At 63.6% G+C, this 57,671-nt stretch carries 51 protein-coding genes (2 of these 51 cut by a window edge); 34 read left to right on the forward strand and 17 right to left on the reverse strand.

The features are described from left to right. From M2390_RS00245 to M2390_RS00265, 5 genes are all read left to right on the forward strand, one after another. A protein-coding gene (locus M2390_RS00245; protein WP_259176208.1) for a hypothetical protein crosses the window boundary here: on the forward strand, positions 1-2,838 show its 3' portion. The gene continues 609 nt to the left of window position 1, outside the view; 2,838 of the gene's 3,447 nt are visible here — the last part of the coding sequence; its start codon lies off the left edge, out of view; its stop codon occupies positions 2,836-2,838. A 299-nt stretch (positions 2,839-3,137) separates the two neighbouring features. Next, positions 3,138-5,366: a transcription termination factor Rho gene (rho, locus tag M2390_RS00250; protein ID WP_259176209.1), complete on the forward strand. Its 2,229-nt coding sequence runs from the start codon at positions 3,138-3,140 to the stop codon at positions 5,364-5,366. A gap of 96 nt (positions 5,367-5,462) precedes the next feature. After that, positions 5,463-6,542 (forward strand): peptide chain release factor 1, encoded by a 1,080-nt coding sequence (gene prfA / locus M2390_RS00255; RefSeq protein ID WP_121688407.1) that lies wholly within the window; start codon positions 5,463-5,465, stop codon positions 6,540-6,542. 260 nt (positions 6,543-6,802) lie between these two features. Further along, on the forward strand, positions 6,803-8,017 hold the full coding sequence (locus tag M2390_RS00260) for an MFS transporter (protein ID WP_259176213.1): 1,215 nt from the start codon (positions 6,803-6,805) through the stop codon (positions 8,015-8,017). 75 nt (positions 8,018-8,092) lie between these two features. Then, positions 8,093-8,308 (forward strand): hypothetical protein, encoded by a 216-nt coding sequence (locus M2390_RS00265; RefSeq protein ID WP_259176216.1) that lies wholly within the window; start codon positions 8,093-8,095, stop codon positions 8,306-8,308. 7 nt (positions 8,309-8,315) lie between these two features. On the opposite strand, the gene epsC is transcribed toward M2390_RS00265, so the two are convergent. Beyond that, positions 8,316-8,879 (reverse strand): serine O-acetyltransferase EpsC, encoded by a 564-nt coding sequence (gene epsC, locus M2390_RS00270; RefSeq protein ID WP_030142880.1) that lies wholly within the window; start codon positions 8,877-8,879, stop codon positions 8,316-8,318. Between the two features lie 9 nt (positions 8,880-8,888). Beyond that, positions 8,889-9,827, reverse strand: a complete 939-nt coding sequence (gene cysK, locus M2390_RS00275) for a cysteine synthase A (RefSeq protein ID WP_259176218.1) — start codon at positions 9,825-9,827, stop codon at positions 8,889-8,891. 206 nt (positions 9,828-10,033) lie between these two features. Here cysK and prmC point away from each other — a divergent pair, with 206 nt between their 5' ends. Then, entirely contained in the window at positions 10,034-10,930 is an 897-nt protein-coding gene (gene prmC / locus M2390_RS00280) for a peptide chain release factor N(5)-glutamine methyltransferase (protein ID WP_396822276.1), read from the forward strand. A 53-nt stretch (positions 10,931-10,983) separates the two neighbouring features. On the opposite strand, the gene M2390_RS00285 is transcribed toward prmC, so the two are convergent. Together M2390_RS00285 and M2390_RS00290 are read right to left on the reverse strand one after the other, a co-directional pair. Continuing rightward, positions 10,984-12,966, reverse strand: a complete 1,983-nt coding sequence (locus M2390_RS00285) for a YhgE/Pip domain-containing protein (protein WP_259176220.1) — start codon at positions 12,964-12,966, stop codon at positions 10,984-10,986. After that, positions 12,966-13,625, reverse strand: coding sequence for a hypothetical protein (locus tag M2390_RS00290; RefSeq protein WP_043321247.1), 660 nt, complete (start codon positions 13,623-13,625; stop codon positions 12,966-12,968). The genes M2390_RS00285 and M2390_RS00290 overlap by 1 nt, the downstream gene beginning before the upstream one ends. A 125-nt stretch (positions 13,626-13,750) precedes the next feature. On the opposite strand from M2390_RS00290, the gene M2390_RS00295 reads away from it, so the two are divergent. From M2390_RS00295 to M2390_RS00365, 15 genes are all read left to right on the forward strand, one after another. Then, positions 13,751-14,578: an L-threonylcarbamoyladenylate synthase gene (locus M2390_RS00295; protein ID WP_259176224.1), complete on the forward strand. Its 828-nt coding sequence runs from the start codon at positions 13,751-13,753 to the stop codon at positions 14,576-14,578. Continuing rightward, positions 14,575-15,855 carry an MraY family glycosyltransferase gene (locus tag M2390_RS00300; protein WP_259176226.1) on the forward strand — a complete coding sequence of 427 codons (1,281 nt, stop codon included), beginning with the start codon at positions 14,575-14,577 and terminating at the stop codon, positions 15,853-15,855. Before M2390_RS00295 ends, M2390_RS00300 begins: the two co-directional genes overlap by 4 nt. Beyond that, a complete protein-coding gene (locus M2390_RS00305) occupies positions 15,852-16,310 on the forward strand; it encodes a hypothetical protein (RefSeq protein ID WP_259176227.1) in 459 nt (152 codons plus the stop codon). Before M2390_RS00300 ends, M2390_RS00305 begins: the two co-directional genes overlap by 4 nt. 429 nt (positions 16,311-16,739) lie before the next feature. Then, positions 16,740-17,480, forward strand: coding sequence for a F0F1 ATP synthase subunit A (gene atpB / locus M2390_RS00310; protein WP_121688513.1), 741 nt, complete (start codon positions 16,740-16,742; stop codon positions 17,478-17,480). A 45-nt stretch (positions 17,481-17,525) separates the two neighbouring features. Then, positions 17,526-17,762: an ATP synthase F0 subunit C gene (gene atpE, locus M2390_RS00315; RefSeq protein ID WP_030142889.1), complete on the forward strand. Its 237-nt coding sequence runs from the start codon at positions 17,526-17,528 to the stop codon at positions 17,760-17,762. A gap of 30 nt (positions 17,763-17,792) precedes the next feature. Beyond that, positions 17,793-18,350: a F0F1 ATP synthase subunit B gene (locus tag M2390_RS00320; RefSeq protein WP_121688397.1), complete on the forward strand. Its 558-nt coding sequence runs from the start codon at positions 17,793-17,795 to the stop codon at positions 18,348-18,350. Positions 18,351-18,354: 4 nt separating this feature from the next. After that, entirely contained in the window at positions 18,355-19,149 is a 795-nt protein-coding gene (locus M2390_RS00325; RefSeq protein ID WP_259176230.1) for a F0F1 ATP synthase subunit delta, read from the forward strand. 56 nt (positions 19,150-19,205) lie between these two features. Then, positions 19,206-20,816: a F0F1 ATP synthase subunit alpha gene (gene atpA, locus M2390_RS00330; protein ID WP_259176231.1), complete on the forward strand. Its 1,611-nt coding sequence runs from the start codon at positions 19,206-19,208 to the stop codon at positions 20,814-20,816. A 3-nt stretch (positions 20,817-20,819) separates the two neighbouring features. After that, the gene (locus M2390_RS00335) at positions 20,820-21,716 is read left to right on the forward strand and encodes a F0F1 ATP synthase subunit gamma (RefSeq protein ID WP_121688394.1); all 897 of its coding nucleotides are present in this window, start codon (positions 20,820-20,822) and stop codon (positions 21,714-21,716) included. Between the two features lie 31 nt (positions 21,717-21,747). After that, on the forward strand, positions 21,748-23,196 hold the full coding sequence (atpD, locus tag M2390_RS00340; protein ID WP_259176232.1) for a F0F1 ATP synthase subunit beta: 1,449 nt from the start codon (positions 21,748-21,750) through the stop codon (positions 23,194-23,196). Between the two features lie 2 nt (positions 23,197-23,198). Beyond that, entirely contained in the window at positions 23,199-23,462 is a 264-nt protein-coding gene (locus M2390_RS00345) for a F0F1 ATP synthase subunit epsilon (RefSeq protein ID WP_030142895.1), read from the forward strand. Between the two features lie 31 nt (positions 23,463-23,493). Further along, on the forward strand, positions 23,494-24,261 hold the full coding sequence (gene yaaA / locus M2390_RS00350) for a peroxide stress protein YaaA (RefSeq protein ID WP_259176233.1): 768 nt from the start codon (positions 23,494-23,496) through the stop codon (positions 24,259-24,261). A 120-nt stretch (positions 24,262-24,381) separates the two neighbouring features. Continuing rightward, a complete protein-coding gene (add, locus tag M2390_RS00355) occupies positions 24,382-25,404 on the forward strand; it encodes an adenosine deaminase (protein ID WP_121688391.1) in 1,023 nt (340 codons plus the stop codon). Between the two features lie 140 nt (positions 25,405-25,544). Beyond that, positions 25,545-26,222, forward strand: coding sequence for a hypothetical protein (locus M2390_RS00360; protein ID WP_259176235.1), 678 nt, complete (start codon positions 25,545-25,547; stop codon positions 26,220-26,222). A gap of 180 nt (positions 26,223-26,402) precedes the next feature. After that, positions 26,403-27,317 carry a PP2C family serine/threonine-protein phosphatase gene (locus tag M2390_RS00365; RefSeq protein ID WP_259176236.1) on the forward strand — a complete coding sequence of 305 codons (915 nt, stop codon included), beginning with the start codon at positions 26,403-26,405 and terminating at the stop codon, positions 27,315-27,317. Positions 27,318-27,566: 249 nt separating this feature from the next. Here the strand turns inward: M2390_RS00365 and M2390_RS00370 are convergent, their stop codons facing one another. After that, positions 27,567-28,601: an asparaginase gene (locus tag M2390_RS00370; protein WP_121688388.1), complete on the reverse strand. Its 1,035-nt coding sequence runs from the start codon at positions 28,599-28,601 to the stop codon at positions 27,567-27,569. A gap of 45 nt (positions 28,602-28,646) precedes the next feature. On the opposite strand from M2390_RS00370, the gene M2390_RS00375 reads away from it, so the two are divergent. Further along, a complete protein-coding gene (locus tag M2390_RS00375) occupies positions 28,647-29,153 on the forward strand; it encodes an OsmC family protein (protein ID WP_259176237.1) in 507 nt (168 codons plus the stop codon). Between the two features lie 56 nt (positions 29,154-29,209). Here M2390_RS00375 and M2390_RS00380 read toward each other — a convergent pair whose 3' ends face one another. Further along, positions 29,210-29,962, reverse strand: coding sequence for a 1-acyl-sn-glycerol-3-phosphate acyltransferase (locus M2390_RS00380; protein ID WP_259176239.1), 753 nt, complete (start codon positions 29,960-29,962; stop codon positions 29,210-29,212). Positions 29,963-30,125: 163 nt separating this feature from the next. On the opposite strand from M2390_RS00380, the gene M2390_RS00385 reads away from it, so the two are divergent. Together M2390_RS00385 and dxr are read left to right on the forward strand one after the other, a co-directional pair. After that, on the forward strand, positions 30,126-31,070 hold the full coding sequence (locus tag M2390_RS00385; RefSeq protein WP_259176240.1) for an FKBP-type peptidyl-prolyl cis-trans isomerase: 945 nt from the start codon (positions 30,126-30,128) through the stop codon (positions 31,068-31,070). Between the two features lie 3 nt (positions 31,071-31,073). Then, positions 31,074-32,153 (forward strand): 1-deoxy-D-xylulose-5-phosphate reductoisomerase, encoded by a 1,080-nt coding sequence (gene dxr / locus M2390_RS00390; protein ID WP_121688384.1) that lies wholly within the window; start codon positions 31,074-31,076, stop codon positions 32,151-32,153. Positions 32,154-32,219: 66 nt separating this feature from the next. On the opposite strand, the gene M2390_RS00395 is transcribed toward dxr, so the two are convergent. After that, positions 32,220-33,782: a Mur ligase family protein gene (locus M2390_RS00395; RefSeq protein ID WP_259176241.1), complete on the reverse strand. Its 1,563-nt coding sequence runs from the start codon at positions 33,780-33,782 to the stop codon at positions 32,220-32,222. Positions 33,783-33,933: 151 nt separating this feature from the next. Here M2390_RS00395 and M2390_RS00400 point away from each other — a divergent pair, with 151 nt between their 5' ends. Together M2390_RS00400 and ispG are read left to right on the forward strand one after the other, a co-directional pair. Beyond that, the gene (locus M2390_RS00400) at positions 33,934-35,406 is read left to right on the forward strand and encodes an RIP metalloprotease (RefSeq protein ID WP_259176242.1); all 1,473 of its coding nucleotides are present in this window, start codon (positions 33,934-33,936) and stop codon (positions 35,404-35,406) included. Positions 35,407-35,508: 102 nt separating this feature from the next. Further along, positions 35,509-36,675 (forward strand): flavodoxin-dependent (E)-4-hydroxy-3-methylbut-2-enyl-diphosphate synthase, encoded by a 1,167-nt coding sequence (gene ispG, locus M2390_RS00405; RefSeq protein ID WP_030142907.1) that lies wholly within the window; start codon positions 35,509-35,511, stop codon positions 36,673-36,675. A 72-nt stretch (positions 36,676-36,747) separates the two neighbouring features. Here ispG and M2390_RS00410 read toward each other — a convergent pair whose 3' ends face one another. Then, positions 36,748-37,242 carry a hypothetical protein gene (locus tag M2390_RS00410; RefSeq protein WP_259176243.1) on the reverse strand — a complete coding sequence of 165 codons (495 nt, stop codon included), beginning with the start codon at positions 37,240-37,242 and terminating at the stop codon, positions 36,748-36,750. A 28-nt stretch (positions 37,243-37,270) separates the two neighbouring features. Further along, complete coding sequence (locus M2390_RS00415) at positions 37,271-37,906, reverse strand: hypothetical protein (protein ID WP_259176244.1); 636 nt, start codon at positions 37,904-37,906, stop codon at positions 37,271-37,273. A 202-nt stretch (positions 37,907-38,108) separates the two neighbouring features. On the opposite strand from M2390_RS00415, the gene M2390_RS00420 reads away from it, so the two are divergent. Then, complete coding sequence (locus tag M2390_RS00420) at positions 38,109-39,884, forward strand: proline--tRNA ligase (protein WP_259176245.1); 1,776 nt, start codon at positions 38,109-38,111, stop codon at positions 39,882-39,884. A gap of 225 nt (positions 39,885-40,109) precedes the next feature. Here M2390_RS00420 and M2390_RS00425 read toward each other — a convergent pair whose 3' ends face one another. After that, complete coding sequence (locus M2390_RS00425; protein WP_259176246.1) at positions 40,110-40,760, reverse strand: TetR/AcrR family transcriptional regulator; 651 nt, start codon at positions 40,758-40,760, stop codon at positions 40,110-40,112. Between the two features lie 240 nt (positions 40,761-41,000). Here M2390_RS00425 and M2390_RS00430 point away from each other — a divergent pair, with 240 nt between their 5' ends. Beyond that, on the forward strand, positions 41,001-43,346 hold the full coding sequence (locus tag M2390_RS00430) for a DEAD/DEAH box helicase (protein ID WP_259176248.1): 2,346 nt from the start codon (positions 41,001-41,003) through the stop codon (positions 43,344-43,346). Here the strand turns inward: M2390_RS00430 and M2390_RS00435 are convergent. The 6 genes from M2390_RS00435 to M2390_RS00455 all read right to left on the reverse strand — a co-directional run bounded on the left by M2390_RS00435 (position 43,306) and on the right by M2390_RS00455 (position 48,839). Continuing rightward, a complete protein-coding gene (locus M2390_RS00435; protein WP_259176249.1) occupies positions 43,306-44,184 on the reverse strand; it encodes a class I SAM-dependent methyltransferase in 879 nt (292 codons plus the stop codon). The two genes, M2390_RS00430 and M2390_RS00435, sit on opposite strands and share 41 nt — an antisense overlap. Beyond that, positions 44,177-44,629, reverse strand: a complete 453-nt coding sequence (locus M2390_RS16160) for a lasso peptide biosynthesis B2 protein (protein WP_396822286.1) — start codon at positions 44,627-44,629, stop codon at positions 44,177-44,179. Before M2390_RS16160 ends, M2390_RS00435 begins: the two co-directional genes overlap by 8 nt. Further along, positions 44,611-44,820 carry a PqqD family peptide modification chaperone gene (locus M2390_RS00440; protein WP_259176250.1) on the reverse strand — a complete coding sequence of 70 codons (210 nt, stop codon included), beginning with the start codon at positions 44,818-44,820 and terminating at the stop codon, positions 44,611-44,613. Before M2390_RS00440 ends, M2390_RS16160 begins: the two co-directional genes overlap by 19 nt. Positions 44,821-44,892: 72 nt before the next feature. Then, a complete protein-coding gene (locus tag M2390_RS00445) occupies positions 44,893-46,686 on the reverse strand; it encodes an asparagine synthase-related protein (RefSeq protein ID WP_259176251.1) in 1,794 nt (597 codons plus the stop codon). A gap of 2 nt (positions 46,687-46,688) precedes the next feature. Beyond that, complete coding sequence (locus tag M2390_RS00450; protein ID WP_259176252.1) at positions 46,689-46,796, reverse strand: lasso RiPP family leader peptide-containing protein; 108 nt, start codon at positions 46,794-46,796, stop codon at positions 46,689-46,691. Positions 46,797-47,639: 843 nt separating this feature from the next. Beyond that, the gene (locus tag M2390_RS00455; protein WP_259176253.1) at positions 47,640-48,839 is read right to left on the reverse strand and encodes an MFS transporter; all 1,200 of its coding nucleotides are present in this window, start codon (positions 48,837-48,839) and stop codon (positions 47,640-47,642) included. An 89-nt stretch (positions 48,840-48,928) separates the two neighbouring features. On the opposite strand from M2390_RS00455, the gene M2390_RS00460 reads away from it, so the two are divergent. Together M2390_RS00460 and M2390_RS00465 are read left to right on the forward strand one after the other, a co-directional pair. Then, a complete protein-coding gene (locus M2390_RS00460) occupies positions 48,929-49,414 on the forward strand; it encodes a helix-turn-helix domain-containing protein (RefSeq protein WP_259176254.1) in 486 nt (161 codons plus the stop codon). Between the two features lie 126 nt (positions 49,415-49,540). After that, complete coding sequence (locus M2390_RS00465; RefSeq protein ID WP_259176255.1) at positions 49,541-53,035, forward strand: DUF5107 domain-containing protein; 3,495 nt, start codon at positions 49,541-49,543, stop codon at positions 53,033-53,035. A gap of 34 nt (positions 53,036-53,069) precedes the next feature. On the opposite strand, the gene M2390_RS00470 is transcribed toward M2390_RS00465, so the two are convergent. Continuing rightward, entirely contained in the window at positions 53,070-53,972 is a 903-nt protein-coding gene (locus M2390_RS00470) for an AraC family transcriptional regulator (protein WP_259176257.1), read from the reverse strand. A gap of 124 nt (positions 53,973-54,096) precedes the next feature. Between M2390_RS00470 and M2390_RS00475 the strand changes: the two genes are divergently transcribed. The 4 genes in view from M2390_RS00475 to M2390_RS00490 are tightly spaced (at most 13 nt apart) and all read left to right on the forward strand, a layout consistent with a single transcriptional unit that may run on beyond the window. Continuing rightward, positions 54,097-55,386, forward strand: a complete 1,290-nt coding sequence (locus M2390_RS00475) for an ABC transporter substrate-binding protein (protein WP_259176258.1) — start codon at positions 54,097-54,099, stop codon at positions 55,384-55,386. Beyond that, positions 55,383-56,288 carry a carbohydrate ABC transporter permease gene (locus M2390_RS00480; protein WP_259176259.1) on the forward strand — a complete coding sequence of 302 codons (906 nt, stop codon included), beginning with the start codon at positions 55,383-55,385 and terminating at the stop codon, positions 56,286-56,288. Before M2390_RS00475 ends, M2390_RS00480 begins: the two co-directional genes overlap by 4 nt. After that, entirely contained in the window at positions 56,285-57,184 is a 900-nt protein-coding gene (locus M2390_RS00485) for a carbohydrate ABC transporter permease (protein WP_051701431.1), read from the forward strand. The genes M2390_RS00480 and M2390_RS00485 overlap by 4 nt, the downstream gene beginning before the upstream one ends. 13 nt (positions 57,185-57,197) lie before the next feature. Continuing rightward, on the forward strand, positions 57,198-57,671 hold the start of the coding sequence (locus tag M2390_RS00490; protein WP_259176261.1) for an alpha-galactosidase. It continues 1,707 nt past the right edge of the window; only the first 474 of its 2,181 coding nucleotides appear in the window; its start codon is at positions 57,198-57,200; the stop codon falls past the right edge of the window.

Genomic DNA, 57,671 nt, shown 5'->3' on the forward strand with positions numbered 1-57,671 from the left:
CGCGGAATCACCTCGGCGTTTCAGGCCTCCGCCTTTGGCAACGTGAACGGCACCACGTGTACGTCGGTGTATCACTCGCTGGCCTCCGGGGCAAACAATCCCAAGCCCGAGTACGGTCCGGTCAGCTGGAAGCCGCAGTGTGGTGCGGCACCGGACAAGGTGTTCTTCGGGAAGCCGGATCTGGCGGGACTCCCACGCACGGTCACCCTGCCCGGCGGCGAAACCACGTGGTTGAACGTGCCGCTGGAAAAGCCCGAACTCACGGTGGAGAGTTTTGTCCCGGACGCTCCGGGGTCGCGTGCCGGGGTGTTCACCTTCGACGCCAGCGGGTTCGAGGGCAACGTGGAGGTCCTGATCGACACCGATGCCGACGGGGTCTTCGACGGACCCAACGATATCGTTACCCAAGCCGCGGTGTACGCGGGACGGGGAACCTTCAGGTTTGACGGCCGCGATGCCTCCGGAGCCGACATCCCCACCAGCACGCCGATCGCCTTCAGGGTGGGGATCGAAAAGCTGGGCGAATCGCACTTCCTGCTGGGGGATGTGGAGATCCTCTCCGGGGGGATGAGTGTGACCCGGCTGAACGGGTTGCAGAGTAGCGGATCCTCGATCATCCATTGGAACGACGAACCGGTGAGCCTGCGCGAATGGGACCGTCAGGCCCTGATCAAGTGCGGCACCCAGCCCTCGCCGCTGCGCTCGCCCGCCGAGGGGATGGATTCCAGCGGCGGCATACGCGGCTGGTCGGCCACCGGCTGTAAGGACATGAACGGGAGCGCATCCAGCACCACCAACGGCGGATCCTGGGGCAATAACCGCTCGATCGACACCTGGGCGTTTGAACACTTTGACCTGACACAGCCCGGTGCTCCCGTGGTGACCATGGACATTCCCGGGGTCGCCCTCGCCAAAGCCTCCGAGCCCGCCTCGGGTGCGGTGGTGGCACCGGGCGAGACCATCACCTATACGGTGACCGCGAGTGCGGTCGCCTACCCGCATCCCGAGGAGATCAGTCAGCCGGCCACGTTCTGGAACGGTCGGCTCAGCGACACGGTAACGGGCGTCACGGATGACGCCGACGTCAACCTGGGTGCCCTGGCCTGGACGGCCTCGGCCGAACTGCCCGGCGACGCCAGCAACACCACCAGTACCCGGGCGGACCAGCAGCAGTGGAGCTGGACCGGGCTGCGGATCCCGATGAACACGTCGATCGCGCTGACGTATCCGGCCACGGTGAAGCCGCTGGACCAGGGCGGTGACGGCACGCTGCTCAACGTGGCCTTCACCCATCCCGAGGAGACCCCGCCGCTCTTCCCCGAGGAGTGTCCGGTGGTGGCTAACGGCAGCCTTCCCGGCTGTGGCTGGACCGAGCACCTGGTGGATGGGCTGGCGATCGAGAAGTCCAGTTCCCCGGTGCGGGAAACCGCGGTGGTCCCCGGGGACCGCATCGACTACACGCTGAGCTTTACCAATAACGGGCAAAACACCGAGGCGATCAACCACGTCGACGATATGACCGGCGTGGCCGATGATGCGGACCTCACCGGATTCTGGGTCAACGACCTCACCATCACCCCGGCTGATGCCGACCTGACCCCGGTGTGGGATGCGGCCACTCGCCGGCTGAGCCTCCAGGGTTCGGTGGCACCGGGAGCGCGGGTCACGGTGTCGTATCCGGTGACCATCGGGACCGGCACGGGGGACGGGGTTGTGGCCAACTTCCTGCTGCGGGCGGGGGAGGATCGCCCGGCCGTCTGTGTCGAGGGAAACCTGGGCTGCACCGTGCACTTTGTGCCGGGACTGGCGCTCACCAAAACCTTCGGCGGCGAGTACGAAGACCTGGATGGTAGCGGCACGATCAGCCTGGGTGACCTGCTGCCCTTCTCCTTCACCGTGACCAATACCGGGGCGACCGCCATCGAACAGATTCGGATCATCGACCCGCTGGTGCAGGAGCAGGGGGTCGGCGTGACCTGCGAGACAGTGCGGCTGCGCCCGGGGAACTCCACCACCTGCGTAACCGATTCCGGGTACGAGGTTCAGGCGGCCGATGTGGCCGCGGGGACGGTGATCAACCGGGCCACCGCACGAGGAGTTCCCGTCCACGGGGCACCGCTGAGCTCGGCCGTGGCGACCGCCACGGTTCCGATTGTGGTGGCCGAACCCGGGATGAGCCTCACCAAGACGCTGAACACCGATCATCCGGCGGAGGGGCAGATTCCCGCGGGAATCGAGGATGTGAACGGCAACGGCGTCGTGGATGCCGGGGACCATGTCTGGTACGCGTTTACCCTGACCAACAGCGGCGAAACCCGGCTTGAGGATGCGCGGATCCTCGATCCCACCCTGACGGATGCCGGCATCACGATCGATTGCCCCGGCAACACCCTGGAACGTGGCACCTCGATGAACTGTGTGAGCGTCGAACCATATGTGATTTCCGTCGCGGATGTGGCCGCCGGTGCGGTCATCAACGAGGCCTCGGCCGAGGCCGAGAACGCCACCACCGGGATCATCGTCGCGGCCCCGGTGGAACACCGGGTGCCGTTGGAACCGGCCGTCGAGCCCACCCCCGAGCCCACCCCCGAGCCTTCCACCGGACCCAGCACCGGGCCCACTACCGGCCCAACCACCGGGCCTACGGATCCGGGGACACCCGAGCCGAGTGGTCCCTCCACCGGCGGGGCCACCACGGGCCCCGGGCCCGGTGAGACCCTGGGGGAGACCGGCGCGAACCCACCCATTTCGGGTGGCATCCTCACGCTGATTCTGCTGCTCCTGGGGGCCGGGGCGTTCGCTGCCCGGCGTAAATCCGCGGCCCATTCCGGCGACTAGCCGAGCCGGGTCAACCCCGCATGCCACCTCGGCATGCGGGGTTTCTCTCGCATTCGGGGCCCGCAAGGTGCTAGTCTGAGCGTAATCCCACACGGCAACACCGTCTCGAACGCTGTATGAATCGCGGCGGTAACTCTGGCCGGGCGGGTCAATTTTGCACATCAACGCCATCGCTTCTGTGCCCCCGTACCGAGCATTACGTCTCCGGATCGGGTCGGGTCTCGTATCCCGCGTTTCCCATGCCGCGATGAGCATTTCAGCCCGTGGCTTGTGCCCGGGTATAGGGGAAGGAACCCTCCGTGAGTAACACCGAAAACACCTACGAAATCGCCAATGACGCTCTGTCCACCCTCAAGGTGGCCCAGCTGCAGGCGCTCGCCGCGGAACACGGCGTCGTAGGATCCTCCAAGCTGCGCAAGAGCGCCCTGGTTGAGGCCATCGTGGCGGCACGCGCCGCCGACGGTGCCGCGGGCGGCGCACCCGTTGCCGACACCGCCGCGGCCGAAACTTCTGCCGCCGACTCGTCCAGCACCGATTCGTCCAGCACCGACTCGTCCGGCACCGAGGCGACGTCGCCTGCGGCCGAGACCGTCGTCGAGACCGAGTCTGCTGCCGTTATCGAGGCACCGGTCATCGAGGCCCCGGCCGCCGAGGCTGCTCCCGCCGCACGCAAGCGCGGCTCGCGTCGGGTCAGCACCAGCACCGTGACCGCCGAGCCGGTGGCCCCCACCGAGGCTCCGGCCGAGGACGCCGCCCCGGTTTCCGCTCGTGGTCACGTCAACCACGATGGTGCCCCGCTGATCCCGAACACCCCGGATGAGAACGCGACCGAGGCGGGCACCGCCGAGAACGCCGATTCCGAAACCACCGAGGCACCCCGCGGAAACCGTCGGGGCCGTGGCCGTGGCCGCGGTCGCGGACAGGGCAACACCGCCGAGAACACGGACGCCGCCGAGAGTGCCGAGCCGGCCGAAACCGCGCCCGCCGAGGATGCGGCCGAGACCACCGAGCAGCCGCGCAACACCCGTGGTCGTGGCCGGGGTCGTGGACGCAACAACGTCGAGCGCGCCGAGCAGACCGAGGCCAAGTCCGAGGACGCCGCCGAGCCCCGTCAGAATGGCCGCGGCCAGAACGAGCGCACCCAGAACGAGCGCACTCAGAATGACCGCGCAAACAACGGTCAGGGCGAAGGTAACCGCAACGAGCGCGGTCAGAACGACAACAACCGTGGCGAGCGTGGCAACACCAACGGCCCCGCCGAGCGCACCCAGAACGCCGAGGACGAGGGCGGCCGCGGTCGCGGTCGCTACCGTGACCGCAAGCGTCGCGGCGTGAACGAGGACGGCGAGATCGAGCTGGCTGAGGACGATGTCCTGCTGCCCATCGCCGGTATCCTCGACGTCCTGGACAACTACGCCTTCGTGCGCACCTCCGGTTACCTCCCCGGCACCAACGACGTTTACGTCTCGCTGGGCCAGGTGAAGAAGTACAACCTGCGCAAGGGTGACGCGGTGGTAGGATCCATCCGTCAGCCGCGCGAGGGCGAGCAGAACGCCCGCCAGAAGTACAATGCCATCGTCAAGGTGGACTCGATCAACGGCCTGTCCGTCGAGGACGCCGCAACCCGCGTGGACTTCGGCGAGCTGACCCCGCTCTACCCGCAGGAGCGCCTGCGTATGGAAACCGAGCAGGGCAAGCTGACCCAGCGCATCATCGACCTGGTTGCCCCGATCGGTAAGGGCCAGCGCGGCCTGATCGTTGCACCGCCCAAGGCCGGTAAGACCATCGTGCTGCAGCAGATCGCCAACGCCATCGCGACCAACAACCCCGAGACTCACCTCATGGTGGTCCTCGTGGATGAGCGTCCCGAAGAGGTCACCGACATGCAGCGCACGGTCAGTGGCGAGGTCATCGCCTCGACCTTCGACCGCCCGGCCGAGGACCACATCACCGTCGCCGAGCTCGCCATCGAGCGTGCCAAGCGCCTGGTGGAGCTGGGCACCGACGTCGTGGTGCTGCTGGATTCGATCACCCGCCTGGGTCGCGCCTACAACCTGGCCGCCCCCACCTCGGGCCGCGTGCTCTCCGGTGGTGTGGACGCCGCCGCCCTGTACCCGCCCAAGCGCTTCTTCGGTGCCGCCCGGAACATCGAAAACGGTGGATCGCTCACCATCCTGGCCACCGCGCTGGTCGAGACCGGTTCGAAGGCCGACGAGGTCATCTTCGAGGAGTTCAAGGGCACCGGTAACTCCGAGCTGCGCCTGAGCCGCCAGCTCGCCGATAAGCGCATCTTCCCGGCCGTGGACGTCAACGCCTCCTCGACCCGTCGTGAGGAAATGCTGCTGGGCAGCGATGAGGTCAAGGTCACCTGGAAGCTGCGTCGCGCCCTGGCCGGCCTGGACCCGCAGCAGGCCCTTGAGGTTGTACTCGGTAAGCTGAAGGAGACCTCCAGCAACGTCGAGTTCCTCGTACAGATGCAGAAGTCGATGCCGGCACCCACCTCGGGTAACGGTCACGACCACCGCTAGCTGTTTTCCTCGAACCCGTTTCTCGCCGGCAGGTCACTGCCGCGGGCAGCGGGTTCGGGCTTTTTCCCCGAAAACAGTTTTGAGATAAGGAATCACATGTTTGAATCAGTGCAGACACTGATCGCCGAGCACGCCGATCTGCAGGAGCAGCTCGCGGATCCGGCCGTCCACCAGGACCCGGCACGGTCCAAGAAGATCAACCGGCGCTACGCCGAGCTGAGCAAGATCATCGCCGCGCACACCCGTTGGCTGCAGTCCCAGGAAGACCTGGAAGCAGCCCGCGAGATGGCTAAGGAAGACGACGACTTCGCCGCCGAGATCCCCTCGATCGAGGAGGGCCTCGCCGAGAACCAGGAGAAGCTGCGCCGTCTGCTGATCCCGCGTGACCCCGACGATGCGCGCGATGTCATCATGGAGATCAAGGGTGGCGAGGGTGGGGCCGAGTCGGCCCTGTTCGCTGCCGACCTGCTGCGCATGTACATGCACTATGCGGAGTCCAAGGGCTGGAAGACCGAGATGCTCGAGGCCGACCACAGCGACCTGGGTGGGTACAAGAACGTTCAGGTGGCCATCAAGTCCAACGCGACCGACCCCTCGCAGGGTGTCTGGGCTCACCTCAAGTACGAGGGTGGTGTGCACCGCGTGCAGCGTGTGCCGGCCACCGAGTCGCAGGGACGCATCCACACCTCGACCACCGGCGTGCTGGTGTTCCCCGAGGTGGATGAGCCCGAAGAGGTCGAGATCAACCAGAACGACCTGAAGATCGACGTGTACCGCTCCTCGGGCCCCGGTGGTCAGTCGGTGAACACCACCGACTCCGCCGTGCGCATCACCCACCTGCCCACCGGTATCACCGTGGCCATGCAGAACGAAAAGTCGCAGCTGCAGAACCGTGAAGCCGGTATGCGCGTGCTGCGTGCACGCCTGCTGGCCCACCAGCAGGAGCAGATCGACGCGGCCGCCTCGGATGCACGCAAGAGCCAGATCCGTACCATGGACCGCTCGGAGCGCATCCGCACGTACAACTTCCCGGAGAACCGGGTGGCCGATCACCGTACCGGCTACAAGTCGTACAACCTGGACGCCGTGATGAACGGTGCGATGGAACCCATCATTCAGTCGGCGATCTCCGCCGATGAGGAGGCACGTCTCGCCGAGATCGGCGACAACTCCTAGTCTCGCTAGCGCAGGAAACCCCGGACTCCGTATGGATTCCGGGGTTTCCTATTTCCTGCACCGTGCTAACCTGTGTGCATGATCGGTTCGATCGGCTTTATCGTCGCATTTATCTAACGGTCCTGCGCCCGCCCCTCGCAGACCTGGTACCGCCCGGGCGGGTTTTCGTGTGCCATCTTGCGCGCGACTGACCCCCGTTAGACCGCTTTCTCCGCGCCAATCAGGGTGCGTGTTGAGACGCGATGAACCGGAAGACTCCGATGTCCTCTCCCTCCCAAACCTATACAACCGTTTTGCGCACGCCCCACGTGGTGCGCTCCTTTCTTCCCAGTATCCTGGGTCGACTCTCGCTGGCCACCTCGGGGCTGGCCCTCATCCTGCTCCTGGAACACTCCTCGGGATCCTTTGCGATCGCGGGTGCGATTACCGCGGTTCTGGGCATCGCCAATGTGGTGGCCACGCCAATCCGTGCCCGACTGATCGATCGCCACGGGCAAACCCGGGTCCTGGCGGCGCTGGGGTTGACCCACGCGGCCTCCCTGGTGGCGCTGGGGGTGCTTGTGGATGCGGGCCTGCCAACCCTGGTGATCATGGCGCTCATCGCGGGCGCGTCCTCACCACCATTCGGCGCCTCCATGCGGGTGCTGTGGTCTACGGCGCTGCCCGCCGGTCCCGGACGATCGCGCGGCTTTAGCCTGGACGCCGTGGCCGAGGAGGTGACCTTCGCACTCGGGCCGCTATTGGTGGCACTGCTTGCGATCCTGGTGGACCCCTTCACCTCGCTCATGTTCTCGGCGGGATGCGTGGCTCTCGGCACGCTGCTGTTTGTGACGAGCACGCTTTCGCGCCGGCAACGGGGTTCGCGGGAGCACGGAGCCGAAGCTGGTACCTCGCGAGCACGCTCACCCCTGCGCTCTCCGGGCTTCCCGGTTGTGGTGGTGGCGATGATCGCCCCGGGCATCATCCTGGGCTGCATCGAAATTGCCGCGCCGGCGATTGCCCGAACCGAGTCACATACGATGCTTGCGGGAATCCTGCTGGCACTATTTGCCGGGGCGAGCGCTGTGGGCGGGCTGCTCTATGGACGGCTGAGCCTGCGCCCACGACTGGAGCGTCAGCTCCTCGCGCTCGTGATTTTGCTGGTATTTGCGTCGGCCGTATCGGGCCTGATCGGAGGTACCCTGGCCGCCCTGATCGGGTTTGCGATAAGCGGACTGTTCCTCGCCCCGCTGCTGATCGTGGGGTACCTGGCGGCTGATTCCCGCACCGACCCGCGGGTTCGCACCGAGGCGAGCAGCTGGATCAACACCGCCGTCAACCTCGGCGCAGCCCTCGGGGCCGCGCTGTTTGGCGCGCTGGTTGATCCCACCTCGCCGGGCATAGCCCTGGCGCTGAGCGCCGCCCTGGCGTTGCTGGTTGTTCTCGTGTGCGCGCCCCGCCTCCTCCGAGCACAACGGATCGGCGTCAGCTCCTAGCCTTGGTCGCGCAACGGCCCCGAAATCTGTGGATTTCGGGGCCGTTCTGCTTGGATGGAGGGGAAAGGAGCCCACATGAATCAGAGTCGAGACGTCTGGATTGTGCTCAACGAGTCACTCCCCGATAACCCCATCATCGGAGTGTTTGGGACCGCAGAATCCGCACAGACGTATTTTGAGCGGGTCGCGAGCGAAAACCCGCAGGACACCTTCGCCCTGGGGCGTTATCCGATCGATCAGACCCATGAGCAGTGGGGCAGCGGCGCCGCCCGCTATCGCGGCATCGACTAGCGCGCGATCAGATGAAGTACTCGGGGGTTACCGGATCGGTGACAATTTTGCGTACCTTCGCCGGGACTCCCACCAGGAGTGAGTCGGAGGGGGCATCCTTGGTGACCACCGCGTTGGCTCCCACGGCGCTGCGCGGGCCGATGGTGATCGGGCCCAGGATCTTGGCACCGGCACCGATGGTCACTCCGTCGCCGATCGTCGGGTGACGCTTGCCCTTGGCCAGGGACTTTCCCCCCAGGGTCACGCCGTGGTAAATGAGCACATCGTCGCCCACCACCGCGGTTTCTCCGATCACCACACCCATACCGTGGTCGATGAAAAAGCGGCGGCCGAGCTGCGCGCCCGGGTGAATCTCGATCCCGGTCAGGAACCTGACGATCTGCGAGTTCAGCCGGGCGGGCAGCTTGAATCCGCGTCGCCAGAGCGCGTGGCTCAGCCGGTGCCCCCACACCGCGTGCACCCCCGAGTACAGCAAACCGACCTCGAACGAGGATCGGGCCGCGGGATCGTGGGTGCGCGCGGTGCGCAGGTCTTCGCGCAGGCGCGCGAAGAAACCGGAGGTGGTGCTGATGATCGGTCCTTACTCGGCCAGGCCCGCCCAGAGCGCGGTGGAGATGTAGCGCTCACCGGTGTCGGGAACCACGGCCACGATGGTCTTGTCGGCGTTCTCGGGACGTGCGGCCAGCTGAAGGGCGGCCCACAGGATCGCACCCGAGGAGATACCCGCCAGGATACCCTCCTTGGCTGCGAGGTCCCGAGCGGTTTCCAGCGAGTCCTCGAAGGACACGTCGATGACCTCGTCGTACACCTCGGTGTCGAGGACCGGCGGCACGAAGTTGGCGCCGATGCCCTGGATCTTGTGCGGACCGGGCTTACCGCCGTTGAGGATCGGGGAGTCGATCGGCTCCACGGCCACAATCTTGACCTCGGGCTTGAGCTCCTTGAGGCGCTGACCCACACCGGTCACGGTGCCGCCGGTGCCCACGCCGGCCACGAAGATGTCGACCTCACCCTCGGTGTCACGCCAGATCTCCTCGGCGGTGGTCTCGCGGTGAATCTGCACGTTGGCCGCATTGGCGAACTGCTCGGCGAGGATCGCCCCCGGGGTTTCGGCGACGATCTCGGCGGCCTTCTCTACGGCCCCACGCATACCGGCGGCGGGGTCGGTCAGGACCAGCTCGGCACCAAAGGCGCGCAGCAGTGCGCGACGCTCGACGCTCATCGAGGAGGGCATGCTCAGCACCACCTTGTAGCCGCGGGCGGCACCCACCAGGGCCAGGCCGATTCCGGTGTTGCCCGAGGTGCCCTCGACGATGGTGCCACCGGGCTGCAGGTCGCCCGAGGCCTCGGCGGCGTCGATGATGGCGATGGCCAGGCGGTCCTTGACCGAGGAACCGGGGTTGAAGAACTCAAGCTTGGCGAGGACCGTGGCGTGCGACTCGTCGGCGAGACGGTTGATCCGAACCAGGGGGGTGTTACCAAAGGTCGAGGTGATGTCCTCGTGGATGTATGCGTTCACGGGTGTGTGTCCTTACCATGTGGGGGTCAGCTGGGTAGTGCGGGCCGTGCCTATGCGCGAGAATCCGCCCTCCGGTGTCGGTGGGCAGAGCCGTGCGGAACCAGCCTATTGCGATCCGCGTGCCGCCGCGAGGCTCATGTCATTCGGATAGGGTTTATTACGCCGTGCGCATGCAGGGCACCGTTCCGACAGGGGTAAAAACAGCCGTGACCGAGACCCAACAGCCCGCCGAATCCGCCGCCACGCCGAGCCCGCTTGGCCTCGTGCGCGACCAGATTGAGGCCAGACTCGCCGCCGCCGGTATCGCCGATGCCCGCATTGACGCGGAACTCCTGCTGGGGCACGTGCTGGATGCCGGTCGCGGGGAGATCCAGAGTGCGATCATCCTGGACCGCACCCTCGCCCCCGAGGACGCCGAAACCCTCGAACCGCTGGTTGCTCGGCGTGTGTTACGGGAGCCGCTGCAGCACATCCTGGGTACGGCGCCGTTCCGCTCGATGGAGCTGCTGGTCGGACCGGGCGTATTTGTGCCGCGGCCGGAGACCGAGCAGGTCGTGCAGTACGCGATTGACGCCCTGCGGATCCTGCCCGATGCCGAACCCATCGCGATCGATCTGGGCACCGGCTCGGGGGCCATCGCCCTGGCCATGGCCACCGAGGTGCCCAACGCCCGGGTGTTTGCGCTCGAGAAGATTCCCGCGGCCCACGCCTGGGCCGCCCGTAACTTCGAGAAGATCGGGGCCGAGAACGCGACCCTGACCCTGGGGGACATGGCCGAGGCATTCACCGAACTGCATGGATCGGTTGCGGTCCTCATTTCCAACCCGCCTTATATTCCGGCACGGGCAATCCCACGCGATATCGAGGTGCGCGAGTACGACCCGCCCACCGCGCTCTACGGCGGGGAAGACGGCCTGGACCTGGTGCGTACGATCTCTCGCCGTGGCCTGGACCTGGTGCGTCCGGGCGGCACCCTGATCCTCGAGCACGGCGAGCTGCAGGGCGAGGCGATCCGCGCGATCCTCGCAGCCGACGGCTGGCGTGCCCCGGCGACCTTCCCCGACTTCACCCTGCGCGACCGGGTCACCACCGCGGTCCGCTAGCGCACACAAAAACGGCATGCCCCGCGGGGCATGCCGTTTTTGTGTGCCGGGACCTAGCCGATCAGGCTGGGCTGAAGGTCGCGCAGCGTGCGGAAGTGTGTCATCCGCGTCACGCCGATGGCCGAGACTACCAGCGCCCCCAGCAGGATCAGCGTGAGCACGATCGCATCGTTTCCGGCGGCGGCCAGGTCACCGCCGTACATGAGCTGCCGCATTCCGTCCACCGCGAAGGACATCGGGAGGAAGTGGTGGAGCGCCGCGAGCGGTGCGGGCAGGGTTTGCCAGGGGAAGGTGCCGCCGGCGGTGACCAGCTGGATCACCATCAGCACCAGGCCCAGGAACTGACCCACCGAACCCAGCCAGACGTTCAGCGCCAGGATGATCGCCGCAAACGTGACCGAGGCCAGCGCCATCATGCCGTACGCCCCGACCGGGTTGGAGACCTGGAAGCCCAGGGTTCCGGCCACGATCCCAAACAGCGCGATCATCTGGACGGCACCGAGGATGGCCGGCGTCGCCCACCCGGCCAGGGTGATCTTGATCGGGGAGTGCAGCGCGGTGATTGCGCGACGCGAGAAGGGCTTCAGGATCAGGAACAGCGCGTAAATGCCGATCCAGGCGGCAAGGCTCACAAAGAACGGTGCCAGACCCGCACCGTAGGTGCCGGCACTGGTGACCGCGCTGGAGTGCAGGTTGACCGGGTTGGAGATGTTGGTGGCCTGATCGTTGCGCAGGGTAACGGTGGTCTCGGGGATCTGCTTGAAACCGTCGCTCAGGCCGTTGGTCAGGGTTCCGAGGCCGCCGTGGATGGTGTCGAGTCCTCCGCCAAGCTCACCGAGCTTGTCGGTCAGGGTCCCAAGGCCCTCGTGCAGGGTGCCGGCCGCGGTGGCCGCGGTCGAGGCACCATCGCGCAGGGTACCGGCACCCGTGGCCAGCTGGTTGATGCCGTTGGTGAGCTGCGGGGTCGCGTCGGCCAGGGCCTTGCTGCCCGAGGCCACGGCGGCGGCTCCGGCGCTCAGCTGGTTGAGCTGGCCCACGGCAGCCTGGACCTTGGCATTGGTCTGGGTGGCCGCATCGCCGACGGGCTTGAGGTTGGCCAGCACGCTGTTGATGGTGTCCTGCGGGACCCCGGCTTTCGTAAGCTGATCCTGAATCTTGGCCGAGACCTCCGGAATCTGCTCCACCAGCTGGCTCGATCCCTGGGCCAGCTCGTTGCCGACCTGGGCAAACTGGGCGTTTCCGGCGGCGACCTTGGCGGCACCGTCGGCGAGCTGCTGGGACTGACCCGGCAGGGACGCGGTCTGGTTGCGCAGGGTGTCGAGGCCTCCGGCGAGGGTCTGCGACCCGTCGCGGAGCGAGTTCAGACCCGTTCCCAGCTGCCCGGCACCGTCGCGCGCCTGTTCGGCACCCGAGGTCAGTGCACTCGCACCATCCAGGGCGGTCTTGGCACCGTCGGTGAGCTTGGTACCGCCGTCGGCGGCCTCCACCAGGTTGCCACGGATCTTGGAGAGGGCGTCGAGGAAGGTCTGCGCCGCCTGCTTATTCACCGTGGCCACGATCTGGGTCTGCACGGTCTTGGCCGCCTGCGTACCGATCGTGGTGGCCAGGTAGCTGTTGGCGTCGTTGGTGGTCAGGATGACCTCGGCCTGACGCGGTGAATCGGTCTGCGAGGAAGCCAGATCCTCGGAGAACTTCTCCGGCAGGGTCAGCGAGAAATCAAACTCGCCGTCCTTCACGCCGGCCTTGGCCTCGGCGGCACTGACCTGCTTCCAGGCGAAGGTGCCGTCCTTGACCAGCTGCTTGGCTACATCGTGACCGAAGTTGGTTTCCTTGCCGTTCTGGGTGGTTCCGGTATCCGAGACCACGAGCGCCACCGGGATCCGGTCCAGACGGTCATAGGGGTTCTGGTTTGCCCAGAGGTACAGGCCGCCGTAGAGCAGCGGCACGATCATCAGCGCGAGAAAGGCCAGCCGCGACATCCGCGTGGCCCAGAGCCGAGCGAACTCGGCACGGATCATGGCGATTATCTTGAGCATCAGGCGAGGCCTTCCAGGTTGAAGAGGGTCGCGGAATCCGAGGGCACATCGGCCAGGGGTTCGATTTCGCGGGTCGAGGAAATGGCGGTGTGGGCGGCGACGCCGGCGATCACCAGCACGGCGAGGTCGCGGGCCGCGAGCTCACGGGCGATCCGCCACCAGGCCTCGGGATCCCCGCCGTGACGGTCGGGGGAGACCAAAACGATGCCGCGGACCTCGGGGCGGCGCGCGGCAAGTTCGGTCAGCATGCGGATTCGATCGGTCGGGGCCAGATCGGCCATGTCCGTGCTCGAACGGTCACGCAGACCCATTTCATCCAGGGTGCGTGCCACGGCGATCGGGTGGCTCTTGAGGCCGGCGAACATGAGTTCCTCGGCTACCACCTGAGAAACCGCCACGTTTCCTGCGGGTTCGCTGACGATCGGCGCGTCGACCAGGGCGATCTCGCGTCGAATCCGCGAGGCGTCAACCTGTCCGTCGATCAGGACCGTGCCGCTGTCCGGGCGCATTCGGCCCGAGGCGATCAGCCCCAAAACGGTGGGGCGCTGCTCCGTTTCGGCGCGGGCGAAGGTGGCGGCACCGGTTTGAAGCTGAAGGCTTGTCTCCGGGAGAGCCGAGCCGTTCTTCCCCTTAGTAACCTGGCGAAGTTCGATTCTCATGCAGGATCCTTTGTGTTTTGTATGCACTCCATTCTGCGCTCATTTATACACACATGATGCAAAATGACCCGGCTCCGGGCAGATTCGAAGAACAGGATTGTCTCCCGGGATAGAATCTGTTCATAATGTCCCGCATTTATGACTGCGCAGAGAGCGCTCAACTCGTTACCGGCCTGAAGCTTGCCGCATCCTCCCTCGGCCGAGGAGAGCTTGTGGTTATTCCCACCGACACCGTCTACGGTGTTGCCGCCGACGCCTTTTCCCCGGCGGCCGTGCGCGCGCTGCTCGCGGCCAAGGGCCGCGGCCGTCAGCAGCCGCCACCCGTCCTGGTGGCCGATGTGGGAACGCTGCATGCGCTGGCCGAGAGCGTGCCGGCGATCGTGACCGAGCTGGTGGCCGCCTTCTGGCCAGGCGGACTCACCATCGTCCTCAATGCACAGCCGTCCCTGGCCTGGGATCTGGGTGACACCCACGGAACCGTGGCCGTCCGCATGCCGGATAACCCGATCGCCCTCGCACTGCTGCGCGAGACCGGTCCGCTCGCCGTATCTTCGGCGAACCTGACCGGCCTGCCCTCCGCTACCAGTGCCGCCGATGCCGAGCTGATGCTGGGTACCTCGGTCCACATCTACCTCGATGGCGGCCCGGTGGGACAGACCGCCTCCACGATCATCGACGCCTCGCGTCTGTCGGGTCCCGGCGGCAAGGTGCACGTCCTGCGCGACGGCGCGATCAGCCGTGAGCAGCTGCGCGGAATCCTGGGCGACCTCCTGGCCGAGGATGACGAGGCCGCACGGACCGAGGCCGCAGCGTCCGAGGCTGCCGCCGAGTCCACTCCGTCCGAGGCTGCCGCAGCCGAGTCCACTCCGTCCGAGGCTGCCGCAGCCGAGTCCACTCCGTCCGAGGACGCCGCCGGCGCGTCCGCCGAGCCCGAAGCCGGTGCCGGCGGATGATTCAGTACGTTCTCGTCGCGGCGATCACCGCGGTCGTCACCTGGCTGTTATCCCGGGTGGTCTACCGGGTGGCTTTGAAATACAAGCTGTATCCGGAGATCCGCGAGCGAGACGTTCACACCAGACCCACCCCGCGCCTGGGTGGCGTAGCGATGTTCCTGGGCGTGATCGTCGCGTTTATTTACGCGTCCACGAACCCATTCCTCGCCCAAACATTCGCCGATGCGCCCGGCCAGCTCTGGGCGGTTTTGGGTGCGGCGGGGCTGATCGTGATCATCGGCGTCCTGGATGACCTAATCGATCTGGACTGGATGATCAAGCTCGCCGCGCAGTTTGTCGCGGCCGGAATCATCGCCTTCAGTGGGGTTCAGTTCTACTCGCTGCCCATTGGTGGCCTGACCGTGGGCTCAAGCCAGGCATCGTTTGTCCTCACCACGTTCACCCTGGTGCTGATCATGAACGCGGTGAACTTCATCGACGGGCTCGACGGCCTGGTCGCCGGCGTGGGCCTGATCGCCAACGGCGCGTTCCTGATCTATGGCTACCTGCTGGTGCGCTCGATGGGTCAAACTTCATTCTTCAACCTGCCGCTGCTGCTCTCGGCGATCCTGGTGGGTATCTGCGCGGGCTTCCTGCCGATGAACTGGCACCCGGCGAAGATGTTCATGGGCGATGCCGGAGCGCTGCTGTTGGGTCTGCTGATGGCCACCTCGGCCGTGGCCATTACCGGTCAGATCGACCCTTCGGCGCTCGGCGTCGGCCAGGACACCGCGCTGTTTGGTCGGAGCCAGCTGATCGGTGCGTTCATCCCGATCATCCTGCCGGTCGCGATTCTGGTGGTCCCGCTGCTGGACTTCTTCCTCGCGGTCTTCCGGCGCACGGCGGCAGGAACCTCGCCGTTTACCGCCGACCGCAAGCACCTGCACCACCGACTGCTGGACATGGGTCACAGCCATCTGCAGGCCGTGCTGGTGTTCTACGCCTGGACCGCGGTGATCTCCGCCTCCTGCCTGATCGCGTTTGTTGTCTCGCCGAGCTGGATCGCGCTGACCTTCCTGACCGTGGGCGTGATCGGCTGTACCCTGTGGACCTTCGCCCCGCGCCTCAACCGCTGGCGTGATCGCAGCGTGGAGGTGCGCGAGGCCCGCGAGGCCGGCGTTCCGATCGCCCCCGAACCCTTCCGTCGTCCCAAGCACAGGGACGACACCCCTGCGCCCCAGGGAGCCACCCTCCCCGAACACCCCCAGACCCCCGCAGCAAAGGACCCCCACGCATGAATGCCAACCCGATCTTCAAAAAAAGCCTGATCTGGGGTGGGCTGCTCGCGCTGGCCATCGCCATCGTCGGCGGTGTCATCGGCGGGCGGGTGGATGGTTCCCGCGGCGTGATTTCGGCGCTGATCGGCACCGCGATGGCCGCTGTCTTCCTGGGCATCACCGTCGCATCGATCCTGATCGCCAACCGCTATTCCAAGTCCGACCTGTACGTACCGATCTTCTTCGGTGTGGTGATGGGTGGATGGATCGTGAAGTTTGTCCTGTTCCTGATCCTCGCCTGGAACCTCTCCGGTGCCGACTGGATCAACAAGACCGTGCTGCTGCTGTGCCTGATCGTCGGGGTCATCGGAACCCTGGTGGTGGACTGCGTCGCCGTGGCCAAGGGGCGTCTGCCCGCGGTCAGCGACATCGAGCTGCCCAAGTACGTCGACCCGGATGATGCACCCGCTTCCTGAGCGCACATTCGGACGCGCCACAGCCATCGGGTGTAGGCGCTGAGCAACCCTCAAGACGGGCCGCGGGAAACCGCGGTCCGCCTGCTTTAATGCGACACCGCACCACGCCAAATCGGCTGGAATGCGGCGTGCCGGGGGAGTGCTTTTACACCTGCGCCTCGCCGATTGTGGTTTTCCACACCGTATCCGCAAGAAATTCGGTGGATTTAACAAGCTTGCGGGCGTAATGGGGGGCAAAAATTTGATAGGCTAACTGAAGTTCCCCAGCTGAAGTGTGCAGTTTTTCTGCGTGCCCGGGTGGGGCGTCCAAACATTCGTCGTCGCGAGAGCTGAGCTCCCCGCCCGAAACAGGAGATAGCGCTGATAGTAAACGCTGTGCACCTGCTGGTCCCGACCGGAAACGAAGACGGTTTCCACGCGCCGTCCATCATGGAGTTCTTCCCAGAGGTCTTCCTCTTTGACGGAACTCCGTTCGCGATCAACCGCATCATGATGGTGCGTTTCATCGCTGTCGCCGCTCTTCTTATTTTGTTCTGGATCGGCACCCGCCGGATGCGAGTCGTCCCGGGTCGCTTCCAGAGCCTGATCGAGATGGGACTCGACCTCGTTCGAGTCAACATTGGCGAGGACCTCCTCGGCAAAAAGGACGCCAAGCGCTTCCTGCCGATCCTCACAACCATCTTCTTTATGGTTCTGTTCCTGAACATCACGGGAGTCATTCCGTTCCTCAACATCGCCGGTACTTCGGTTATCGGTGTCCCGTTGGTTCTTGCCCTGGTGTCTTACATCACCTTCATCTATGCCGGTATCAAGAAGAGCCCGAAGAAGTTCTTCAAGAACTCGCTGTTCCCCGCAGGGGTTCCGTGGCCGGTCTACATCATTGTGACCCCGATCGAGCTCGTCTCGACCTTCGTTATTCGACCGGTCACCCTGACCCTTCGACTGATGATGAACATGGTCGTTGGTCACCTTCTGCTGGTGCTGTTCTTTGCAGCCACGCAGTTCTTCATTTTTGCTGCGGGTGGCCTCTGGCCGCTGCTCGGCATCGGAAGCCTGGCATTCGGCTTTGCTTTCACCCTGTTCGAAATCCTGGTTGCAGTGCTCCAGGCTTACGTCTTCACGCTGCTGACTGCTGTCTACATTCAGCTGGCAGTAGCGGACGAACACTAACCGAGTACGGCAAACGCCTGCTCACCATCACGGAAGGAAACACTCGTGGACGCAACTACCGTTCTCGCTGACATCTCTGGAAACATCGGAACCGTTGGTTACGGTCTCGCTGCTATCGGCCCGGCCATCGGTGTGGGTATCGTCGTTGGTAAGACCATCGAGGGTGTCGCACGTCAGCCCGAGCTGCAGTCGAAGCTCCAGGTTCTGATGTGGATTGGTATCGCCTTTACCGAGGCCCTGGCCTTCATCGGTATCGCTACCTACTTCATCTTCCAGGGTTAATCACCCCCTCGCAGACAATAAGGAGGCATCATGCTTCATGCAGCAGTTTTAGCTTCGGGTGAGGCCACGCCTAACCCGATGCTTCCTGCCCCGTACGACATCGTCTGGTCGTCCGTCTGCTTCATCATCATCCTGATTGCGTTCTGGAAGGTCTTCCTCCCCAAGATGCAGGCAATGCTCGACGAGCGTTCGGCTGCCATCGAGGGCAACATCGCTAAGGCCGACGAGGCCCAGCGTGAGGCAGAGGCAGCACTGGAGAAGTACACGGCTCAGCTGGCCGAGGCTCGTGTGGAGGCTGGAGAAATCCGTGAAGCCGCCCGTGAGGATGGCAAGCAGATCGTGGCCGAGGCTCGTGACCTGGCTACCACCGAGGCGTCGCGGATCACCGCTACCGCCAACGCACAGATCGAGGCAGAGCGTCAGAGCGCCCTGGTCTCGCTGCGCACCGAGGTGGGAACCCTGGCTCTGGACCTGGCCGGCAACGTGATCGGGGAGAGCCTGAGCGACGACAAGAAGGCCGCAGGCCTGGTCGACCGCTTCCTCGCCGACCTCGAGGCCGCTCCGGCCTCGACCGTAGGAAAGAACTAACACAATGGGTAGCGCAACCAGAGAAGCACTCGCCGCAGGAACGCAGGCACTGCAGGCGACCAGCGTGGTGGACCAGAACACGGCCACCGAGCTGTTCGCGGTGGGTCGTGCAATTGATTCCAGTGCCCAGCTGCGCGCGCTGCTCGCGGACCCGGCTGCCGAAGCCGCGGTCAAGGTAGCGGCTACGGAGCGCATCTTCGCGAAGGCGGTGAGCGCCACGACCCTCGGTCTGGTGAACTCCGTTGTTTCGCAGCGCTGGTCCACCTCGGTGGACCTGCTCGAGGGCATCGAAGACCTCGGGCTCCGTGCCGCCGCCGTTTCGGCCGGTGCCGAGGCCCCGATCACGAGCGAACTCTTTGAGTTCGGTCAGGTCGTGGCCTCGGACGCCGAGCTGGAACTCGCACTCGGCTCCAAGCTGGGTACGGCAAAGGACAAGGCCGCAGTGGTCACCAAGCTGCTTGAGGGCAAGGCTCTCCCGCAGACCGTGGCCATCGTGGAGCACCTTGTGGCTCAGCCCCGTGGTCGTCGGATCCGTGAGCTGCTGCGTACCGCGGCCGCTACGGTCGCCGATCAGCAGGGCTTCGCCATCGCCACCGTGACCAGCGCCGTTCCGCTGAGTGACGCCCAGGTTGAGCGGCTCTCCGCCAGCCTCAGCGCACAGTATGGTCGCAGCCTTCGGGTGAACAAGATCATTGACCCGACCATCATTGGTGGCCTCCGGGTTCAGATCGGCGACGACGTGTTCGACGGAAGCGTTTCGACGCGACTGTCGGAACTCCGACTTCAGCTTGCTGGCTAGCACAGCCAGACAAATTCGCAGGAGACCTTATCGTCTCCGCACAGATAGGGAAGAAGATGGCAGAACTTACGATCAGCCCCGACGAGATCCGTGATGCTCTCAAGGACTTCGTATCGGCATACGAGCCCGGCTCGGCCTCCAAGACCGAGGTGGGCCACGTGGTTGACGCCGCGGACGGCATCGCTCACGTTGAGGGCCTCCCGGGCGTAATGGCTAACGAGCTCATCCGTTTCGCGGATGGCACGCTTGGTCTCGCCCAGAACCTCGACGAAAACGAGATTGGTGTTGTTGTTCTCGGTGAGTTCGGCGGCATCGTCGAGGGCCTCGAGGTCACTCGCACCGGTGAGGTTCTCTCCGTTCCGGTTGGTGACGGCTACCTGGGTCGCGTTGTTGACCCGCTGGGTAACCCCATTGACGGTCTCGGCGAGATCGCTACCGACGGTGTCCGCGCCCTCGAGCTCCAGGCTCCCGGCGTGATGCAGCGTAAGAGCGTGCACGAGCCCATGATGACCGGTATCAAGGCTATTGACGCCATGATCCCCGTCGGTCGCGGTCAGCGTCAGCTGATCATTGGTGACCGTCAGACCGGTAAGACCGCAATCGCGATCGACACCATCATCAACCAGAAGGACAACTGGGCAACCGGTGACCCCTCGAAGCAGGTTCGCTGCATCTACGTAGCAATCGGCCAGAAGGGCTCCACCATCGCCTCGGTGAAGGGTGCCCTGGAAGAGGCCGGCGCGCTGGAGTACACCACCATCGTGGCGTCCCCCGCATCCGACCCCGCAGGTTTCAAGTACCTCGCTCCGTACACCGGTTCGGCCATTGGTCAGCACTGGATGTACGACGGCAAGCACGTCCTCATCGTGTTCGATGACCTCTCCAAGCAGGCCGAGGCCTACCGTGCCGTGTCGCTGCTGCTGCGCCGTCCGCCGGGGCGTGAGGCTTACCCGGGTGACGTCTTCTACCTGCACTCCCGTCTGCTTGAGCGTTGCGCCAAGCTCTCCGACGAGCTGGGTGCCGGTTCGATGACCGGTCTGCCGATCATCGAGACCAAGGCAAACGACGTCTCCGCATACATCCCGACCAACGTGATCTCGATCACCGACGGTCAGATCTTCCTCCAGTCGGACCTGTTCAACGCGAACCAGCGCCCGGCAGTGGACGTGGGTATCTCCGTGTCCCGTGTGGGTGGTGACGCTCAGGTCAAGTCGATCAAGAAGGTCTCCGGTACCCTCAAGCTCGAGCTGGCTCAGTACCGTTCGCTGGAAGCCTTCGCAATGTTCGCTTCGGACCTGGACGCCGCTAGCCGTCGTCAGCTGGCCCGTGGTGCACGCCTGACCGAGCTGCTCAAGCAGCCGCAGTACTCGCCGATGCCGGTCGAGAACCAGGTCGTTTCGATCTGGGCCGGTACCAACGGCAAGTTCGACACCGTTCCGGTGGAGGACGTTCTGCGCTTCGAGAAGGAGCTGCACGACTACCTGGCTCGCAACACCGAGGTTCTGACGACCCTCCGCGAGACCAACGTGCTTGACGACGACACTCGTGACGCACTGTCGGCCGCCGTTGACGCCTTCTCCAAGGAGTTCATCGCCAAGGGTGAGCACGACGCAGAGGTAGTCGAAGCGGAAAACGACCAGGAAAAGATCGTCAAGGGACGTCGCTAACCCATGGGTGCACAGCTCCGGGTCTACACGCAGAAGATTAAGTCTGCGCAGACGACCAAGAAGATCACTAAGGCGATGGAGCTGATCGCCGCGTCCCGTATTCAGAAGGCGCAGGCGCGCGTGGCGGCTTCCGGGCCGTACTCGCGGGCCATCACCCGTGCGGTTTCCGCGGTGGCAACGTACTCCAACGTGGAGCACGTTCTCACCACGGAGCCCACCGAGATCAAGCGTGCCGCGGTGGTTGTATTCACCTCGGACCGCGGTCTCGCCGGTGCCTTCAACTCGCAGATTCTGCGGGAGGCCAACGACCTGACCGAAGAGCTTCGCGCTGAGGGCAAAGAGGTGATTCACTTCGCTTACGGACGTAAGGCCGTTGCGAACTTCACCTTCCGCAAGCAGCCGCTGGCCGGTCAGTGGGTTGGCGAGGCCGAGAACCCGACCTTCGCCGCGGCGAAGGAGATCGGTGAGGCCCTGCTGGAGTCCTTCCTGAAGGATGAGGCAGACGGTGGCGTGGACGAGATCCACCTCGTCTTCAACCGCTTCGTGAGCATGATGACGCAGACCCCTCAGGTTCTGCGCCTGCTGCCGCTCGAGGTTGTTGAGGGTGTGGAGGCTCCGGACAAGTCCGAGGTTCTCCCGCTGTACGAGTTCGAGCCCGACGCCGCGACGGTTCTGGACGCCCTGCTCCCGGTATACATCGAGAGCCGGATCTTCAACGCCCTCCTGCAGTCGGCTGCCGCAAAGCACGCCGCCACCCAGAAGGCCATGAAGTCCGCCTCCGATAACGCCGACAAGCTCATTACCGACTACACCCGACTGCGTAACAACGCACGTCAGGCGGAGATCACCCAGCAGATCTCCGAAATCGTCGGTGGAGCAGACGCCCTGGCGTCCTCCTAGAAGTTTTTCGAGAACGAGAGAGAAGAAAGCTATGACAACCACCGCCGATGCCACGGCGACCGAGCAGACCGCCGTTGTCGGTCGTGTCGCTCGCGTCACCGGCCCGGTCGTTGACATCGAGTTTCCGCACGATGCGATCCCCGCGATCTACAACGCGCTGAAGACCGAAATCACGATCGGTTCTGAGACCACCATCCTGACCCTTGAGGTCGCCCAGCACCTGGGTGACGACCTGGTTCGTGCCATCGCCCTGAAGCCGACTGACGGTATCGTCCGCGGCCAGGAGGTTACCGACACCGGTCTGCCGATCTCCGTACCCGTTGGTGATGTCACCAAGGGTAAGGTGTTCAACGTTCTGGGCGAGGTCCTGAACGGTGACCAGATCGAGGTCACCGAGCGCTGGCCCATCCACCGCACCCCGCCGCCCTTCGACCAGCTCGAGTCCAAGACTCAGCTGTTCGAGACTGGTATCAAGTCGATCGACCTGCTGACCCCCTACGTACAGGGTGGAAAGATTGGTCTGTTCGGTGGTGCCGGTGTGGGTAAGACCGTTCTGATCCAGGAGATGATCCAGCGTGTTGCGCAGGATCACGGTGGTGTGTCGGTCTTCGCCGGTGTGGGTGAGCGTACCCGTGAGGGTAACGACCTGATCCACGAGATGGAAGAAGCGGGCGTGTTCGACAAGACCGCGCTTGTGTTCGGCCAGATGGATGAGCCGCCGGGGACCCGTCTCCGCGTTGCACTGTCGGCCCTGACCATGGCGGAGTACTTCCGCGATGTTCAGAAGCAGGACGTGCTGCTCTTCATCGACAACATCTTCCGATTCACCCAGGCGGGTTCGGAGGTGTCGACCCTGCTGGGCCGTATGCCTTCGGCCGTGGGTTACCAGCCGAACCTCGCGGACGAGATGGGCCTCCTGCAGGAGCGCATCACCTCGACCCGTGGTCACTCGATCACCTCGCTGCAGGCGATCTACGTGCCGGCCGATGACTACACCGACCCGGCTCCGGCGACCACCTTCGCCCACCTGGACGCCACCACCGAGCTGTCGCGTGAAATCGCGTCGAAGGGCCTCTACCCGGCCATCGACCCGCTGACCTCGACCTCGCGGATCATGGACCCGCGTTACTTAGGTGAGGACCACTACCGCGTGGCCACCACGGTCAAGTCGATCCTGCAGAAGAACAAGGAACTCCAGGAGATCATCGCGATCCTCGGTGTTGACGAGCTCTCCGAGGAAGACAAGATCACCGTGTCGCGCGCACGTCGTATCGAGCAGTTCCTGTCGCAGAACACCTACATGGCGAAGAAGTTCACCGGTGTTGAGGGTTCGACCGTGCCGCTGCGCGAGACCATCGAGTCCTTCGATGCAATCGCTAAGGGTGAGTTCGACCACGTTGCCGAGCAGGCCTTCTTCAACGTCGGTGGTATCAACGACGTTGAGGCCAAGTGGGCTCAGATCCAGAAGGACAACGCCTAATCATGGCCGTTCTTTCCGTCAGTGTTGTTTCGGCTTCCCACGAGGTGTGGACAGGCGAAGCGAAGCAGGTCGTTGCTCGTACCGTCGAGGGTCAGATCGGTATTCTTGCCGGTCACGAGCCGCTGCTGGCCATCCTGGCCAACGGTGAGGTTCGGATCACCCTCGAAAACGGCGAGAAGATCGTTGCTCAGGCGGACGGTGGATTCCTCTCGGTTGAGCACAACTCCGTGAGCATCGTCGCCGGCGCTGCCTCGCTCGTCGGCTAGTTCGCCCGCTTCACCCCTACGACCCGCCCCCGTGTTTATTCTGCTGCCTCCTTCGGAGACCAAGCGGCAGGATGAACCGGGGGCGGTGTCGTTTAACGACGACCTCTACTCGGGGCTGCGTTTTCCCGAATTGGGGATCGTCCGCCAGGAGCTGGTGGCCGATCTGGAGCTGCTGTGTGCGGATCCGGTGGCCGCTGCCGCCGCGCTGAAGCTCGGCGCCCGGCTGGCGGGGGAGGTGGCGCTGAACACCGCGCTGGAATCCGCCCCGCGCCTGCCCGCGCTGGAGCGCTACACCGGGGTGCTGTTTGACCCCATCGAGGCCCCCTCGCTCTCGCGTGCCGAGCGCACCTGGGCGGCCGCACACATTCTGATTCAGTCGGCCCCGTTCGGGCCGGTGGGCGCGATGGACCCGCTGCCCAACTATCGACTTTCGGCCACCGGGAAGGTGCCGCCGACCACGCTCAAGAAGCGCTGGTCCGCCGCCGGTGCTTCGGCCCTGGCCTCCCTGCACGGCTTTGTGCTGGACCTGCGCTCGGAGGCCTATGCGGCGCTCTCACCGCTGGCCCCCACTGGCAATCACGCCTATCTGCGTGTGGTCGCCGCCCCCGCGCCCGGGCAGAGCACGCCGGGCAACGCCCTCAACCACTTCAATAAGAAGACCAAGGGCCTGTTGGTGGCCCGGCTCCTGGCCACCCGTCCCGGCTGCCGCAACGCCGCGCAGTTTGTCGAATGGGCGACCGAGCAGGGTTTCACCGCATCGATTGCCGACGGTGAGATTCGCTTCGAGGAGCTGCGGTAGGACGTGCAGGGGCCGCGTCCTGGGTATTTACCGGGGAATAGACTGGAGGCTGCGTCCGGGATGCCGAGCTTGTTGCGTCCCGGAACCCCCACGCACATCTCATACCCAGGAGCCCGCTTCATGACCGATCTTGTCGCCTTCGCCCACGGCCTACCCAAGGCCGAACTGCACCTCCACCTCGAGGGCACCCTCGAACCCGAACTGAAGTTCGCCCTCGCCGCCCGCAACGGCATCGAGCTGGCCGAGAAGACCGTGGAGGAGGTCCGTGCGACCTATAACTTCCACGATCTGACCAGCTTCCTGCAGGTCTACTACCCGGCCATGGGCGTGCTGCAGACCGCCGAGGACTTCCGTGACCTCGCCTACGCCTACCTGAAGAAGGCCGCGAGCCAGGGGACCCGGCACGCCGAGATGTTCTTCGACCCGCAGGCCCACACCTCGCGGGGTGTCCCGTTCGCGCACGTCATCGGCGGTTACCGTCAGGCGATCATCGAGGCACGCGCCGAGTTTGGTATCCAGGGTGAACTGATCCTCTGCATCCTGCGCGATTTCTCCGCCGAGTTTGCGATGGCGACCCTGATGGAGGCGCTGCCCTATAAGGACTGGATCCTGGGCCTCGGGCTCGACTCCGATGAGCGCGGCAACCCGCCGGCCAAGTTCGCCGCCGTGTTCGCCCGGGCCAAGGCCGAGGGATTCCTGCTGACCATGCACTGCGATATCGACCAGGAGGGTTCAATCGAGAACATCCGCCAGGTCATCGAAGACATCCAGGTGGACCGGATCGACCACGGCACCAACATCGTCGAGAACGATGAGCTGGTTGAGGCCGCCAAGGCACGCGGGCTGGGCTTCACCACCTGCCCGATCTCCAACTCGTTTGTGACCGACCAGATGAAGTCCGATGAGATTGTCGCGCTGCTGCGCCGCGGTCTCAAGGTCACGATCAACAGCGATGACCCCGCCTACTTCGGTGGGTACGTGGCCGATAACTACGTGGCACTGGCCGAGAAGGCCGACCTGGGCATCGAGGAGCTCGCGCAGCTCGCCCGGAACTCGTTTGAGGCGTCCTGGCTCACCCCGTTCCGTCGTGACGCCTACCTCGCCGAGGTGGACGCGTACGTGGCCGCTCACACGGCCTCCTAGCCGTCTCGGGCACCGTGTAACGCCTGCGTCTCCCCTCGAGAAGCCGCGGGCGTTTTCCACAGGACCGGAGGGCACCTAAGTTATCCACAGAGTGGGCAGCGGGTGGCGTGAGGACGCCGGCTCCGGGTGAGGCTGTGGACATGAAAATCTTTCACGCACACACGCCCGACGCCTTTCTGCGCGTGCTTCCTCGGCTCCTCGGGTTTGCCCCGCGGCGCTGTATCTTGCTGGTCGCCTTCGCCGAGGGGCACACCTGCGGGTTGCTCCGCTTCGATCTGCCCCGTCGGTCGGGGCAGACTGATGTCTACGATGGTGCCTTTGGTCTTCTCGGTGCGGCGGCGCGGGACCCCTCCGCAGCATCGGGAGACCCCGGCGAGGCCGAGCATCGAAAGCTCGCGGATGCCGAGAAAGGGCCGGGAGATCCTGTGAGCGCCGAAACGGGTCCGGGAGATTCTCCGGAGGTTGAGCCGGGTCCGCCCACAGATTCCACCGGGTCAGCGGATCCGGATCAGGAGTGGGCGCGGGCCCTGGACAATCGCGCCCGGGCGATGATCGGGGTGTTTTGTCGCATCCCACACGCCGACTCCATTCTGCCCGTGGTGTACACCGACCGGTCGATTGGCCGGATCCGCGCCGCGAGTTCGCTGCCCTGGCGAGATTTTGTGGGCGAGGTGTTGACCCATGCGGAGATCGCCGGCTACACGGTGCGGGATGCACTGGTGGTGTCGGGGGCACACTGGGGACACTATTTGGCCGCGCCCGGGACGCGGGCGGTCCAGCGATTGGGTATATCGACCGAGGCACCACCCGATGGATAAAGCGCCCTTTGGGGTGAGTCGGTGGCCAATTCTCAGCAAAACCGGTACCTTCTGACATACCCTAGCCCGGTTCAAAGTCGCGCGTCGGGGCTGAACCTCGATAGACTCATCGAACGAGGAAACAATACTCGGTGCCAATGTGTCGCCGGTTGCGAGAACAATTGGCCGAAAGGAATCCACGTGAGCGAGCTTGACGTGCATAGCGGCTCGTACCGTGTTCCCCGAACCGAGGGCGCAGACCTCATCATTCGCTGGGCGAGCGCAACCGATACCGGTCGAAAGCGCGAGGTCAATCAGGACGCCCTGATCGCCCGCTTCCCGCTGTTTGTTGTTGCCGACGGAATGGGTGGCCACGAGGCCGGCGAGGTCGCCTCGGCCGCCGTTGTTGACCATCTCGGGTCTCTCCTGGACAGTGGGGCAACCGTCAGTCGGGAAAACCTGGAAAATTCCCTCCGCGGTGCGGTGCATCAGATGGCCGAGGCCGTCGGGCCCTCCGAGCTGGGCACGGGAACCACCATCACCGGTGTTGTGTACGCCGGGGCCGGTGCGGCCGAGAGCCAATGGTCGGTGCTCAACATCGGCGACTCGCGGGTCTACCGCCTTGCCGAGGGGCGCCTGGACCAGATCACCGTCGATCATTCGATCGTCCAAGAACTGCTTTCCGCGGGTGCGATCAGCCCCGCCGAAGCCGAAAACCACCCGCACGGCAACGTCATTACCCGGGCGGTGGGACTCAATGAGGATCCCATTCCCGACTACGTGACCGTGCGTACCTCACCCGGTGCCCGCTGGGTTGTGTGTTCCGATGGGCTCACCAAGGAACTCACCGACTACGGCATCCAGCACTTCCTGGAAACCTCAGAGACCCCCGCCGATGCGCTGCTGGCCATGTTCACCGCCGCCCTCGGCAACGGTGGACGGGACAACATCTCGGCCATCGTATTCGACGAGCTGCTCGATGATGCGAGTGTCGCCGCCGAGACTCCGAATACGCCCACGAGCTCATCGGATGTCTCGACCCAGGCACCTGCGGACGAGGCAACCAGCGCGGCTACGGCGGCCAATCCCGCGGTCACCGCAACCGCAAACGACTGAAACCGCGGCGAGAGCCTAATCGCGACCGCAAGCGACTGTGCTGCAACTGCAAGCGACTGGGCTACGGTGAGAGCCTAATCGCGACCGCAAGCGACTGTGCCGCAACTGCAAGCGACTGGGCTACGGTGAGAGCCTAATCGCGACCGCAAGCGACTGTGCCGCAACCGTAAACGACTGAACTGCGACCAGAACCGCCGGCGCGTGTCGCACATCCACCGGCGGCTGCCCGTGGACGCGCCTGCTGCCCCGCTACGGGCGCGCGATCAGCGGGGAGACCCGGATGTCGCCGACGACCGCGCCGCCGCCGGAGAGGTGCAGCGGAAGCCGGGTGAGGGTTTCCGCGACGTCCGCGGGGTCCAGTGCGCCGGCATCGGCCAGCAGGGTCAGCGCGACCAGGGCACCGGCCCGGGCGCTTCCGTCAAGGATCTTCACGGCCGCGGTGGTGCCATCGGGAGCCGAAACCACCATGACACCCTCGGCACCGGTCTTGGCGAAGGCACCGTGACGGTCGGCGATGATCGTGTCCGGGCGGCCCGGGCCATCGATGCCCCAGGCATCGGCGAGAACCGCGTCCACCAGAATGCCCGCGTTGCGGTACAGCGCGAACGGGGAGGAGGCCGAGGAGGTTCGAATCCGGGCGTAACCGCGGGCGAGTCCGGCCAGTGAAATTGCGAAGACCGGGGCACCGCAGCCATCCACGCCGGTAGCGACCGGACGCTCGCCACAGAAACGCTCAATCACGTCGCGCACCTGCTGCTGTACCGGGTGCTGGGGATCCAGATAGCTCTCCACCGGCCAGCCATTCTGCGCGCAGGCCAGCAGCATTGCCGCGTGCTTCCCCGAGCACTCCATGTAGATCGGTGCCGGCTCGACATTGTCCCGAAGCAGTTCGGTCCGGGTCGCGTTATCGCGGGGCAGCGCGGGCGGGCACTGCAGCGCGGCCTCGGTCAGACCCGCCTGGGCGATCATGCTGCGCACTACCTGAATGTGGCGCTGGGTGCCCGCATGGCTCGCGGTGGCCAGCGCGGCGGCGGCCGAGCGCAGACCCACGCCGGCGTTCATCATGGCGATCGCCTGGAAGGGCTTGAGGGTAGAGCGGGGGAAGATCGGTGCGTCGGGATCCCCGATCGAGCGGACCACCTCGGCGTGCTGGTTGAGCACGATCGCCGAGCCCGCATGACGGGACTCCACAAAGCCGCTTCTCACCACCTGCGCCAACTCGACGGCGCGCGCGGCGCTAAAGGTTTCGGCACGAATCGGGGAGGCAGCTTCGGAAGTAGTCACCGATCCAGCGTACCCGGGATGACGGGCTCGTGTCAGAATGACACCATGATCGGAGAACACAACTATCTCGTCCGGGTCACCTGGGACGGCAATCGCGGTACCGGCACATCCGGTTACCGGGACTACGATCGCGACCTCACGGTGCGAATTGACGGGAAACCCGACGTGCTGGGCTCCTCGGACCGACCGTTTCGCGGCAACGCCACCCGCTGGAATCCCGAGGATCATCTCCTGACGGCGCTTTCGGAGTGTCACCTGCTCAGCTACCTCCACGCGGCCGTGACCGCGGGTGTGGTGGTGACCGACTACATCGATGAGGCTCGCGGCACCATGCGCGAGGACGGACGCGGCGGGGGAGCGTTCACCGACGTGCTGCTCTCCCCGGTGGTCACCGTGGCCGATGCGAGCATGGTCGAGGCCGCCCACGCCGCCCATGCCGAAGCCAACCGGATGTGCTTTATCGCCAACTCGGTGAACTTCCCGGTGCGGCATGAGGCCAAAATCCTGGTGGCCGGTGCCTCCGCCGAGCGGGACCCCTCCGACGCAGGCTAGGAGCTCCGCAGACACAAAACCCGCGTGCCCCAGGGGCACGCGGGTTTTCTGTTGACCTAGAGGCGCTCGCGGCGCCACAGGGCGCGCTTGGCCTTCTCGATAATGTCGTGGGGCGGCGACTCGTTGTACTCGTTGGCGAGCTCCTGCTCGCTCAGCGCGTGAATCGCGGCCATGATCTCGTCGGTGGCCAGGCGGCGTGCCCGTCCACTGTTGGCGGCACCATGGACCGAAACGTCGATGGGTTCGCCATAGCGAATCTTGACCTTGGCGAAGCGGGGAATCTTGGCGCCAACCGGCATCATCTTATTGGTGCCGATCAGGCCCACCGGAACGACCTTTGCACCGGTGGTCAGCGCGAGCCAGGCCACGCCGGTGCGACCCTTGTAGAGGCGGCCATCCAGGGAGCGGGTGCCCTCGGGGTAGATCGCAAACGCGTTGCCACCCTCGAGGATCTGGCGTCCCTGCTCGAGAGCCTCCTGCGCCGCCTGTCCGGCACCGCGGCGCACTCCGACGGCTCCGATCGAGGTGAAGAACATCTTCGAGAACCAGCCCTTGACGCCGGTGCCTTCGAAGTACGCGGACTTGGCCAGGAACTGGACCCGTCGCGGTGCCAGGACCGGGATCACGATGCTGTCAATAAAGGAGAGGTGGTTGCTCGCGATGATCACGGGCCCCTCCAGCGGAACGTTCTTGGTGCCCTCGATCTTGACCCGGTACACCATTTTGGCGAGCGGAAACATGATCGCTCGGCCCAGATGGTAGACAAAACCCGGGCGCTGAAGCGGCTCGTTCGGCGTGTTCTCGGTCATTAGATTGAGGGTACTAGGGTCCACATGCCCGCCGGGTTATGTTCTCGGCGCGGCGTTAACCTGGGCATTTCGTGCATCGGCAGTGCACATCTCAGCAACGTCGGGCAGACTGGTACGCGGTGGCATGTTCACATGCCCGTCGATCGCAGAGAAAGTTATCCGAGTGAAAATTCGTTCCAGCCTTGCCCTTGCCGCCGCGGTATCCGTCCTTCTGGTCGGCTGCTCGAGCACCAACAACGCCGCCGAGGTCGAAAAGGGGTGTGTCACCTTCCCGACCGGCAAGCAGCTGGATTCGGCCAAGATTGGCGACAACTTTGGCAAGGAGCCGAAGATCGATATTGCCAAGGGCACCAAGGTTGAGACCTCGCAGTCCCGCGTGATCGTCGAGGGTAAGGGCGAGAAGGTCAGCCCCAACGACACCGCCGTGGCCGACATCTCCCTGTACAACGCCACCACCGGTGATTTCGCGTTCAAGGCCCCCTACAACGGTCAGGGCAGCAACTCGGTGCAGATCAACGAGCAGTTGATCGAGAGCATCAGCGCCGCCGTCGGCTGCCACACCGTCGGATCGCGTGTGGCAGTGCTGGCCGCTCCCAAGGATCTGTTTGGAGCCCAGGGCAACGAGCAGCTGAAGATCGGCAAGGACGACTCGGTCCTCGTGGTTGCCGACATCATCTCCAACGAGAAGGCCCCCAAGGCTCGCGAACTCAAGGGTGACTACAAGGACGCCCCCAAGGTGGAGTTCCCCGGCAACGGCGAGGCCCCCAAGGTGACCCTGCCGGACACCAACCCGCCCAAGGAGCTGACGATCGAGGTGCTGGAGAAGGGTGATGGCCCGGTCATCGCCGAGACCGACTCGCCCAAGCTGCAGACCCTGGGCCTCAACTGGAACACCGGGGCCACCTTCCAGAAGTTTGACTCGGTGCTCGATATCGCCGCCAACGGCTACGTGCCCGGGTTCTCCAAGGCCATTGTCGGTCAGACCAAGGGCTCCAAGATTCTGGCAATCCTGCCCCCGGCCGACGGCTACGGTGCCGGCGGTAACGCCCAGGCCGGTATCGGTGGCAAGGACACCATCGTCTTTGTGATCGACATCGCAAAGGACTAGTTCGTGCGTAAGGTCATTATTCTCGGATCGACCGGCTCGATCGGCACCCAGGCTCTGGACGTGATCCGAGCCAATCGGGAGCGTTTTGAGGTTGTCGGGCTGATCGCCGGAACCGACCGCGAAACCCTGGACGCCCAGGCGGCCGAGTTCGGTGTCGAGCACACCGGGCTCGGTGTCGCCGCGGCCGAAGAAATGATTCGGGACGTGGAAGCCGATGTGGTGCTCAACGGCATCACCGGTTCGATCGGCCTCGGGCCGACCCTGGCCGCACTGCGGGCGGGACGGACCCTGGCGCTGGCCAATAAGGAGTCGCTGATCGTCGGGGGAGACCTCGTCAATGACCTGGCGGCTCCCGGCCAGATCGTCCCGGTGGATTCCGAGCACTCGGCCATCGCCCAGGCCCTGCGCGGCGGTGCCGCCCACGAGGTGCGGCGTCTGGTGCTCACCGCTTCGGGTGGTCCGTTCCGGGGACGCAGCCGTGAGTCCCTGGCGGGGGTCACCCCGGCCGAGGCTCTGGCGCACCCCACCTGGGATATGGGACTGATGGTCACCACCAACTCCTCGACCCTGGTCAACAAGGGGCTCGAGGTCATCGAGGCGCACCTGCTGTTCGGGGTGCCCTATGACCGGATCGACGTGGCCGTACACCCGCAGTCGATCGTGCACTCGATGGTTGAGTTCATCGACGGCTCAACCCTCGCCCAGGCCTCCCCGCCGGACATGCGCCTGCCGATCTCGCTCGGCCTGGACTGGCCGAACCGGGTCGCCGGGGTGGGCGCGCCGCTGGATTGGACCACCGCTCAGACCTGGACCTTTGAACCGCTGGATAACGCCGCCTTCCCTGCGGTGGAGCTGGCGAAAACCGTGGGGCGCGCGGGCCTGAGCTATCCGGCCGTGTACAACGCGGCCAACGAGCAGGCGGTCCTGGCCTTCCATGCGGGAGCCCTGGACTACCTGGGCATCATCGACACCGTACGCGCGGTCGTAGAAAAGCATGAGGCCGAGGACACGCTGACCCTGGAGTCGCTGGCCGAGGCCGAGCGCTGGGCACGCGCGACCGCGGATGCGCTGATCGCCGGTTAGTATTCACCGCAACGATAAAGCCGGTCACCTCCCACGGAGGTGACCGGCTTTTGTTGCTCTTTGAGGCTAGGCGCCGTAGCCGTGCTCGCGCAGGGCCTGACGCGCCTCCTCGGCCACATCGAAGGGGCGCTCCACGCCGTCCACATCGCGGTAGTCCTGGGAAGCCAGTCCGCACCAGAGAATGGTGTCGGTGGCTCCGGCCCGTTCGACCGCCGCGCGAATCGCCTTCTCGGGGTTGGGGACCTCGAGAATGCGGTCGGCGGTGACCCGGGTGCGCGCCCCGGCGATCAGCGCCGCGCGAATCTCGCCCGGGTTTTCCCGGCGGCTGTGATGGTCGGTGATGATGAGCAGGTCGCTGCCGTCGGCGGCCGCGGCACCCATATCGCCACGCTTGCTGGCATCGCGATCCCCATCGGCACCGGCGATCATGATGACCTTGCCCGCGGTGACCTGACGAACCGCATGCAGCGACTTTTCGATCGCATCGGGGGTGTGTCCCGAATCCACAAACACGGTGGGCCCGCTCTCGCCCGAAACCCGCACCAGGCGGCCGGGCAGCTGGGCGTTGATCTGCCCGTCGGCGGCCAGCGCACTGCCGATCGTGGCCAGCGATAGCCCCGCCTCGGCGAGCATCGCGATCGCCAGGCCGGCATTGGAGGCCATGTGGGCACCGATCAGCGGAATCCGGGTGCGCAGGGCACCGAGGGCGGGGTGGTCCACCCGGAACTCGGTGAAGCGCGGGTTTTCGTTCTCGATGGTGACCATCCAGTCGGCCACGATGCCCGGTGCCAGGACCCCGGTGGTCCCGATCGTGGTGACCGGGATCCGCGCGCCATCACGCACCGCGAGGCCAGCCGGGGTGTCCAGGCAGACCACCGCGCGCCGCGCATACTCGGGGGTGAAGAGCTCCTGTTTGGCGGCGAGGTAGTTGTCCATCGTGCCGTAGTCATCGAGGTGGTCGTGGCTGAGGTTGGTGAAGCCCACCACATCAAAGTGCACGCCGTCGATGCGGTGTCGGGTGAGTGCGTGTGCGGAGACCTCGATGATCGCCGCATCCACGCCGGCCTCGATCATCGTGCCCAGCAGCGCGTGCACCTCGGGGGCCTCGGGGGTGGTCAGGTGGCTGATCACCGCCTGGTCACCGATGCGGCGCTCGGCGGTCGAGCTGAGCCCGGTGATCAGGCCCAGCTGGCGCATGATCGCGTCGAGGAAGTGGGCGGTGGAGGTTTTGCCGTTGGTTCCGGTGATCCCCAGCGTCAGCGCGTGCAGATCCGCGGTGCCGTACACGCGTCCGGCGAGCTTGCCGGCGAAGGAGCGCGGGTTCTCGGCGCTGACCAGCAGCGGCAGATCCACGTTCTTCTCCCGTACCAGCGCCGCTCCGGCCGCATCGGTGAGGATGGCCACGGCCCCGCGCTCGCGTGCCTGATCGGCAAAGGCCGCCCCGTGGAATCGCGCCCCGGGCACGCCGAGGAACAGGTCTCCGGGCTCAACCTCGGCCGCGGACATGCTGACGCCGCGCGCGCTGATTTTGCCGACGTGATCATCGGGGCCGGGTTCGCCGGGCACGAGGGTCACAATCTCGCTCAGGAGTTCGGTCAGTGGCAGGGATACACGCTGTTGGGGTCTCACCCGTCTATCGTCTCACGCGCGGCCGATTTCGCGCGGGCGCTCGCCGAATGCGGTGGTGTCCGATCCGCGGTGCGACGGGAAAGTGGGGGCATAAGGAACGCACAGCCGATCATCCAGGTTTTCCCAGCGGTGTGCGGGGTAGGGTTATCTGGTGATTACGGTCTTGCTCTACATTCTTGGCATCGTGGTGATCCTGATCGGTCTGGCGATCTCGATCGGTCTCCACGAGGTCGGCCACCTGCTGCCCGCGAAGCTGTTCGGGGTCAAGGTGACCCAGTACATGGTGGGATTTGGCAAGACCATCTGGTCGCGCAAGAAGGGCGAGACCGAGTACGGCGTCAAGATGCTGCCCCTGGGCGGTTACATCTCGATGATCGGAATGTTCCCACCCGGCAAGGACGGCAACGTCCGCGATTCGACCACCGGGTTCCTACAGACCCTCTCGGATGAGCATCCCACGCTGCACCGCAGCCACGCTGAATCCGACACCGCCGCCGATACGCTGTCGCCCTCCGCCGAGGCGCTGGCCCAGGCGGATATCCCCGCCGAGGCCGGGGTGCCCGATGGACGTCGTCGCTTCTTCGATCAGCTCGTTCAGGACGCCCGCGACTCCAGCGCCGAGACCATCGGTGAGGGGGAGGACCACCGCGCGTTCTACCGTCTGCCGGTCTGGAAGCGGATCATCATCATGCTGGGTGGTCCGCTGATGAACCTGTTCCTGGCGGTGCTGTTTATGTCGATCGTGGTGATGGGTTTCGGACTGCCGCAGTCCTCCACCACGATCGAAACCGTCAACGCTTGCGTGGTGCCCGCCGGTTCCACTGCCACCGAGTGTGGTCCGGATTCGGCGCCCTCGCCCGGCGCCGAGGCCGGGCTCAAGCCCGGGGACAAGCTGGTGTCGCTGGATGGCACCGCGATCACCTCCTGGACCCAGGCCACCGAGATCATCCGGGTGTCCCCGGGTAAGACCCTCAACCTGGTGGTCGAGCGCAAGGGCACCGAGGAAACCCTCAAGCTCACCCCCTTGCTGACCAAGCGTTATGTGCTGGATGCGCAGAACCGTCCGGTCAAGGAGGCCGACGGAACTTACAAGACCGAGGAGGTCGGGTTTGTGGGCATCGGGCCCGGAACCGAGACCGTGCAGGGATCGTTTGGGGACGTGTTCCCGCTGATTGGCAACAACATCGGGGCCGTGGCCAACACGATTGTGCACCTGCCTCAGCGTCTCTACGACGTGGCGGTGGCCGCGTTTGGCGGCGGCGAACGTGACCCCAACGGTCCGCTGAGTGTGGTGGGTGTGGGCCGGATCGCCGGCGAGGTGGTCTCGAACCACAACATCACCGACAGCAATAAGGCGGCGTTTGTTTTCAACCTGCTGGGCTCGCTGAACGTCGCGCTGTTTGCGTTCAACCTGATTCCGCTGACGCCGCTGGATGGTGGCCATGTGGCCGCCGCCCTCTGGGAGGGGTTGCGTCGTCGCATCGCCAAACTGTTTGGCCGTCCGGATCCCGGCCCCGTGGATGCGGCCAAGCTGATGCCGCTGACGATGGCCGTGGCCGGGATCTTCCTGGTGATGACGGTGCTCTTGGTGTTCGCCGACCTGGTCAACCCGGTTCGCTTCTAACCTCGTCCAGGCATACCGGTCGTTCGCTCTGGGCGTGCGGCGGTGACCCCAAGCTGAGTGCCATCCGGGAGTTTGACGGGGGTGAGGGCGTAAGATATCGACGTGGCTGCAATTAATCTAGGTCTTCCCAAGGTCCCCGAAACCCTCGCTCCGCGACGCAAGTCGCGGCAGATCAAGGTCGGTAAGGTCCTCGTGGGCGGTGACGCTCAGGTGAGCGTCCAGTCGATGACCACAACTCCGACAACCGATATCAACGCAACCCTGCAGCAGATCGCCGAGCTCACCGCGAGCGGATGCGACATCGTGCGGGTCGCCGTGCCGAGCCGGGACGACGCCGCGGCGCTGCCGATCATCGCGATGAAATCGCAGATTCCGGTCATCGCGGACATTCACTTCCAGCCGAACTACGTGTACCAGGCCATCGACGCCGGGTGCGCCGCGGTTCGGGTGAACCCGGGTAACATCCGGAAGTTTGACGACCAGGTGGGCGAGATCGCCCGTCGCGCCAAGGCCGCCGGGGTTTCGCTGCGGATCGGTGTGAACGCCGGATCGCTCGACCCGCGCCTGCTGCAGAAGTACGGCAAGGCCACCCCCGAGGCACTTGTGGAGTCCGCGGTGTGGGAGGCCAGCCTCTTCGAGGAGCACGACTTCCACGACTTCAAGATTTCGGTCAAGCACAACGACCCGATCGTCATGGTCAAGGCTTACCGCCTGCTGGCCGAGCGGGGCGACTGGCCGCTGCACCTCGGTGTGACCGAGGCCGGTCCCGCCTTCCAGGGCACCATCAAGTCCGCAACCGCGTTCGGCATCCTGCTGGGCGAGGGCATCGGTGACACCATCCGCGTCTCGCTGTCGGCCCCGCCGGCCGAGGAGGTCAAGGTGGGCCTGCAGATCCTGCAGTCACTGAACCTGCGCGAGCGCAAGCTGGAGATCGTCTCCTGCCCGAGCTGTGGCCGTGCCCAGGTGGATGTCTACACGCTCGCCGAGCAGGTCACCGAGGGACTCAAGGACATGAGCGTTCCGCTGCGCGTGGCCGTGATGGGCTGCGTCGTGAACGGTCCGGGCGAGGCTCGCGAGGCCGACCTGGGTGTGGCCTCCGGTAACGGCAAGGGCCAGATCTTTGTGAAGGGTGAGGTCATCAAGACCGTGCCCGAGGCCCTCATCGTCCCGACCCTGATCGAGGAGGCTAACCGCCTCGCCGCCGCAATGCCGGTGGCCGAGGGCGGCGGCACCGGAAACGTGCAGGTCATGGTGGGCCCCAAGGGCTAACCCTCCCTCGTCATCACAAAACCCGCGCCCTCCGAGGAGGGCGCGGGTTTTCTTGTGCCGGTGTGTTTTCTACTAGACACTCTGTCTTGCAAAACTCGATTGTTCTGTATCGATTGTGGGAGTTTCGGATCGCTCCCGTGAGGAAACGATAATCCTGGAACGTAGTGCAAGATGCAGCACGAGCCCGGCAACGTTGGCACCCAGGATCAGGCCTGCCACCATGAACGCGGTGGATAGGCTCTCCTGTGTACGACCCAACACGTGGATGAGTGTCCCGAGGGAAACGATTACGATGCCCGAGGCAAGGGACACCACGGTGCTCAGCCGTGAAGTCGGACGGCCGATCGCAAGTACCAACGGCCCAGCAATCAGCGTTCCTAGGAGAACACACTTTACGGTGTACAGAGCGACAGCCGGAGCCACAGCTGAGTAATCGAAAGCGCTTTCAGGCTCGGTGGAAATAAGAAATAATCGAGGGAGAAACGCGATCGTGAGAAGCGGGACGATCACTCCCACGAGCACCTCTTGAACGGGTATTCTCCGAGTGCTGGATTTTCGATTGTTCATTTGTTGCTCCTCGTTCCAATCGTTGGTGTTATTTCTTGCGGGGTATCTCGACGAGCACCGTTTGCGAGAGACTTCCCGAACCTGTTCCCGGAATGCGATAGCTGACGGTCGATCCAGCGCGAGCCCCGGAACCTAGCTGGGGTAGCGCGGGAGGAAACGGCACCCAGTCCCATCCGGTTGTGTAGTTGAACGAGTTGTTGAGCGGCTCTTTTCTGCCAACCTGATCGGAATTAGTTGTGTAGTTAACCACTCGATCAAAAAGCTCATATCCACTGGTGCCCGTCCAGCTGCCATTTACCTGTTCTAGCCGGACCGCATCATCTTGGGCACGGTTGGAGTAAACGACGTTTATGGTCGACGTGATGCTTCCCGTTTGCGAGTTCCCGGCACCGAGATAGGGTTTCGCAAAGCCAGCGGACGTCGACACGTTGGGTTTGGCCGAAATCTGAATGGTTCCAGTCTCGGAAAGTTCCGGATTGGTGGTCTGTGAATAGACAATCTGGCCGGTAACGTCATCGGTTATCGTGAGCGTTACTATTGCCCGGCTATCGTCTGTTGCAGTCAAAGACGTTGGCGGAACTACGGCTGCGGTCAGAAGTGGCGTTATCGTCAATGCTGTGGTGGCGGCAAGCGCGAGCGTGAGCGCCCGCGATCTGAAGTTCATGATTTTCTCCTCGGTATTCGGTGCCGTCCTTTTCGAGTGGATGGACGTGGGCCGAAGGTAGGAGTCGAGTCTTGGAGCTAGGTGATAGCCCGGAGCGATATTGGCGTTTGACGTAACAATCACTGAATTGCGGTGTCGCTCGGTGTGCACTGAGCCGAGAATCTTGGTGTGGGTTCACACCGCGGCGCGCTAGCATGGGAACGTGGTTACGCGACTTTCAAACTATTTCCTTCGTACGCTCCGTGAAGACCCCTCCGATGCGGAGGTGAAGAGCCATCGACTGCTGGTGCGCGCCGGATATATCCGACGCCAGGCTCCGGGTATCTTCGCCTGGCTGCCACTGGGGCTCAAGGTGAAGGCGAAGGTTGAGGCGATCGTCCGCGAGGAGATGGCCGCCGCCGGCGCCCACGAGGTGCACTTCCCCGCACTGCTGCCGCGCGAGCTGTATGAGGCCACCGGTCGCTGGGACGAGTATGGCGAGAACCTGTTCCGCCTGAAGGACCGCAAGGGCACCGACATGCTCCTCGCCCCCACCCACGAGGAGGCCTTCACCGCGCTGGTTAAGGATCTCTACGGCTCCTATAAGGACCTCCCGGTCACCCTGTACCAGATCCAGGACAAGTACCGCGACGAGGCACGGCCCCGCGCCGGCCTGCTGCGCGGCCGTGAGTTCACGATGAAGGACGCCTACTCCTTCGACCACACCGACGCCGGCCTCGAGGCCAGCTACCAGGTGCAGCGCGACGCCTATGAGCGCATCTTCACCCGTCTGGGACTCGAATACGTCATCGTGCAGGCCGACGCCGGTGCGATGGGTGGATCGCGCTCCGAGGAGTTCCTGCACCCGACCGTGATCGGTGAGGACACCTTTGTTCGTTCCGCCGGTGGTTACGCCGCGAACGTCGAGGCCTACGTGACCGAGGTGCCCGCCGAGATCGCGATCGAGGGTCAGCCCGCCGCTGAGGTGTTTGACACCCCGGACAGCGAGACCATCGACAAGCTGGTGGCCGCCGCCAACGCCGACCACCCCCGCGCCGATGGCCGTGAGTGGACCGCCGCCGACACCCTGAAGAACGTGGTGCTGAAGCTCACCAACCTCGACGGCTCGACCGAGCTGCTCGTGGTGGGTCTGCCCGGAGACCGCGACGTCGACCTCAAGCGCGTCGAGGTGGCCGTGGCTCCCGCCGATGTTGACCCCGCCGAGGCCGAGGACTTCGCCAAGAACCCGGGCCTGGTCAAGGGCTACATCGGCCCCTGGTCGCCCGCCGGTGCCGTGCTGGGTGAGGAATCCGCCACTAAGATCCGCTACCTGCTGGACCCCCGCGTGGTGGCCGGCACCAGCTGGATCACCGGTGCCAACGAGGCCGGAAAGCACGTGTTCGGCCTGGTGGCCGGTCGCGACTTCATCGCCGACGGCACCATCGAGGCCGCCCAGGTTCTCGCCGGCGACCCCGCACCCGACGGATCCGGCCCGGTCGAGCTCGCGCGCGGTGTGGAGATCGGCCACGTCTTCCAGCTCGGACGCAAGTACGCCGAGGCCCTGGGCCTCAAGGTGCTCGACGAAAACGGCAAGCTGGTGACCGTCACCATGGGTTCCTACGGCATCGGTGTGACCCGTGCCCTGGCCCTGCTGGCCGAGCTGAACTCCGATGATAAGGGCCTCGCCTGGACTCCGGAGATCGCCCCGTTCGACCTGCACATCATCGCCACCGGTAAGGATGCGGCCGTCTTCGAGGCAGCCGAGACCGCCGTGGCCGACCTGGAAGAGCACGGCTTCGACGTGCTGTTCGATGACCGTCCCAAGGTGTCCCCGGGCGTGAAGTTCGGCGACGCCGAGCTGCTGGGTGTCCCCACCATCGTGATCTTCGGCCGTGGCGTTGCCGACGGCGAGGTTGAGCTGTGGGACCGCCGCACCGGCGAGCGTACCCCGATCAAGATCGAGGAGCTGACCGCCGCCCTGGTGGCCGCCCGCGGCTAGTAACGTGCGAGACAACACGCCGCCGTATCCCATCGGACGCGGCGGCGAGTTGTCTCGATGGGGACATTCTTTGAATTAGAACCGACACATTGGGTCCGGTATACACTTCGTCGAGTCCTTACTGAAAACGTCTGCTTGAAACGTTGCAGTTATTACGTGGAAACGTGTGAAGACTCCACCTTCTTACGATTGTGTGAACCAATGCAAGCCAGCTACACCCCGTTCTCAGATGGCGGAAATTGACCGAGCTGAGAGAGTGTCTGCACTCCGGGGTAGTACGCCGAGTTCCCTCATCGCAGTCGCCACAGACCGTCGAATGAAAAGATCGTCGAGAGGTTCAATCGGCGGTAGGACCACTCGAGCCACTAAGAGCGAAAATAATAGCTCGCGAATATATTCCGGATTAGGGTCGCCTGTCGTTACCTCGCCTCGTAGGATTGCAGCCGCAATGATCTGGTTAATTATTCGCTGACGAGGGGCAATCATCACCTCGAAATAACGGCGTCGAACTTCGAGCTCTGTGCTCGCCAAGTGGAGAATCCCGGGAAGACTCTTTGACACAAATGGGTTTGACAACATTTTCGCATCGCCTTGTTGAACCGACAGCAAATCGTCTTCGAGGCTTGAAGTGTTAATCTCGATTGGGCTTCCGTACTTTGTTTCGAGTAAATCTAACACGGTTGTAGCAACGTTGGGATAACGGCGGTAGAACGTCTGACGAGTTGTTCCTGCGTCCTGGACGATTGTATCTACCGTGAGCTTGTCAAAGCCGCTCTCCTTAACACGCCGTTCGACCGCGTGGAGCAGTGCGTTGCTGATATTCACATTTCGAGGGCGTCCCTCATTCTTGTGTGCCGGATCTTTTGCCCTTGTCATCGATATTTCTCTATCTAGCTCGCGGAATGAGACGTGCATACAAATTGTAATGTAACGCAAGGCTGTGTGGTCTGAACAGTGCTGACGTGATTCGCCCCGTGCACTGATGCGACCGCACTTAGGTATTGATTTTCAATACAGTAAGGGTTGTAATTGAGGTGTAGTTTCGCGGGCACGTGAATTATGGCTCCTATGCTGACGGAGCCTTGCATTCGGAGAATTGACGAAGAAAGGGCCACCATGCATAAGTCTCGAACAACTAAGAAGAACGCAGCGTGGTGGCAGTTTGGTGTGCAGCTTATAGGACGCCTGCGGAATGATCCGGGCACCGAAAATCTCAATCGTTTCGGCAAAACTGCCAACGCTTGTAGCGATATCCGGCAACTCCTTTACTCCGTCGATAGCAGCACTCTGGGTATTGGTCTGCACGACCTTCGGGAAAGAACCCCTGAGGTTCCGGGTCGTGATGAGGCCGCTGTTCTTGCATATGTAGCTGAGCTTGCGCACCGGACGATTGGTCTGGACCCCGTAGAATCTCAGATTCTTGCTGCAATTAGCATGATGCAAGGCTGCGCCGTCGATATGGAAACAGGTGAAGGCAAGACACTTGTTGGGTTTCTCGTCGCCGGCAGCCTCGCCGTGTCTGGTCGTCGAGTTCACGTGCTGTCTGCCAATGATTATCTGGCGCAACGAGATGCCGAAGCATCCGGTCCGTTCTTTGATCACCTTGGTGTGAGCGTATCTTTTATTACAGATCCTATGGATGTTGATGAAAAACGGAATCGTTACAGAGCCGATGTCATTTACACGACAGTACATCAGGTTGGGTTCGATACGTTGCGTGACCGTCAGCGGGTAGACGCCTCGGCGTTCATGGTCCCGGAACTAGATGTTGCGATCATTGATGAGATAGACGCTGTGCTTTTAGATGACGCTACGGTGCCGCTCGTCATTGCCGATGAGTCTCCGGTTAACGACATGGTTCAATCGCTTGCAAACGTGATTGCGGAAATGACTCGTGGAAGGCATTACGAGGTTGATAGCCCACGGACCACGGCAACGTTTACTGAAGCGGGGATTACCCACCTTGAACGGCGACTTGGTGTCGTGAACCTCTATTCGGGAACGTCGATTGACCTACTTACGGCTGCTCACTTGGCTCCATACGCAGAAGTTTTACTGATACGAGACGTTGATTACTTGGTTTCGGATGGGCGAGTCCAGATAATAAACAAAGTACGCGGCAGAGTATCTCCTCTCCAGCGCTGGCCGGACGGGCTGCAAACGGCAATTGAACAGAAAGAAGGGTTGTCGGCTACATCACATGCCAAGATTCTCGACCAAATGCTTGTTGAATCGGTTGTTCGCCGTTATAGATTCTGCATGGGAATGAGCGGGTCAGCCGTAGAAGCTGCGCAGCAGCTGGCGGAAGACCTGCAGCTTAGGATTGGGGCGATACCTTCACATCTGCCACGTATACGTGTAGATGAGTCCGATCAATTGTTCCGATCTGTGAAGGAACGTAATAAGGCTGCAGCGTTACGAGTTCTGGCTGCGCATACCGGCGGACAGCCCGTGTTAGTTGCGACTCAAAACGTTGTTGAGTCCGAGCGTTTTTCTCAGCTTTTGATCGGTTTGGGCATGGACCCTGTAGTACTCAATGCTAAAAATCATGCGGACGAAGCTTCAATTCTCGCCAGCGCCGGTCGGCCAGCTGTTATCACCGTATCAACTCGAATGGCCGGTCGTGGCATCGACATAAGGCTTGACCGCCGATCAAAAAGGCTCGGCGGACTGCTTGTTCTCGGACTAGAGCGATGTGGCAGTGCACGGGATGACCGACAGCTGCGTGGCCGTGCCGGCCGACACGGTTCCCCGGGTCGCAGCGTCTTTTATACGAGCTTGGAAGACTCAGTGGTGACACAGCATCTCGTGTTGAATCTGGTGCCCCAGGATGTTGGTCCAGATGGTGTGATTTTAGACCGACGGTTTCATCGAATTTACGATCATGCGCAGCGGGTAGCTGAGGGAAAAACGATGCAACGTCATCGCACTACGAGAGATTACCAACGCATTATTGATGCCCAGCGCGATGATGTTCTGGCGATGAGGGCGAAGGTAATGGCCGGAGATGGACTCGCTTGTCTTGAAGGATGGCCGTTTGGGAAAGGGTGCTGCACATTATCTGAAAATGTTCGAGGCTTGGGAGAATCTCATCTCGTTCGGGACGCACTCCTGATGCAACTCGACGACGGTTGGACTCAACACCTGTCGTATTTAATGGAACTCAGAGATGGAATTCACTTGCGATCGCTAGCGAAGCAGAATCCGTTGCAAGAATTTACGCGTCTTGCGAACCAAGCTTTCACTGTGCTTCTTGAGGCATGGAGCGTTGGATTCGCTGGCTTCCTAAAATGCCTCGAAGACGGCACATTGACGGTGGATGATCCTGTCCTTGCTAGGCCCTCGGCGACTTGGACATATTTAGTCGCAGACAGCCCCTTTGGCTCTGAGATAGATCGTGTGGTCGAGTCGCTGGCAAAGTTCATCCATCGAGGTGCTCCGCCTTCGATTCGATATGTCTGATTCCATCCCGGATGCGGGCACTCCCACGTTTCTCAAACAGGAGAAGAGCGGCACAGCGGTCAACGACGATCATGTTTTTACTTTCGAACATTTCACACAAGCCTGCGCGTACCCTGGTCCTAAATTGATGTGATTCTGAATCTGATAGCTGTTTCCACCCGGACTCAAGTCCCGACACCGATAGGTATTGAAAAGCAGCTTCAATTTGATCGAATCTAATTGGATTTCTGTACATGGCTTCTGAGCGTCTTGTAAACCCTAGTTGAGTTGCGGCGTGAAGAATATTCTCCCGTTCAGACTTCAGTTGACGATTGTGCTCGAGAGGACCGGGGCGTTTGAAAAAGCTCGCTGCCAGTTCGTGAAGCCACAGCCAGTCTGCGTGGATAGGACCGGGCTCAGAGACTGCTAGTCTCCCGCCAGATTTCAGTACACGATGCCATTCGGCGAGCATTTCTTGTGTGCGGTCTGGTGCAACTGTCAGAACGTATCCGGCGGTTACTGAATCAAATGATTCATTTGAAAACGGCAAATCTCCACAATCTCCTACCAAGCACCTGCTGGGAGGGATTATCGTCTGAATTTGATCAATCATTCGAGGAGATAGATCTATGGCCCACGTTTCGATTCTGTTCGCCACCAGCGCACGCGTTACTGCGCCCCTTCCTGCTCCTACATCGAGGGCGTGGGTGCCGGATTGAGGAGTCAGTATGGCCACAATTTCACTACCGACAGAATTAATAAAATCATCACCGTAAGTTTCGGCGACGTCGTCGTAATTTGGATCGTTCGCATCGACAAATAGGGCGCGTGTGTTTTTGGGTGCTTCAGAATCAATCATTTTGCACTCCGATGCTGATCGCGATCAAGAATTCGTCTGAATTAAAATCCGACGGTTCTCCGACTGCAACCTGTGCGCATTCAACCCAAGCATGGGCGCGAAAGGGTTCAATTTGGACACCAGACTTCCAAGTCGGAACCGTGTGGTCGTCGTGAAAAGACAATAAGAAAATCGCCAATGATCGTTTAAGGCAGCCTTCTCCTGAGCAGGATGCACTAAGAGCTTCAATTTCAACTCTTCGAGGTCCGACTGCCTCGACGATTGCCGGTCTTGCTCGGGCCGCAAGGGAGTGCAAAACCCATTCAATTTTTGGCACGCTGAGTCGAGCAAGAATGTGAGCCGCGCTGATACATGCCCAGACTTGGAGGCGACGAATGAATCCTCCAGCGAAGTGCGGACGTGGCACAACCATCTCGATATGATCGTTCACGGTTGAGAGATCCATCCGCGGGCCGCGAACTCGAGTTGTATTGCGTTGATGTCGCTCTTGACTTGTTCCAGTGTCACGTTGGCATGCTCATTGGCAAGCACCGCAGCGGCGTGTGCGGGAGTCTCACCGTCGAGCAGCATATGTAATACGGCAGTAGCGCCCGCGTTGAGCTGAAAGTATTCGCCGCTTGTAGAATCGAGGACCACACATGCTCCATCATTAGACCGCAAAATCTTGATTTTATGAGAACGTTTCATTCGGTTTAGCCCAATCGTGAATTAAATTACGGGACGCATGTTCTGGAGGTCTCGCAACCAGACTTCGACCGAGAGGGTCCGCCAAAGGGACATCGGTGAAAGGCTTGGCGGGTGCGGGCCGAATAATGATCTAGCGAATCCGGGTTCGTCGATCAGTGCTGAATGCCCGACAAGCATGTCTGTTGAAACCCGCTGTAATGCCTGTTTATGGTTCGCAAATCCAGTCCAAATTAGGCGTGTACTATCAACTTTTGTTGTTCGCCGCTCGATCTCGCCTGGCATTAGCCCCGCGGCAGCACAAGTGAAAATTCGCTTCACCGTTCGCGGATCTTGAAGTGATCCGATCGGAGAATGAAAAACCGATTCTAGGACTCGATCATCGCCCAACGGCACCTCGAGGAAGACTCCTTGGTTTGCCATAATCGCCATCTCATGACGAAGCAATTCTCCGCTGGCTGAGACTCGAACAAGGGTTTCGTGTTGCTCAGCCGTTTCCCCACGCGCAGAAACATCGACTGTTGTATCGAAGCCGTCACTAAATTGCTCAAAAGATGCCGCATTTATCCACTCGGGGATCTTGATTTCATGAGTGTGCCAGCCAGGGGACATATGGCCGTCTCGAAGGAATCTTTGAAAGGCAACTGAATACGGTGCACGTGAGTTTGCCCAACCCCATAATGAACCCCTGCTTTGACGTGTCCGAGCATGTAGCAGTCCTATTCTGTCGATTACTTCAGGGATTCTCGATAGCTTTAGATCCCGAAGGTGCGAAATCCCACTCGAAAAGAGTTCATCGCCAAGGCGGCCAGTAAGGTGCGTGATGAACGATCCGGTGAAATCTTTGGACAGACGCTGTGCAATGAAATGGGTGCGCATTTTTAATGCTTCTCCTGCAAATGGTTCGTCTGTTCTAATGAGAGCGCCATCGATGCGGCTGAATACCTCAGGAAAATCGGGGCCTTCCGACCTGATCCAGTCTTTGATTCCGGCATTATCGATGGCCAGAGCAGCCCATCTGAGATCGTCATTTAGCAATTGCGATGGCCCGGTTGTGAACGCGCAAATGTCGGAACGCTGTTGTGCTGCAAGAGAGAGCACAATGGTCGAGTCGATGCCTCCCGAGGCATCTGAAGTTAGCGGGAATGGAGAATTGACTCGTGTCTCAATCGCTTCAGCAAGCCTCTCGCGGATGCCCCTGGCGCTAGCCTCGAAGCTTTGGTCAGGTCGAATCGGGTGCCAGTATGAGATGGATTCTGCCCGGCCTGATTCGGTCACGAGGTACGAACCGGGAGGAACGGTTCGAACTCCCTCCCACGCAGAAAATGTGTTCAGCGGATGCGGAGCGTGAGGGGTAATCATCCAACGCGTCAACGCTCGCAAATCTGGTTGAAGCCCCGTCAAAGATGCAAGAACAGCGGACTCGGTTGCTGCGACCACTTCGCCATTAAACCTGCACCAGTGCACTTGCCGGAGGCTTGAAATCGTTCCTTGAAATCGAATCCTACGACCGATGCGAATGGCCAATGCAAAAGAGCCGGGGATGCTCATCGAATCAAAATCATCAACGGTCTGCGCTTTTTCGAACGCGTTCAGGATTGATGTCGGGATCTGTTGAGGGAGAGATCCAATAGCGAGTAAGGATCGACCCTTTATGGAATAGCTCCACGATCGTCCTGTGACCTTAGAACCGATTATGGCCGGGCGACCTGACTCGTATGTCATCAAAACATCAAGCGAAGCAACCTCGGTAAGTCGAGCGCCTGCAGCACTATCTGGGACAGCGATCAGTTGTTCAAGCTTACCGAGGCTCGTCATGATCAGCCGAAGAAGTAGCCGATGGCCTCGTGGCGTGAACCGATTACGCCACGAGTGATATCTGCAAATTCGCCAATCTCAACTACTAGAGGTGCTTCGTATGTAGTCATGTTTGTTTCCTTGCTGGTTATGAACGTCACCTTGTGTGTCGTTCGTTCCGCCAAAGTAGCTCAGAAATACTTTCAATACAATAGGTGTTGTAAATGATTACGAAATTGACTGAACGCATCGTGTTGAGGAGCAAGGGTGCTTGGAGGGAATCTTTTCCTCGTGTTGGCCGAGTGATTCGACGAAAGCCCGTTGGTCTATTTAGATGGGCGGATCAGAAATCCTTAAGGGCTCCTCGGGTGTAGTCGTGGAGCATTTGTGAAGTCTGCATGTCGCACTTGCGTGGCTCATGATTGTGTCGAAAGTTACCGAGTGATGCCGCGGTATTTCTATCGTCGGCGGACCTGCCTCCGAATGCTTCACTATCGACGTCGGCTTGTCGTTTGCTGGCTATGTCAAGCCGGTCGAATCTCGCCCGGACAGTAAGGAATCCTCTATCAGTGGCGAGAAGTACAGTGAAACTGTGGTTTGGGCTCCCCTGGGTCTGAGGTCCGATAGCCTGATGCAAACGATCCTCAGTGCGGCGATCACGGCTGTGGGCCTTTTCCGGGAAATTGTATCTACCGATACTGATACCGATTCGATACTGTCTCCATGAACGTCATACGTGGAGATGGTACTGATTTCAGTGGCACTAGTGTGGACAGCGTGTGCGGGGCGCAGGCGGGGGTTGCTTCGATATCCGCCAGCATCGTGGGAGCCACTCGTGTCCTCGGTACCCCGCGCCACGTTTTTGTTCGGCATCTCCTTATTCTGTGGGAACCCGCCTGGCTCAATCGCAATCCGAATCACACACCACAATAGCCGCCGTCCCACCGGGAGCGGCGGCCATTGTGGTGTGCAGGTTAGGCCGCGGCGGCCACCTCGGGGGAGGGGGTGGTGAGGTGGCGGGCGGAGATCATCATGACCAGGAAGATCAGCGTGTAGGAGACCGCGCCAACCAGCAGCGCGGTGCGGATGCCCGAGCCGGTGGTGATCGCACCGAGGATCGGGGCCGCGCCACCCTGGAAGACATAGCCGATCAGGTACCCACCGGAGACCATGCTGGCGCGGTGTTTGGGGGCGGCGAAGCGGGTGAGGATGGTCAGCCCGGCCGTGAACGAGAGGCCGTAGCCGAGCCCGGCGAGGGCCGAGGCGACAAAGTACAGGGCGAGGCTCGGGACGCTTCCGGTCAGATCAAACAGCCACAGCCCGATGATCAGGGTGATTCCGGCGGTGAAGGTCAGCGAGCGCACGTGCCAGGTGCGGGTCAGCAGGGATCCGGCGGCCACCATGACCGGGAAGATCGCCATCAGGGATCCGGTGACCAGGGCGTTGTTCGAGCCGGCCAGGGTGTGCGCGATCTGGGCGCCCAGCGGGAGGATCAGCGCGCCGCACAGGTAGGCGGCGCTGATCGTGATCGCCCCGATCCCAAACAGCTTGCGTGAGCCGCGGGGGATCGCGATCGGACGCACCCGCCAGCGTCCGGCGGGCTCGGCGGGGTTGTGGCGCGGGAGGGCGGTCGCGAAGGCAAAGACCACCAGGGTCACCGCGGCCAGCACAAAGAAGTTGAGGTGCAGTGGCAGGGGCGCGTACTGAATCAGCGCGCCGCCTACCAGGGTCGAGAGGGCAAGGCCCACGGCGGTCGCAGTGGTGGTAACCGAGCCCGCGCTCTCCTTCTTGCCCGGGGCCGCGAACTCAACCATCGCCACGCTCGCCGGGCTGAGGGCCAACCCGACGCCGGCCCCGATGAACAGCCGGGCGATGATCAGCCAGGCGTAGCCCGGGGCGAAGGCGAACACCAGGGTGCCGATGATCTGGGCACCGAGGCCCAGCAGGATCGTGTTGCGGCGGCCGATGTAGTCGGAGAGGTTTCCGAAGAGGACCAGGACCACGATCAGCATGGCCGGGTAGGCCGAGAAGATCCAGGTGGCGTCCGCGGAGCTGATGCCCCACTGCGCCTCGTAGAGCGGATAGGCGAGGGTGGGCGCGGCGCTGGACCAGAGCGCGAGGGCCGCGACGGCGGCCGCGGTCCAGAAGCTGGCGCGGGATGACAGGGTGGGCATGGTGTCCTAACAAACGAGTGCTGAGTAGTAAAAAACAATCTAGATCACCTAAGTAGATATTTGCAACTCAGGTGGGTAAACTTTTTGTTATGACCGGCCACACGCAGTCCCCAGATCCCACACTCGACCCCGAGCTGTGCCCCGTGCACCGCAGCCTGGAAATCGTCGGGGATCGCTGGACCATGCTGATCCTGCGCCGCGCCCTGCTGCGCGGGACCACCCGGTTTGCCGACTTCCGCGACGGCCTGCACATCGCCCCGAACATTCTCACCGACCGTCTCGGCAAGCTCGTGGAGGAGGGCATCATGGAGCGCCACGGCTACCGGGAACCGGGCTCGCGCGAGCGCTTCGAGTACGTGCTGACCGAGGCCGGACGCGAGTTCAACATGCTGGTGAGCGCGCTCGCCGGTTGGGGTGCCAAGAATCGACCCCTGGAAAACAGTCGTCGGGTGGATGCCTATACCCTGGATGATCAGCAGCCGGTGGAGCTGGCCTACGTGACCCCGGAGGGGGAGCGGGTGGATCCGCAGCGCGTTTCCACTCGCCGCCGCGATCTGGGAGATAACCCTCGGTAGCCGTTGAATCACGCAGGTTCCCGTTGATGAATACCGAGTTGCGGGGAAACCTAATCAGCAGATCGTCCAGGTAACGCATTGGAACGGGCATGTTTTTTGCCCGCTTCGAGCCCTAATCTCCTGGGTATGAGCCACACAAACCCACGCTTTCCCCTCCCCGAAATCCCCTCCGACCAGCGCAGTGCCGCGGTTGCCGGATGGAGCGAGCCGGTGGAGCTGCCCACGTACCTGCCCGGAACCCCCGAACGCCTGCCTGCGTTCCTGGAGAATCGTGTCTACCAGGGATCCTCGGGGCGGGTGTATCCCCTGCCCTTCATCGAATCGGTCAGCCACGAGGCCACCACCGAAACCTGGCAGGCCCTGCACCTGGAAAACCGCTATCTGCGCCTGGTGATCCTGCCCGAGCTGGGCGGCCGCGTCCACATCGCCGTGGACAAGCTCACCGGCAAGGACCTGTTCTACCGCAACGACGCGATCAAGCCCGCCCTGGTGGGCCTGGCCGGCCCCTGGATTTCCGGTGGCATCGAGTTCAACTGGCCCCAGCATCACCGCCCCGGTACCTTCCTGCCGATGGACTGGAGCATCGAACACGAGGAGGACGGCTCGATTACCGTCTGGTGCTCGGACCACGATCCCTTCGCCCGAATGAAGGGCATGCACGGCATCCGGCTGCGCCCGGACAGCGCGGTCATCGAGGCGCGCGTGCGCGTGTTCAACCGCACCGACACCACCCAGACCTTCCTCTGGTGGGCAAACGTCGCGGTGCGGGTGCACGATGAGTATCAGTCCTTCTTCCCCGCCGACGCCCACGTGGTTGCCGACCACGCCAAGCGCGCCGCCACCGCGTTCCCCGCCGCCGACGAGCCCTACTACGGCATCGACTATGCGGCCCGGGCGCGGGTCGGGGATCCCGAGTTCATCGCCGAGGACGCCGACCGCATCGACTGGTATCGCAACATCCCGGTGCCCACCTCCTATATGTGCGTGGCCAGCGGGGACGACTTCTTCGGAGGCTACGACCACCACACAGGCCTCGGCTTCGCCCACATCGCCGACCACCATGTGTCGCCGGGCAAGAAGCAGTGGACCTGGGGAACCGCGCCGTTTGGTCGCGCCTGGGATGCCAACCTCAGCGACGACTCCGAGCCCTATGTGGAGCTGATGGCCGGGGTCTACACCGACAACCAGCCCGACTTCACCTTCCTCACCCCGGGGGAGACCAAGACATTCAGCCAGTTCTGGTTCCCGTATCACGGCATCGGACCGCTGACTCAGGCGAACACCGAGGCGGCGATCCGACTGAGCATCGAGGGGGAGGGGGCCGAGCGCAACGCCGTCATCGGTGTTGCCAGCACCGGCGTGCGCGAGCGCGTTCGGATTGCCCTGGTGGACACCGAGGGCACCGAGCTGTGGTCCACCGAGACCGCGCTGAAGCCCGGACACCCGCTGCTGACCCGGGTGCCGGTCGCCGTCGAGGGTGACCTGCGCCTGGTCTTGGCCGATGCTGCTGCCGACACCTCTGCCGACGGGGCGATCATCCTCGAAGCCTCGACCGAGTACCGCGACGCCTCCGCCGACGGCTTCGACACCGCGACCGAGCCGCCCGCTCCCGCGGACATCGACTCGGTGGATGAGCTGTATGTGACCGGCGTGCACCTGGTTCAGAACCGGCACGCCACTCGCTCACCCGAGCCCTACTTCCAGGAGGTGCTGCGCCGCGACCCGCTGGATGCTCGCAGCAACGTCGCGCTGGCAAGCCTGCGCCTCACCACCGGCCGCCTGGCCGAGGCCGAGGACTACCTGCGCACGGCGATCACCCGCCAGACCCGGCGGAACCTCAACCCGATCGACGGGGAGGCGCTGTACCTGCTGGGCGTGGTCCTGGTTGCCCAGGGCCGCGATGCCGACGCCGAGGAGGCGTTCGGCAAGGCCGCCTGGAACTTTGCCTGGCGGAGTGCCGCGCACCTGCAGCGCGCCCGCATTGCCGCGCGGGCGTCGCGCTGGAGCGATGTGCGCGAGCACGCCGAGATCGCCGCACGCTTTGACGCCGATAATTTGCAGGCCTTCGCCCTCCGGGTGCTGGCGCTGCGGGCCCTCGGCGAGGATCGGCAGGCCGCCGCGGTCCTGGCCGAGGCGCGGACGTTGGATCCGCTGGATGCCTGGCTGCGGGACCTGGAGGAGAACGAATCGCGGTCGCCCGGGGATGCCGTCACCGGCCTCGCCGCGACCTCCGACCCGAGTATTGCCGGCGGCTCTGCCGCTCTCACTGAGTCGTCCGGCCCGAGCGACGCGGGCATTCTCCGCGACGTGGCCGGCGAATATGCGGCGCTCGGGCTCACCGAGGATGCCCTGCGGGTGTTTGCTGCCGCGCAGACCGCCGCCCGGGTCCGCCCGGTCGAGGGGGCCGGAGACCCCGCCGTGCTGATCGCCTACTATCGCGCCGAGCTGCTGGAATCGCTGGGCCGTTCCGAGGAGGCCGCCGCGGCGCTTGCCGAGGCGCGCACGCTCTCGGCGGATCGCTGCTTTGCCGCATCCCTCGCCGACGCCCAGCTGCTGGAGCGCCGCATCGCCGCCACCGATGACGCCCGCGCCCACACCCTGCTCGCGCACTGGCTCTACTTCCACCGTCGCTACGCCGAGGGCATCACCGAGCTGGAGCATGCCGAGCGCATCCAGCCCGGGGACCCGGTCGTGCTGCGCGGGCTGGGACTCGCGGCCCACAACGTGCAGGGCGATCCCGCCCGCGCGGTCGAGTATTACGCCCGGGCGGTGGCCGCGGATCCCGCCGATCCCAAGCTGCGCTTCGAGGCCGATCAGCTCGCCCGTCGGGTGGGAACCCCCACCGCCGAGCGCCTGGACGCGCTGGCCGCGGCGGGGGAGGCCGCCCGCGACCGCGACGACCTAGCCCTCGCCTACGCCGAACTCCTGGTGTTGGAGGACCGGATCGACGAGGCCGTCGCCCTGCTATCCACCCGCCAGTTCAGCCCGTGGGAGGGCGGCGAGGGCGAGACGATCCGGGTCTGGTCGCTGGCTCAGCGCGCGGTGGCCGCTCGAGCGCTCGCCGCGGGGGACACCGAAACCGCGTTGGCCGCGCTGCGCAGCGTGGTGACGGTGCCGGGGAACCTCGGGGAGGCCCCGCACCCGCTGGCCAACCGGTCGGACCTATATCTGGCGCTCGGGGATGCGCTCGCCGTCGCAGGGCAGGACGCCGAGGCGGCCGAGGCCTGGACAACCGCCGCCCACAGCGCCGGAGACTTCACCACGATGCTTGAGGTGCCGCACTCGCCGATGACGTACTACTCGATCCGCGCCGCCCGCCGCCTGGGCGAGGACGCGCTGGCCGAGCGGCTGACCCGGGAACTCGGCGAGTATGTGGCCGATACCCGGACCAGGGTCGCGAAGATCGACTACTTTGCGACCTCGCTGCCCTCGATGCTGATCTTCCATGAGGACGTTCAGCAGACCCAGGACAACCTCCTGGACGTGATGGAGGCCCAGCTCGCCCTCCTCGCCGGAGACGTCGCTCGCGCGGCCGACCTGCTGGCCACCCGCGCGGCCAAGGACCCGGCTAACCCACTGGTGCGGGCGCTGCACGCGGACCTGGAAACGGTAGGCGCCTAGCGTCCACTACTTGAACCGCCCGCGAATACCGCGCTCAGCCCTTGTGCTGGTCGCGGTATTCGCGCGGGGTGGCGCCGTGGAGCTTTTTGAACTGCCGGGTGAAGTACAGGGCGTCGGGATAGCCGACCTCGGCGGCGATCGCCGCGACCGTAGATCCCGTGGTGTCCAGCAGCTCGCGGGCGCGGCCCATCCGCAGCATCGTTTGATACTGGAGTACCGGATACCCCATCTGCTTGCGAAACAGTGCGCTGAAGTGCGAGGCGCTGAGCGAGGCCATCGCCGCCAGGTCGGGCACGCTGATCCGGTCGGCCATATGGGCACGCAGGTAGTCCACCGCGTGTTCGATCACGTCCTCACGCTGGCCCGACTGCGCCCGCACGGTGGCCAGCAGCGTCAGCGCATGCCAGGCGGCCCCCGAGGCGGCGAGCAGGCTCGTGGTGGTGGAGTCGCGTTCCATCCAGGCCAGCACCTCGGCCATCAGCGAGACGATCGGGTAGAGATCCCGCGGATAACGCACCGGGGTCGCCGGGGTGATATCCGCGACACGCAGAAACGATGCCACCTGGGGGCCGGCCACATGGAACCACCACAGGGTCCACGGATTCTCCTCATTGGACCCGTAGGAGTGCGGCAGACCCGGCGGCAGGATGACCACCTGGCCGCGTTCCACTTCGAATCGTCCGGCCTCGGTTTCGCACCAGCCGGCTCCCTCCACACACGCCAAAACCACGGCCTGTGGGATCGGGGAGATGCGCCGCCTGCCGTGGGATTGAGCCTTGGGGAAGTATCCGCAGTCGGTCACCACAAGCCCCAGCGTGCCCTCCTGCTGGAGAAATTCGCGCGCCCGGGGGCGGGGGAGGACCAGCATGCGCTGTCCGGGAAAACCATCGGGAATGAGCATGCCAGAATTCTTGCGCAGGATCATCGAAATGTCCATATTGTTCGCGGCTTCCTTCTACGCCGTGCGGGTCTGCCCGCTTAAATTGGATACATTCGGTCGTGGAATCAGTCGCCTGAGCACACACCGATCGTGAAATTCCCCCAATGAATTGGAGTCAAAGATGACCCGTAAGCACACCCGATGGCTCGGGGCCGTAGGAAGCACCATCCTGGCCACCGCGCTGCTGGCAGGCTGTGTGTCCACCGGCGGCGAGGCACAGGGCCCGAAGGAGGGCCCCGATTCCGAGGGACCGCTGATCCTGCAGTCACGATTCACCGACGCCGAAAAGGGCGGCCTGGAAGAACTGGTCAAGACCTTCAACGCCAAGGGCGAGGGTACGGTCAAGATCAACAGCATCCCGACCCAGACCTTCAACCAGCAGCTGCCCTCCTACCTGACCTCGAAGAATCCGCCGGATGTCTACACCTGGTACGCCGGTCAGGCCACCCGCGACTTCGCCAACCAGAACCTGCTGCTGGATCTGAACAGCGTCTGGGACAAGAACAAGGCCGACTTCCCCGAGAACCTCGCCTCGCTGAGTGAGGATGCCAAGGGCACCAAGGTGTTTGTGCCCACCAACAACTACTGGTGGGGCGTCTACTACTTCAAGAGCGACTTCGAAAAGCTCGGTGTGACTCCGCCCAAGACCTGGGACGAGTTCCTGGCCCTGTCGGAGAAGATCAAGGGCGAGGGCGTGACCCCGATCACCATGGGGCTCAGCGACAACACCTGGCTGGCCTCGGCCTGGTTCGACTACCTGGATCTGCGGATCAACGGTGCCGACTTCCACCAGGAGCTGCTCGCGGGCAAGAAGTCCTATGACAGCCCCGAGGTCAAGAAGGTCTTCGAGGCGTTCGCGCAGATCCTGCCGTTTGTGAACCCCTCGACCCTGGGGACCACGCACAACCAGGCGATCAGCGACTTCTCCCAGGGCAAGGCGGCCATGTACCTGCTGGGTGCCTGGGCACAGCCGGCGATCCCCGCGGACAAGAAGGACGACCTGGCCTTCTTCCAGTTCCCCGTGATCGACCCCTCGGTGCCGATCGCCGAGGAGGCCCCGACCGACGGCTTCATCGCCAGCGTCAAGACCACCAAGCCCGAGCTGACCAAGAAGTTCCTCGACTTCATCGCCAGTGCCGAGGCGCAGACCCAGCTGGCCAAGGGCCAGGACGGGACCGCGCTGCCGGCAAACCTCAAGGCCACGGTCACCCTCGATGCCCTGGCCACCCAGGGCAAGGACATGATCCAGTCGGCCAAGTCGGTGACCCAGTTCTTCAACCGGGACGCCGGGGATGCGCAGCAGACCCCCGCCGACACCGCCCTCACCTCGTTCATCGCCAACCCCGGAAACATCGACCAGATCCTCAAGACCTGGGAAGATGCGTCCCAGAAGATCCGAGCTAATTCGTGACAATCAGTACTCCGGTACGCGGGCGGCGGCGGATCAAGGTTCCGCCGCCGCTCGTCTTCGTACTCGTTCTTGTTCCCTTCCTCATCGAGGCCGTCGGCGTGTTTTGGCCGGCCTTCCAGGGCATCTCGCTCTCGTTCCTGCGTTGGAACGGGATCGGCCCGGCCACCTCGGTCGGCGTCCAAAACTACACCGACCTGTTTTCGGATCCGATCTTCCTCACCGCGCTGAAAAACACCGCGATCTGGATCGTGCTCTTCGGCGGCATCTCCTTCCTCGCGGGCCTCGGCGTGGCCCTGCTCTTCCAGTCCGAGCGACGCGGCGTGGCCATCTACCGCACCGCCCTGTTCCTCCCCATCGTCTTCTCGCTGGTGGTGACCGCGCTGATCTGGGGCGCGTTCTTCCAGCCCAATGGTGTCCTCAATAACGTCCTCGACGCGGTGGGTCTGCACGACTGGACCCGCGTCTGGCTGGGCGACTCGGACACCGCCCTCTACGCCGTGATCATCGCCGCACTGTGGCGCGAAATCGGCTACGTGATGGTGCTCTTCATCGCCGGGCTCAAGGCCCTGGACCCCTCGGTCCAGGAGGCCGCCAGGATGGACGGTGCCTCGGCCTGGCAGCGCTTCCGCTTCGTGACCCTCCCGCAGCTGCGCAGCGTGACCATGGTGGTGATCTCGGTCCTACTGATCGACTCGCTACGCTCCTTCGACATCGTCTGGGCCATGACCGGTGGCGGCCCGTATCACTCGACCGAGCTGCTCAGCACCTACATGTTCTCGACCGCGTTTAGCTCCCACGCCCTCGGCTACGCCTCGGCGATTTCCGTGGTGATCTTTGTGCTGGCCATCGCCGTGATCATCTCCTACCTTGTCCGTGCCCTGTCCGAGGAGAAGGAATCTTGACCGATACGCTTCCGTCCCGCCGCGAAACCCTTCCGGTTCCGGCACCCCGGCCCGCGGTCCGGCGCGGCTCGCGCCGTCGCCGCGCGGCCACCGCCGGATTCCACACCACCGGCATCCTGATCTCCGTGGCCTGGTTCCTGCCGATTCTGATCGTGCTGATTACCTCGTTCCGCACCTTCGATGACGTGGCCAAAAACGGCATCGCCAGCATCCCGCGCACGTTCACTTTCGACACCTATGCGCAGGCCTGGCAGCAGGGTGACCTGCTTCCCGCCCTGGTGAACTCGATGATCGTGACGATCCCCACCGTGGTGCTGACCCTGCTGCTGGCCGCGGCCGCCGCCTTCGGGCTCAGCCGATTCAAGATTCCCTTCCGTCGCACGATCCTCCTGATCATGCTCGCCGGAAACCTGCTCCCGGTGCAGATGCTGCTGATTCCGGTGACTCGGATCACCCAGCAGATCGATGTCTATGACACCCTGGGCGCACTGATTGCCGTGCAGATCGCCTTCGGCCTGGGGTTCTATACCTTTGTGCTCTATGGTTTCATGCGCTCGATTCCGCACGAGCTGCAGGAGGCCGCGACCCTCGATGGTGCCGGGGTCGGGCGCATCTTCATTCAGGTGATTCTGCCACTCACCCGGCCCGCGCTCGCGGCGCTCGGGGCGCTCTCCTTCACCTGGATCTTCAACGACCTGCTGTGGTCAATCACCCTGCTGCAGAGCTCGGAGAAGCTGCCGATCACCGCGGCCGTGCTCTCCCTGCAGGGACAGTATGTGTCCAGCTGGTCGGTGATTGCCGCGGCCACCGTGGTCGCCGCGATCCCCTCAACCATCGTCTTCCTTGTGTTCCAGCGCAGTTTCATCGGGGGCCTAGCCCTCGGCTCGGTCAAGTAGTAAAGAGGTTTTCATGTCTTCCGAATTTGTGTATCTGCGTGCCGGTGGCACCGGCGTCATCGTCTCCCTCGCCGAGGCGCGGCTGCCGCGCATTCTCTACTGGGGTGAGGATTTGGGCGCGATCGACGCCGCCGAGGTGGTCACCATCGCCCGGGCCGCGCTGCCCGCGGTGGGCGATAGCCCGGTGACCTACGCCCAGCCGATCCCCGTGCTCGGCCAGCTCAGCGAGGGGTGGATGGGACGCCCGGGGCTGGTGGGGGACAGCGCCGGTCGCCGCTGGGCGGCGAAGTTTGCGCACGTGGAGGCGCGCACCACGTCCACGGCCGAGGCCGAGACGCTGATCGCCGATGCCACGGATCCCGAGTATGGCCTGACGCTGCGGATCGAGATCGAGCTGCTGCACGCCAGCGGTCTGATCCGTCAGCGCGCGACCCTGACCAACGCGGCCGAGGAGACCTTCCGGGTGGACGGCCTCGAGCTTGCGCTG

Source organism: Mycetocola sp. BIGb0189 (assembly GCF_024810155.1).
GTDB lineage: Bacteria > Actinomycetota > Actinomycetes > Actinomycetales > Microbacteriaceae > Mycetocola > Mycetocola lacteus.

Excerpts from the sequence above, each read along its gene's own strand:
- M2390_RS00335 (WP_121688394.1), top strand. The coding sequence starts at position 20,820 with ATGGGTGCACAGCTCCGGGTCTACACGCAGAAGATTAAGTCTGCGCAG.
- add (WP_121688391.1), top strand. The coding sequence starts at position 24,382 with ATGACCGATCTTGTCGCCTTCGCCCACGGCCTACCCAAGGCCGAACTG.
- M2390_RS00345 (WP_030142895.1), top strand. The coding sequence starts at position 23,199 with ATGGCCGTTCTTTCCGTCAGTGTTGTTTCGGCTTCCCACGAGGTGTGG.
- M2390_RS00465 (WP_259176255.1), top strand. The coding sequence starts at position 49,541 with ATGAGCCACACAAACCCACGCTTTCCCCTCCCCGAAATCCCCTCCGAC.
- M2390_RS00375 (WP_259176237.1), top strand. The coding sequence starts at position 28,647 with ATGATCGGAGAACACAACTATCTCGTCCGGGTCACCTGGGACGGCAAT.
- M2390_RS00265 (WP_259176216.1), top strand. The coding sequence starts at position 8,093 with ATGAATCAGAGTCGAGACGTCTGGATTGTGCTCAACGAGTCACTCCCC.
- atpD (WP_259176232.1), top strand. The coding sequence starts at position 21,748 with ATGACAACCACCGCCGATGCCACGGCGACCGAGCAGACCGCCGTTGTC.
- M2390_RS16160 (WP_396822286.1), bottom strand. The coding sequence starts at position 44,629 with ATGGATCTCTCAACCGTGAACGATCATATCGAGATGGTTGTGCCACGT.
- M2390_RS00460 (WP_259176254.1), top strand. The coding sequence starts at position 48,929 with ATGACCGGCCACACGCAGTCCCCAGATCCCACACTCGACCCCGAGCTG.
- M2390_RS00300 (WP_259176226.1), top strand. The coding sequence starts at position 14,575 with ATGATTCAGTACGTTCTCGTCGCGGCGATCACCGCGGTCGTCACCTGG.
- atpB (WP_121688513.1), top strand. The coding sequence starts at position 16,740 with ATGGAGTTCTTCCCAGAGGTCTTCCTCTTTGACGGAACTCCGTTCGCG.
- M2390_RS00295 (WP_259176224.1), top strand. The coding sequence starts at position 13,751 with ATGTCCCGCATTTATGACTGCGCAGAGAGCGCTCAACTCGTTACCGGC.
- prfA (WP_121688407.1), top strand. The coding sequence starts at position 5,463 with ATGTTTGAATCAGTGCAGACACTGATCGCCGAGCACGCCGATCTGCAG.
- M2390_RS00470 (WP_259176257.1), bottom strand. The coding sequence starts at position 53,972 with ATGGACATTTCGATGATCCTGCGCAAGAATTCTGGCATGCTCATTCCC.
- M2390_RS00290 (WP_043321247.1), bottom strand. The coding sequence starts at position 13,625 with ATGAGAATCGAACTTCGCCAGGTTACTAAGGGGAAGAACGGCTCGGCT.
- M2390_RS00410 (WP_259176243.1), bottom strand. The coding sequence starts at position 37,242 with ATGAACAATCGAAAATCCAGCACTCGGAGAATACCCGTTCAAGAGGTG.
- M2390_RS00445 (WP_259176251.1), bottom strand. The coding sequence starts at position 46,686 with ATGACGAGCCTCGGTAAGCTTGAACAACTGATCGCTGTCCCAGATAGT.
- atpA (WP_259176231.1), top strand. The coding sequence starts at position 19,206 with ATGGCAGAACTTACGATCAGCCCCGACGAGATCCGTGATGCTCTCAAG.
- M2390_RS00475 (WP_259176258.1), top strand. The coding sequence starts at position 54,097 with ATGACCCGTAAGCACACCCGATGGCTCGGGGCCGTAGGAAGCACCATC.
- M2390_RS00450 (WP_259176252.1), bottom strand. The coding sequence starts at position 46,796 with ATGACTACATACGAAGCACCTCTAGTAGTTGAGATTGGCGAATTTGCA.
- M2390_RS00320 (WP_121688397.1), top strand. The coding sequence starts at position 17,793 with ATGCTTCATGCAGCAGTTTTAGCTTCGGGTGAGGCCACGCCTAACCCG.
- M2390_RS00360 (WP_259176235.1), top strand. The coding sequence starts at position 25,545 with ATGAAAATCTTTCACGCACACACGCCCGACGCCTTTCTGCGCGTGCTT.
- M2390_RS00415 (WP_259176244.1), bottom strand. The coding sequence starts at position 37,906 with ATGAACTTCAGATCGCGGGCGCTCACGCTCGCGCTTGCCGCCACCACA.
- M2390_RS00455 (WP_259176253.1), bottom strand. The coding sequence starts at position 48,839 with ATGCCCACCCTGTCATCCCGCGCCAGCTTCTGGACCGCGGCCGCCGTC.
- M2390_RS00285 (WP_259176220.1), bottom strand. The coding sequence starts at position 12,966 with ATGCTCAAGATAATCGCCATGATCCGTGCCGAGTTCGCTCGGCTCTGG.
- M2390_RS00305 (WP_259176227.1), top strand. The coding sequence starts at position 15,852 with ATGAATGCCAACCCGATCTTCAAAAAAAGCCTGATCTGGGGTGGGCTG.
- M2390_RS00425 (WP_259176246.1), bottom strand. The coding sequence starts at position 40,760 with ATGACAAGGGCAAAAGATCCGGCACACAAGAATGAGGGACGCCCTCGA.
- M2390_RS00435 (WP_259176249.1), bottom strand. The coding sequence starts at position 44,184 with ATGATTGATTCTGAAGCACCCAAAAACACACGCGCCCTATTTGTCGAT.
- M2390_RS00380 (WP_259176239.1), bottom strand. The coding sequence starts at position 29,962 with ATGACCGAGAACACGCCGAACGAGCCGCTTCAGCGCCCGGGTTTTGTC.
- M2390_RS00325 (WP_259176230.1), top strand. The coding sequence starts at position 18,355 with ATGGGTAGCGCAACCAGAGAAGCACTCGCCGCAGGAACGCAGGCACTG.
- M2390_RS00430 (WP_259176248.1), top strand. The coding sequence starts at position 41,001 with ATGCATAAGTCTCGAACAACTAAGAAGAACGCAGCGTGGTGGCAGTTT.
- M2390_RS00260 (WP_259176213.1), top strand. The coding sequence starts at position 6,803 with ATGTCCTCTCCCTCCCAAACCTATACAACCGTTTTGCGCACGCCCCAC.